The 56,867-nt window shown below is 74.1% G+C and carries 53 protein-coding genes (1 of these 53 running past the window's edge); 39 read left to right on the forward strand and 14 right to left on the reverse strand.

The features are described 5' to 3' along the window. Nucleotides 1-460: 460 nt before the first annotated feature. The 4 genes from IE245_RS31465 to rpmB all read right to left on the reverse strand — a co-directional run bounded on the left by IE245_RS31465 (nt 461) and on the right by rpmB (nt 2,710). The gene (locus IE245_RS31465; protein ID WP_189953838.1) at nt 461-1,663 is read right to left on the reverse strand and encodes a GTP-binding protein; all 1,203 of its coding nucleotides are present in this window, start codon (nt 1,661-1,663) and stop codon (nt 461-463) included. Between the two features lie 4 nt (nt 1,664-1,667). Then, the gene (gene rpmF, locus IE245_RS31470; protein ID WP_189953840.1) at nt 1,668-1,838 is read right to left on the reverse strand and encodes a 50S ribosomal protein L32; all 171 of its coding nucleotides are present in this window, start codon (nt 1,836-1,838) and stop codon (nt 1,668-1,670) included. A 330-nt stretch (nt 1,839-2,168) separates the two neighbouring features. Next, entirely contained in the window at nt 2,169-2,474 is a 306-nt protein-coding gene (rpsN, locus tag IE245_RS31475) for a 30S ribosomal protein S14 (protein ID WP_189953848.1), read from the reverse strand. Continuing rightward, a complete protein-coding gene (rpmB, locus tag IE245_RS31480; RefSeq protein WP_189953850.1) occupies nt 2,474-2,710 on the reverse strand; it encodes a 50S ribosomal protein L28 in 237 nt (78 codons plus the stop codon). The genes rpsN and rpmB overlap by 1 nt, the downstream gene beginning before the upstream one ends. Nucleotides 2,711-2,776: 66 nt before the next feature. Between rpmB and rpmG the strand changes: the two genes are divergently transcribed. From rpmG to IE245_RS31515, 7 genes are all read left to right on the forward strand, one after another. Beyond that, nucleotides 2,777-2,941: a 50S ribosomal protein L33 gene (rpmG, locus tag IE245_RS31485; RefSeq protein WP_189953852.1), complete on the forward strand. Its 165-nt coding sequence runs from the start codon at nt 2,777-2,779 to the stop codon at nt 2,939-2,941. Between the two features lie 72 nt (nt 2,942-3,013). Continuing rightward, nucleotides 3,014-3,262: a type B 50S ribosomal protein L31 gene (locus IE245_RS31490; protein ID WP_189953854.1), complete on the forward strand. Its 249-nt coding sequence runs from the start codon at nt 3,014-3,016 to the stop codon at nt 3,260-3,262. Further along, nucleotides 3,259-4,458 (forward strand): CobW family GTP-binding protein, encoded by a 1,200-nt coding sequence (locus IE245_RS31495; protein WP_189953856.1) that lies wholly within the window; start codon nt 3,259-3,261, stop codon nt 4,456-4,458. The genes IE245_RS31490 and IE245_RS31495 overlap by 4 nt, the downstream gene beginning before the upstream one ends. Nucleotides 4,459-4,531: 73 nt before the next feature. Further along, nucleotides 4,532-4,768, forward strand: coding sequence for a 30S ribosomal protein S18 (rpsR, locus tag IE245_RS31500; RefSeq protein ID WP_189953857.1), 237 nt, complete (start codon nt 4,532-4,534; stop codon nt 4,766-4,768). A 791-nt stretch (nt 4,769-5,559) separates the two neighbouring features. Then, the gene (locus IE245_RS31505) at nt 5,560-6,531 is read left to right on the forward strand and encodes an alpha/beta hydrolase (RefSeq protein WP_229851757.1); all 972 of its coding nucleotides are present in this window, start codon (nt 5,560-5,562) and stop codon (nt 6,529-6,531) included. Nucleotides 6,532-6,727: 196 nt separating this feature from the next. Further along, complete coding sequence (locus IE245_RS31510) at nt 6,728-7,303, forward strand: hypothetical protein (protein ID WP_189953859.1); 576 nt, start codon at nt 6,728-6,730, stop codon at nt 7,301-7,303. A 3-nt stretch (nt 7,304-7,306) separates the two neighbouring features. Further along, nucleotides 7,307-8,797, forward strand: a complete 1,491-nt coding sequence (locus tag IE245_RS31515; RefSeq protein ID WP_189953861.1) for a NucA/NucB deoxyribonuclease domain-containing protein — start codon at nt 7,307-7,309, stop codon at nt 8,795-8,797. Here the strand turns inward: IE245_RS31515 and IE245_RS31520 are convergent, their stop codons facing one another. From IE245_RS31520 to IE245_RS31535, 4 genes are read right to left on the reverse strand one after another with little or no spacing between them, the layout of a single operon-like run. Next, nucleotides 8,798-11,218, reverse strand: coding sequence for a beta-xylosidase/alpha-l-arabinosidase (locus IE245_RS31520; protein WP_189953863.1), 2,421 nt, complete (start codon nt 11,216-11,218; stop codon nt 8,798-8,800). It abuts the gene before it with no gap. An 8-nt stretch (nt 11,219-11,226) separates the two neighbouring features. Further along, nucleotides 11,227-12,045 (reverse strand): carbohydrate ABC transporter permease, encoded by an 819-nt coding sequence (locus tag IE245_RS31525; protein ID WP_189953864.1) that lies wholly within the window; start codon nt 12,043-12,045, stop codon nt 11,227-11,229. Next, nucleotides 12,045-12,929 (reverse strand): carbohydrate ABC transporter permease, encoded by an 885-nt coding sequence (locus IE245_RS31530; RefSeq protein WP_189953866.1) that lies wholly within the window; start codon nt 12,927-12,929, stop codon nt 12,045-12,047. The genes IE245_RS31525 and IE245_RS31530 overlap by 1 nt, the downstream gene beginning before the upstream one ends. Nucleotides 12,930-12,946: 17 nt before the next feature. After that, nucleotides 12,947-14,254, reverse strand: a complete 1,308-nt coding sequence (locus tag IE245_RS31535) for an ABC transporter substrate-binding protein (protein WP_189953873.1) — start codon at nt 14,252-14,254, stop codon at nt 12,947-12,949. A gap of 153 nt (nt 14,255-14,407) precedes the next feature. Between IE245_RS31535 and IE245_RS31540 the strand changes: the two genes are divergently transcribed. Then, nucleotides 14,408-15,463 carry a LacI family DNA-binding transcriptional regulator gene (locus tag IE245_RS31540; RefSeq protein WP_189953875.1) on the forward strand — a complete coding sequence of 352 codons (1,056 nt, stop codon included), beginning with the start codon at nt 14,408-14,410 and terminating at the stop codon, nt 15,461-15,463. An 18-nt stretch (nt 15,464-15,481) separates the two neighbouring features. Here the strand turns inward: IE245_RS31540 and IE245_RS31545 are convergent, their stop codons facing one another. Next, nucleotides 15,482-16,696 (reverse strand): S8 family peptidase, encoded by a 1,215-nt coding sequence (locus IE245_RS31545; RefSeq protein ID WP_189953877.1) that lies wholly within the window; start codon nt 16,694-16,696, stop codon nt 15,482-15,484. Between the two features lie 175 nt (nt 16,697-16,871). On the opposite strand from IE245_RS31545, the gene IE245_RS31550 reads away from it, so the two are divergent. Continuing rightward, a complete protein-coding gene (locus IE245_RS31550; RefSeq protein ID WP_189953879.1) occupies nt 16,872-17,231 on the forward strand; it encodes a hypothetical protein in 360 nt (119 codons plus the stop codon). A gap of 11 nt (nt 17,232-17,242) precedes the next feature. Here the strand turns inward: IE245_RS31550 and IE245_RS31555 are convergent, their stop codons facing one another. Beyond that, a complete protein-coding gene (locus tag IE245_RS31555; RefSeq protein ID WP_189953881.1) occupies nt 17,243-17,995 on the reverse strand; it encodes a class E sortase in 753 nt (250 codons plus the stop codon). Between the two features lie 95 nt (nt 17,996-18,090). Then, nucleotides 18,091-18,618 carry an AAA family ATPase gene (locus IE245_RS31560; protein WP_189953883.1) on the reverse strand — a complete coding sequence of 176 codons (528 nt, stop codon included), beginning with the start codon at nt 18,616-18,618 and terminating at the stop codon, nt 18,091-18,093. Between the two features lie 407 nt (nt 18,619-19,025). Here IE245_RS31560 and IE245_RS31565 point away from each other — a divergent pair, with 407 nt between their 5' ends. Continuing rightward, complete coding sequence (locus IE245_RS31565) at nt 19,026-19,841, forward strand: alpha/beta fold hydrolase (protein WP_189953885.1); 816 nt, start codon at nt 19,026-19,028, stop codon at nt 19,839-19,841. Between the two features lie 135 nt (nt 19,842-19,976). Then, the gene (locus IE245_RS31570; RefSeq protein ID WP_229851758.1) at nt 19,977-21,140 is read left to right on the forward strand and encodes an esterase-like activity of phytase family protein; all 1,164 of its coding nucleotides are present in this window, start codon (nt 19,977-19,979) and stop codon (nt 21,138-21,140) included. Nucleotides 21,141-21,224: 84 nt separating this feature from the next. Here IE245_RS31570 and IE245_RS31575 read toward each other — a convergent pair whose 3' ends face one another. Then, on the reverse strand, nt 21,225-21,710 hold the full coding sequence (locus IE245_RS31575) for a MarR family winged helix-turn-helix transcriptional regulator (RefSeq protein WP_189953888.1): 486 nt from the start codon (nt 21,708-21,710) through the stop codon (nt 21,225-21,227). Between the two features lie 92 nt (nt 21,711-21,802). Here IE245_RS31575 and IE245_RS31580 point away from each other — a divergent pair, with 92 nt between their 5' ends. The 17 genes from IE245_RS31580 to IE245_RS31660 all read left to right on the forward strand — a co-directional run bounded on the left by IE245_RS31580 (nt 21,803) and on the right by IE245_RS31660 (nt 44,052). Further along, complete coding sequence (locus IE245_RS31580; protein WP_189953890.1) at nt 21,803-23,881, forward strand: MMPL family transporter; 2,079 nt, start codon at nt 21,803-21,805, stop codon at nt 23,879-23,881. Nucleotides 23,882-24,198: 317 nt separating this feature from the next. Then, complete coding sequence (locus tag IE245_RS31585; RefSeq protein ID WP_189953892.1) at nt 24,199-25,398, forward strand: S8 family peptidase; 1,200 nt, start codon at nt 24,199-24,201, stop codon at nt 25,396-25,398. Nucleotides 25,399-25,637: 239 nt separating this feature from the next. After that, complete coding sequence (locus IE245_RS31590; RefSeq protein ID WP_189953894.1) at nt 25,638-26,819, forward strand: ROK family transcriptional regulator; 1,182 nt, start codon at nt 25,638-25,640, stop codon at nt 26,817-26,819. 290 nt (nt 26,820-27,109) lie between these two features. Next, a complete protein-coding gene (locus IE245_RS31595; RefSeq protein WP_189953896.1) occupies nt 27,110-28,645 on the forward strand; it encodes a sugar ABC transporter ATP-binding protein in 1,536 nt (511 codons plus the stop codon). Continuing rightward, the gene (locus IE245_RS31600; RefSeq protein ID WP_189953898.1) at nt 28,642-29,676 is read left to right on the forward strand and encodes an ABC transporter permease; all 1,035 of its coding nucleotides are present in this window, start codon (nt 28,642-28,644) and stop codon (nt 29,674-29,676) included. Before IE245_RS31595 ends, IE245_RS31600 begins: the two co-directional genes overlap by 4 nt. A gap of 88 nt (nt 29,677-29,764) precedes the next feature. After that, nucleotides 29,765-30,808 carry a substrate-binding domain-containing protein gene (locus IE245_RS31605; protein WP_189953900.1) on the forward strand — a complete coding sequence of 348 codons (1,044 nt, stop codon included), beginning with the start codon at nt 29,765-29,767 and terminating at the stop codon, nt 30,806-30,808. Between the two features lie 79 nt (nt 30,809-30,887). Beyond that, entirely contained in the window at nt 30,888-32,120 is a 1,233-nt protein-coding gene (locus IE245_RS31610; RefSeq protein ID WP_189953902.1) for a Gfo/Idh/MocA family protein, read from the forward strand. A 35-nt stretch (nt 32,121-32,155) separates the two neighbouring features. Continuing rightward, entirely contained in the window at nt 32,156-33,163 is a 1,008-nt protein-coding gene (locus tag IE245_RS31615; RefSeq protein ID WP_189953905.1) for a sugar phosphate isomerase/epimerase family protein, read from the forward strand. A gap of 423 nt (nt 33,164-33,586) precedes the next feature. Continuing rightward, entirely contained in the window at nt 33,587-34,705 is a 1,119-nt protein-coding gene (locus IE245_RS31620) for an inositol-3-phosphate synthase (protein ID WP_189953907.1), read from the forward strand. Further along, a complete protein-coding gene (locus IE245_RS31625; RefSeq protein WP_229851760.1) occupies nt 34,702-35,631 on the forward strand; it encodes an SCO3242 family prenyltransferase in 930 nt (309 codons plus the stop codon). Before IE245_RS31620 ends, IE245_RS31625 begins: the two co-directional genes overlap by 4 nt. Next, entirely contained in the window at nt 35,628-36,506 is an 879-nt protein-coding gene (locus IE245_RS31630) for a sugar phosphate isomerase/epimerase family protein (RefSeq protein ID WP_189953909.1), read from the forward strand. The genes IE245_RS31625 and IE245_RS31630 overlap by 4 nt, the downstream gene beginning before the upstream one ends. Then, entirely contained in the window at nt 36,500-37,150 is a 651-nt protein-coding gene (locus IE245_RS31635) for an EboA domain-containing protein (RefSeq protein WP_189953911.1), read from the forward strand. The genes IE245_RS31630 and IE245_RS31635 overlap by 7 nt, the downstream gene beginning before the upstream one ends. Further along, complete coding sequence (locus IE245_RS31640; RefSeq protein ID WP_189953912.1) at nt 37,150-37,998, forward strand: TatD family hydrolase; 849 nt, start codon at nt 37,150-37,152, stop codon at nt 37,996-37,998. The genes IE245_RS31635 and IE245_RS31640 overlap by 1 nt, the downstream gene beginning before the upstream one ends. Before the next feature lie 12 nt (nt 37,999-38,010). Further along, nucleotides 38,011-39,180 (forward strand): metabolite traffic protein EboE, encoded by a 1,170-nt coding sequence (eboE, locus tag IE245_RS31645; protein WP_189953914.1) that lies wholly within the window; start codon nt 38,011-38,013, stop codon nt 39,178-39,180. Then, complete coding sequence (locus tag IE245_RS31650; RefSeq protein ID WP_189953916.1) at nt 39,177-40,580, forward strand: alkaline phosphatase family protein; 1,404 nt, start codon at nt 39,177-39,179, stop codon at nt 40,578-40,580. Before eboE ends, IE245_RS31650 begins: the two co-directional genes overlap by 4 nt. 143 nt (nt 40,581-40,723) lie before the next feature. Further along, a complete protein-coding gene (locus IE245_RS31655) occupies nt 40,724-41,878 on the forward strand; it encodes a sugar phosphate isomerase/epimerase family protein (protein WP_373305437.1) in 1,155 nt (384 codons plus the stop codon). A gap of 41 nt (nt 41,879-41,919) precedes the next feature. Then, the gene (locus IE245_RS31660) at nt 41,920-44,052 is read left to right on the forward strand and encodes a PQQ-dependent sugar dehydrogenase (RefSeq protein WP_189953920.1); all 2,133 of its coding nucleotides are present in this window, start codon (nt 41,920-41,922) and stop codon (nt 44,050-44,052) included. A gap of 97 nt (nt 44,053-44,149) precedes the next feature. On the opposite strand, the gene IE245_RS31665 is transcribed toward IE245_RS31660, so the two are convergent. Further along, nucleotides 44,150-44,770, reverse strand: a complete 621-nt coding sequence (locus IE245_RS31665) for a hypothetical protein (protein ID WP_189953921.1) — start codon at nt 44,768-44,770, stop codon at nt 44,150-44,152. Nucleotides 44,771-44,962: 192 nt separating this feature from the next. Here IE245_RS31665 and IE245_RS31670 point away from each other — a divergent pair, with 192 nt between their 5' ends. Beyond that, the gene (locus tag IE245_RS31670; protein WP_189953922.1) at nt 44,963-45,421 is read left to right on the forward strand and encodes a Fur family transcriptional regulator; all 459 of its coding nucleotides are present in this window, start codon (nt 44,963-44,965) and stop codon (nt 45,419-45,421) included. A gap of 71 nt (nt 45,422-45,492) precedes the next feature. On the opposite strand, the gene IE245_RS31675 is transcribed toward IE245_RS31670, so the two are convergent. Then, nucleotides 45,493-46,689 (reverse strand): YncE family protein, encoded by a 1,197-nt coding sequence (locus IE245_RS31675; RefSeq protein WP_189953924.1) that lies wholly within the window; start codon nt 46,687-46,689, stop codon nt 45,493-45,495. A gap of 94 nt (nt 46,690-46,783) precedes the next feature. On the opposite strand from IE245_RS31675, the gene IE245_RS31680 reads away from it, so the two are divergent. From IE245_RS31680 to IE245_RS31720, 10 genes are all read left to right on the forward strand, one after another. Continuing rightward, nucleotides 46,784-47,770 (forward strand): ABC transporter substrate-binding protein, encoded by a 987-nt coding sequence (locus IE245_RS31680; RefSeq protein ID WP_189953926.1) that lies wholly within the window; start codon nt 46,784-46,786, stop codon nt 47,768-47,770. A gap of 62 nt (nt 47,771-47,832) precedes the next feature. After that, complete coding sequence (locus tag IE245_RS31685) at nt 47,833-48,801, forward strand: FecCD family ABC transporter permease (protein ID WP_373305438.1); 969 nt, start codon at nt 47,833-47,835, stop codon at nt 48,799-48,801. Continuing rightward, nucleotides 48,798-49,901 carry a FecCD family ABC transporter permease gene (locus tag IE245_RS31690; protein WP_189953928.1) on the forward strand — a complete coding sequence of 368 codons (1,104 nt, stop codon included), beginning with the start codon at nt 48,798-48,800 and terminating at the stop codon, nt 49,899-49,901. Before IE245_RS31685 ends, IE245_RS31690 begins: the two co-directional genes overlap by 4 nt. Before the next feature lie 69 nt (nt 49,902-49,970). Continuing rightward, nucleotides 49,971-50,768 (forward strand): ABC transporter ATP-binding protein, encoded by a 798-nt coding sequence (locus IE245_RS31695; RefSeq protein ID WP_189953930.1) that lies wholly within the window; start codon nt 49,971-49,973, stop codon nt 50,766-50,768. An 82-nt stretch (nt 50,769-50,850) separates the two neighbouring features. After that, nucleotides 50,851-50,964, forward strand: coding sequence for a streptamidine family RiPP (gene amiA, locus IE245_RS37845; protein ID WP_268256605.1), 114 nt, complete (start codon nt 50,851-50,853; stop codon nt 50,962-50,964). A gap of 82 nt (nt 50,965-51,046) precedes the next feature. Next, nucleotides 51,047-51,907: a hypothetical protein gene (locus tag IE245_RS31700; protein WP_189953932.1), complete on the forward strand. Its 861-nt coding sequence runs from the start codon at nt 51,047-51,049 to the stop codon at nt 51,905-51,907. A gap of 53 nt (nt 51,908-51,960) precedes the next feature. Beyond that, nucleotides 51,961-53,520 carry a CocE/NonD family hydrolase gene (locus IE245_RS31705; protein ID WP_189953934.1) on the forward strand — a complete coding sequence of 520 codons (1,560 nt, stop codon included), beginning with the start codon at nt 51,961-51,963 and terminating at the stop codon, nt 53,518-53,520. After that, nucleotides 53,517-54,896 (forward strand): YcaO-like family protein, encoded by a 1,380-nt coding sequence (locus IE245_RS31710; RefSeq protein WP_189953936.1) that lies wholly within the window; start codon nt 53,517-53,519, stop codon nt 54,894-54,896. The genes IE245_RS31705 and IE245_RS31710 overlap by 4 nt, the downstream gene beginning before the upstream one ends. Nucleotides 54,897-54,902: 6 nt before the next feature. Beyond that, nucleotides 54,903-56,003 (forward strand): nitroreductase family protein, encoded by a 1,101-nt coding sequence (locus IE245_RS31715; RefSeq protein ID WP_189953938.1) that lies wholly within the window; start codon nt 54,903-54,905, stop codon nt 56,001-56,003. Next, nucleotides 56,000-56,867 carry the beginning of an ABC transporter ATP-binding protein/permease gene (locus tag IE245_RS31720; RefSeq protein WP_189953941.1) on the forward strand. Its footprint extends 872 nt past the window's final position, so the window shows 868 of its 1,740 coding nt (coding positions 1-868); its start codon is at nt 56,000-56,002; the stop codon falls past the right edge of the window. Before IE245_RS31715 ends, IE245_RS31720 begins: the two co-directional genes overlap by 4 nt.

Here is a 56,867-nt window from a genome sequence, read left to right on the forward strand (position 1 = left end):
CGTTCGTCAGATCCCCACGTCCCACAGGACGTGATCATCAACGAACAAGATCCACTTTCGCAACAGACCCTAGCCGGCGCCCATCGAGGCGGCGCACTGCTACGATCCCCACTCCTCGGGGACGGCTCCTGGCTGACGGAAGCCCCGCCCGCCACCTCTGGCGGCCCGACCGGCGGGCAGGTGAGGCCCGACGGTCCGGATGGTGCTCCAGGGCGCGGCGGGGGTGCGCCGTCACGCGATGCCGGCTCCCGTCGAGGTTCTCCAGAAGGGGCGTTCCGTCCTCGCGAAGAAGGACACGGGTCCCCTCGGCGTTCGCCCAGCCGCCGGCTGCCTCGGCCGCCGTGGCGTCGGGGCGGGCGCGCCGCTGTCGCGTCCGGGGCCCGGCGGCCCGGCGGGGACCGGGTCGGACGGTGCCGTGGCTGCGACCACCGTCCGACCCGGATTCTTCCGGCCTGACGCGTCAGGCCACGTATGCGTGCCCGCGCCCGGCCTCGTGGCCGTGCTCGCCTCCGAGTTCGTGCGCGCAGGCGTCGTCGATGCCGTACGTCTCCCATTCCGGGAAGTCGTCCTCGGCGGGTACGGGTTCGCCCGGGGCCAGCAGGCAGGCGTCCAGTGCGGCACGCAGGGGCTCGGGGCGCAGGCCGGTGCCGATGAAGACCAGTTCCTGGCCCTGCGTGGTCTCCGGGCCGCCGGCGCCGGCGGGTTCGAACCGGGCGACGGCGCCGGCCTGTGACCAGAGGCCGGTCACGCGGGGGCGGCTGGCGAGCCGGAAGAAGCCCTTGGACCGGAGGATCCTCCCGTACGCGCCGCTGTCCAGGCCCTCGGTGACCAGGGTCCACAGCCGCCCGGGATGGAAGGCGCGATCGGCGCGGAAGACCAGGGAGGAGATGCCGTACTCCTCCGTCTCCGGCACGTGGTCGCCGTTGAGCTCCTTCACCCACCCCGGGGCCTGCTGGGCCCGCTCGACGTCGAACAGCCTCGTGCCCAGGACGTGCCGGAGGGGCACCCGTCCGCGTACGGCGGGCACGACGCGCGCCTCCGGGTTGAGCCGGGACAGAGCCGCCCGGAGCCGGCGGGCCTCGTCGGGGTCGACCAGGTCGAGCTTGTTGAGGACGATGACGTCGGCGAACTCGACCTGGTCCACCAGGAGATCGCTGACGGTGCGCTCGTCGTCCTCGTACGGCGCGAGGCCGCGGGCCGCGAGTTCCTCGCCTCCGTCGAGCTCCCGGAGGAAGTTCGCGGCGTCCACGACGGTCGCCATGGTGTCGAGCCGGGCCAGGTCGCCGAGGGTGGCGCCGTCGTCCCGGGGGAACGAGAAGGTCGCGGCGACCGGCATCGGCTCGGAGATGCCGCTGGACTCGATGAGCAGGTAGTCGAACCGCCCTTCGCGCGCGAGCCGTTCGACCTCCTCCAGCAGGTCGTCGCGCAAGGTGCAGCAGATGCACCCGTTGGTCATCTCGACCAGGCGCTCCTCGGTCCGGGAGAGCGCCGCCTCACCGCCCCGGACGAGCGCGGCGTCGATGTTGACCTCGCTCATGTCGTTGACGATCACCGCGACCCGAAGGCCTTCGCGATTGGCCAGCACATGGTTGAGCAGGGTCGTCTTCCCCGCCCCGAGGAACCCGGACAGCACCGTCACCGGCAGACGTTCGTAGGAGGACAACTGCTCAGCCCTCGGGGCGGACGAGGCCGCGCTCGTACGCCTTCACCAGTCGCTGCGGCACCTGGTGGACGACGCCGTCGACGGTGACGGCCACCAGCTGCGGCACGCTGGCCTTCCACTGGGCGCGGCGGTGGCGGGTGTTGCTGCGGGACGTCTTCCGCTTCGGGACGGCCATCGGGGCTCCTCGGTCTCGGTGGGGGAGGGTGACGCGCCGAGGCTATATGAAAACGGTACTCATTATCAATTGGGGGGATCCCGCGTGGTCCCGCGCGTTCTTGCGCCGAGGGGGACGGCGAGGCGCCGACGGTCGTCGGCGGGCGCGGTGCCGCGCGGCGTGTCGTCGGGTCTCGGTCGCCGGGAAGGTCCGTGACGCATTCCGCCGGCGGCGCGGGTCCGGGCCGGAGCTCGAACCTCCGGGCCCGCGAAGGCGGGACGCCCGTGCCGTCGCCCGGCGGACCGCGTGCGCGTGCCCCCGCCGGGAGGTCCGGCGGGGGCACGGCCGGGTTCACCAGGAGGACTTGGTCACTCCGGGCAGGTGGCCCGCGTGGGCCTGCTGGCGGGTTCGGACGCGGGAGAGGCCGAACTTGCGGAGGTAGCCGCGGGGGCGCCCGTCGACGCTGTCGCGGTTGCGTACGCGGGTGGCGCTGGCGTCGCGCGGCTGGCGCCGCAGTTCGGCCTGGGCCGCGTCGCGTTCGGCGGGGGTGGACGTGGGGCGGCGGATGATCTCCTTGAGCTCGGCCCGCCGGGCGGCGTACCGCTCGACGACCTCCTTGCGCTTCTCGTTCCGTGCGATCTTGCTCTTCTTCGCCATCAGACCTTCCCTCCCCGCGCCCGGATCCGGGCCACGGCGGCCTCGATGCCGATCGCGTCCACCGTCTTGATCGCCTTCGCGCTCAGGGTGAGGCGGACGTGCCGCCCCTCGCTGGGCAGCCAGTAGCGCTTGCGCTGGATGTTGGGGTCGAAGCGGCGCGAGGTGCGCCGGTGCGAGTGGGAGATGGTGTTGCCGAAACCGGGCTTCGCGCCGGTCAGCTGGCAGTGGGCCGACATGGATGTCGCCGCCTTTCTCCGAAGAGGAATGTTTGGAAATGAAAACCGTTCCCATATACTAGCCCCATGGCGCGCAACGAGATCCGCCCGGTCATCAAGCTCCGCTCCACCGCCGGTACCGGCTTCACCTACGTCACCCGCAAGAACCGCCGGAACGACCCCGACCGGCTCGTCCTGCGCAAGTACGACCCCGTGGCCCGGCGGCACGTCGACTTCCGAGAGGACCGCTGAAGCCGCGACGACAACCCCGTCCACCCCGCCTCCGACTCCGCACCCCATCCCCATCCCCGAAAGGTTTCTGCCGTGAAGCCCGGAATCCACCCCGCCTACGGTCCCGTCGTCTTCCGCGACTCCGCCTCCGGCACCGCGTTCCTCACCCGGTCGACGATGAGCAGCGACAAGACGGTCGAGTGGGAGGACGGCAACGTCTACCCGCTCGTCGACGTCGAGATCTCCTCCGCGAGCCACCCCTTCTACACCGGCACCGCCCGCGTCCTCGACACCGCCGGCCGCGTCGAGCGCTTCGAGCGTCGCTACGGAAGCGGCCGATGAGCACGGGGAACACGGGGCACACGGGAAGCGCGGGCGGCACGGGGAAGACGGGTGGTGAACTGCCCGTCGTGGTCGTCGCCGGCCTCCACTCGGAGGCCAGGCGGGAGGTCGTCGACCAGCTCCTGCGGACCGTCCCCGGGAGCGTCGCGCTCCACCACGACCTGTCCGACGCTCCCGGCGGGACCGTCCTCCGGCTCGTCCGCGACGCCACCGGCACCCTGTCCCGGGGCGAGACGCCGCTCGTCGACGACTGCGCCTGCTGTGCGCTGCGCGAGGACCTGGTCCCGGAGCTGGAGCGGCTGGCGGACGGCGGGCTGACCCGGCTCGCCGTCGTGGAACTGTGGGACTCCGTGGAACCCAAGGCCATGGCGGAGGTCATCGCCGCGCACGGCCGCGGCCGGCTCGCCCTCACCGGCGTCATCACCGCCGTGGACCCGGCGCTCGTCCTGCCGTACCTCGGCAACGGCGACGACCTCGCCGAGGCCGGCCTCGCGGCCGCGCCCACGGACCGGCGGACCGTCGCCGACACCTGGGCGCGGCAGCTCGAGTACGCCCCGGTCCTCGCCGTCGTCGACAACGACGAGGCCGACGACGAGGACCGCGCCCTGCTCGCCCAGCTGCACCCCACCGCCCGCCAGGTGCCGGCGGCCTCCACCGAGCTGGCCCGGGCCGCGTTCGCGGGCTTCGACGTCGAGGCCGCCGCGGCCGCCCAGCACCCCGCGTGCGCGCTCCTTCCCCAGGAAGCCGACGAGGCCGGCGTCACCACGCTCGTCTGGCACCGGCGCAGGCCGTTCCACCCCGAGCGCCTCTACCGGGCCCTCGAGGACCTGTGCTGCGCCGCCGCCCGCAGCCGCGGCCGGTTCTGGCTCGCCGACCGCCCCGACACCCTGCTCGCCTGGGACGCGGCCGGCGGCGCGCTCTGCGTCGAGAACGCCGGCCCGTGGCTGGCGTCCCTGCCGGACGCGGCCTGGGAGCTGATCCCTCCCGTGCGCCGGGCGGCGGCCGCGCTCGACTGGCACCCCGAACACGGCGACTGCTGCCAGCACCTCGTCTTCACCTCGCCCGGCCTCGACCGCGACGGACTCGAACGGCTCCTCGAATCCTGTCTTCTGACGGACGCCGAGTACGCGGCCGGGCCCGATGCCTGGAAGCACCTGCCCGCCGCGTTCGACTCCCTCCTCGACACCGCCGCCTGACCGCCGACCCGCGGGAACCCCCGACTTCCCGCACCCACCGGACACCCCACCCGACATCCCAGGAGACGCCGCCATGGCTCGACGCCAGGACCCCCGCAAGCCCGTGAAGTCCCGCCCCAATCCGCTCGACGCGGCCGGGGTCACGTACATCGACTACAAGGACACCGACCTGCTGCGCACGTTCATCTCCGACCGCGGCAAGATCCGCAGCCGCCGCGTCACCCGCGTGACCGCCCAGCAGCAGCGCGCCCTCGCCACCGCCATCAAGAACGCCCGCGAGATGGCCCTGCTGCCGTACTCCAGCCGCTGACGAACCCGGCCGGGGGACGCCCGGGCGCGACGCGCCACCGCGAGCCCGCGTCCCGGGAGCGGGGCTCGGCGCGGCAGGCCCGCGACCACGGCAACGCCGAGGCGTCCGTGGGCGGGACGGTCCGTGAGGGGCGTGGCGGACCGTCCCGCCCCCGGCTCGCCGCGCCCGGCACGGCGTTGCCGCTGCCGCTCCCGTACGGGACCCGACCCCGCACCGCCCGGTCGTCCCTCAGCCCGGCGTCCGTCAGTCGCACCACGCGCCTGTCGCCGGTGTGGATCAGCCACGACTCCTCGACCGCGTGCCGGAAGACGGCAGCTCCCAAGCCGCCCGCCAGGTGGATGCGTTGCTCGCTCCAGTCGACGCAGGTGCGGACGTGCGGACGCGCGGGCGCGGGCCGGTGGGCTCGTCGGCGATCCCCGGCTTCCTCAGCCAGGCGGCGCCGTCGGCGGTGAGGGCGGGGCCGTGGTCCCAGGAGAGCAGGCCCCCGCCGCGACCGCGCCGTTTCCCCGCACGCCGCTTCCGCGCCCTCCTCCGCTCCGCGTCCCGTGATCAAGTGTGCGACTGCCCGCCGCGTGCCGGCCGCGGCGGGGCGGCCCCGTTCTCGCGGTGTCCCGGCACGTCAGCCCGCCGCCGCCCCGACGAGCGGCGGGCGCGACGCCCGCGTCCCGTCGCGGACGGCGGTTGTCGCGGTCCGCGGCCGGCGGACAGGGTGGGGGTCTTCGCCGCGACGCCTCGCGAGGAGCGCGAGGGGCGCGAGGAGGCACACGGAGACGTGACGAGGAAGAGGGGTCATGATGCCGAGCCCGGAGACAGCCAGGCCGCCGTTCGATCCGGAACTGGAGGCAGTCCTGTCCGTGATCGACGAACAGCTGCCGACCCTGACGCTGGATACCGTCCCGCAGTTCCGGGAGCTGCCGATGGCGGGCGGACTCACCGACGGGGAACTGGAGTCGGAGGGGCTCGTACGCCGCGAGGTCACCGTCCCGGGGCACGAGGGCGCGGAGCTGGCCGCGACGGTGATCTCGCGCCGCGACCACACCGGACCGGGACCCGGGATCTACCACATCCACGGCGGCGGCATGGTCGTCGGGGACCGGCTGCTCGGCGTGGTCCAGATGCTGCCCTGGATCGTCGAGCACGACGCGGTCCTCGTCACCGTCGAGTACCGGCTCGCCCCCGAGTCCCCGGACCCGTACCCGGTGGAGGACTGCTACGCGGGTCTCGTCTGGACCGCGGAGCACGCCGCCGATCTCGGGATCGACCCGGAGCGGATCGTCGTCGCCGGTGCCAGCGCCGGAGGAGGTCTCGCCGCCGGCACCGCCCTGCTGGCCCGCGACCGCCAGGGGCCGGCGCTGCTGGGCCAGGTGCTGATCTGCCCGATGCTCGACGACCGGGGGCGGACGACCTCGACGTACCAGTACGCCGACGCCGGCACCTGGAACGGCGACAACAACCGGGTCGGCTGGACCGCGCTCCTCGGCGCACGGCGCGGGACCGAGGACGTCTCCGTCTACGCGGCACCGGCCCGCGCGACGGACCTCGCCGGACTGCCGCCCACGTTCGTCGACTGCGGCTCCGCGGAGCTGTTCCGCGACGAGGACGTCGCGTACGCGACGGCCCTGTGGGCGGCAGGCGTACCGACGGAACTCCACGTGTGGGCCGGCGGCTTCCACGGTTTCGACCTGCTCGCCCCGCACACCGCCGTGTCCCGGGCCGCGACCGCGGCACGCGACGACTGGGTGGCGCGCCTGCTCGACTCCTGAGCCGAGGCCACCGGCGGGGAGCGGGATCCCCTCCCCGCCGGGCGCGCACCCCCGCCCCGGTGACGGTCCGCGGGCGGGAGAGTGATTTCCGGGGCGCGTGGGCGGGCCACGGCCTTCCGGCGGCTCGGGCTCCCGAGGATGGACTCGATCACGTGTCCGTTCGTACTTCGTACGAGAAATCGAAGCGAGAGCACGCATGCCGCTCCTTTCCCACGCACCTTCCCACGCCCTCCCGCCCCGCCGACCACGGCGCCCCCTGCGACGAGCCGCCGGCGCGGCCGTGCTGTCGCTGGTCTCCCTCCTGTCGGTGGCCGCCCCCGCCCACGCGACCGGCGGAGGAGGGGGAGGCCTCGCCCGCTGCGCGCCCTCGCAGCAGCTGACCGTGCGCCACTGGGCCGCCGACGAGCCGCTGGCCCGGGTCGACGTCGGCATCGTCGCCTGCGCGTGGCGGATGCCGGACGAGTGGACCGTACGCGCCGACGCCCCCCGTCCCGCCGAGCACCACGGCTTCCGCTGGCGGGTCGACACCGCCGTACGCGACGAGGTCATCGGCGGCACCCACCGGCGCTTCGGGGTGGACGTCTCCCTCACCCGCTGCGATCCCTTCTCGGACCGGTGCGAGGACGCCCCCGAGGCCTCCTGGACCGTGCGGTACACGCTCATCAAGGACGGCGACCTGATCTCGCTCGGCCAGGACGTGGACGGTCCGTGCGCCCGCCCGGGCTGCTCGTACCGGCTCACCGCGGGCGCCGCTCCCGGAACGGAGGCGTGACGGATGCCCCCGCGCCTGCGGCGGCCCGCGCTCGTCCTGTCCCTGGCCGCGGCGATGGCCCTCACCGGCCTCACCCCCACGCACGCGGAGACCCCCGTGCCCCCGGCGACCCGCCCGTACCCCTCGAACGGCCTCGCCGAACCAGGCGGCGACGGGGAGTCGTCCGTGCGGATCGGGATCGGCAACGACGCCTCCCGCACCGCCGAGGAGATCCTCCAGGAGCTCAAGGCGGGAGCCACGCTCCGGTCCCTCGGCTACGGCGAACTGCCCAAGGTCCCCAGGACGGCCGAGGAGGTCGCCGAGTTCCGCCGGACCACCGCCTCCACCTACGGCGTGGACGCGGCGGACGCCGCCGCCACGACCCGCGACCTCTACGACCCGGTCACCCAGGAGGAGTGCCTGGCGGACTTCCGGCGCGGCGGCCGGTCCGGCCTGCCGGAGGGCTGGGTCAAGAACCACTACGCCTGGTGCGCCGTCAAGGTCGTGGTCATCGCCCACTACTACAAGGTCGGCCCCTTCACGATCCCGGTGCCCATCGGCACCTCCTCCATGCTGCTCACCTTCCTCGGCAACGGCCGTGCCGACGGCCGCCGCGTCGACTACACCGCCCAGGGCTCGGAGGTCGACATGTCGGGCTTCCCCGGCGACCCGCGGTTCGGGCTCGACTTCGACTGCGTGAGCACGTACGCGGCCGTCGTCGGGGACGTGTGCGAGGACTCCTCCTCCGCTTCCGCCCTGACCCCGCTGGCCACCTGGGCCGTGGCCCCCGCCCGCTTCACGGCGAACGCTCCCGCGACGGCGGGCGCCGAGCACGAGCGCGTCGTCAAGGCCGTCTTCTCCTTCGGCATGTGGGCCAAGGCGGGCAGCAGCTCGGCCCAGCTGAAGGACGGGCCGCGCAGCACCGTCCGCTTCGACACGACCGACTACATCGCCCGTCCCGAGCCGGAACCCGACGCCCACGACGAGCCCACGCGGGCCGCGGGCCGACGGGACGAGCCCGAGCAGCGGCCGGAGCTCGTCGACGGCGCCGTCTTCGACAACACCGTGCCCCACCTCGTGTACCGGCTCAGCGGCAAGGAGGCGGCCGTCGCCGAGCACATCCGCACCGCCCTGGAGGACCCGGCGGCCACGGTCCCCGCCCGCACCGATCCGCCCAAGCGGATCCCCGGCGGGTCCGCCGAGTCGCCCCTCCACCGCCTCGTCCGCAAGAAGAACCCCCAGCGCGTCCGGGACAACCGCAAGGCCGTACGCGCCGAGTGCGCCAAGCTGATCAAACCCGGGGTCCCGAGGCCCGAGTGCGACGAGTTCCCCTTCGCCTCCAGCCTGGAGGGCGCCGGCCTGCCCGCGTACCGCCCGGCCGCCCCGTACGGCGACTTCTCCGTGAAGTACGTACCGGGAGCCGACAACAGCAGTGCGGGCGGCGCCCTCGGCGCCTGGTACCAGCGCGACCGCATCCTCGACGGCGACCCCTTCTTCATCAGGATCGCCCCGTGATCACGGCGCCGGGGGGAGGGAGGGAGCGGACGGGGTGACCCGGAAGCCGGCGTGCAGACGCCGGCGGTGGTCGACCGGGCGCACCGGACCCGTGAGCGTGACGTGCGCGGTCAGGCGGGGCGCGGTGCTGGAGGCGGCGAGGCGGAGTTCCAGACTGCCCGGTTCCACCCTCCGCGTCCCGTCGCGGCCCGTGAACGAGGCGAGGTCGGCGGGGACGTCCACCCGGACGAGCTTCCGCTCGCCCGCGGCGAGATCGAGCCGCGCGTAGCCGACGAGCCTCTGCACGGGCTGCACCACCGAGGCCACCGGGTCGTGGAGGTACAGCTGGACGACTTCGGTGCCGGCGCGGGGGCCCGTGTTCTCCACGGTGAAGGAGAGGCGGAAGGTGCCGTCCGTCGGCGCCTCGGCCGCCTCCACGGTGAGGCCGGACCAGGCGAAGCTCGTGTAGGCCAGGCCGTGGCCGAAGCCGTACGCGGGTGCCGGGTCGATGCTGGAGACCTCGCTGGCGTGGCCGAGGCGGGCGGCCAGATAGGTGGACGGCTGGGCGCCGGGGTGCCGGGGCACGCTGACGGGGAGCCGGCCGCTGGGCGCGGTCCGGCCGCTGAGCACGGAGGCGAGGGCGCCGGTCCCGGACTCGCCGGGGAAGAAGGACTGGACGAGCGCGGCCGCCTCCTCGGTCGCCCGCCCCAGGACGTACGGCCGTCCGGCCAGCAGCGTGCTGATCACGGGGGTGCCGGTGTCGAGGAGGGCGTCGAGGAGCTGCTGCTGGGCGCCGGGGAGGCTGAGGGACTCCGCGTCGCAGCCCTCGCCGCTGGTGCCGCGGCCGAAGAGCCCGGCGCGGTCGCCGAGCGCGGCGATGACGAGGTCGGCGCCGCGGGCGAGCGCCACGGCCTCGGGGATCCCGTCGGTGGCCCCGTCGTCGATCCCGGTGCCGGGCGCGACGACGATGTCGGCGGTGGGGAACTCGGCCCGCAGCGCCTCGTGGAGGGTCGGCAGCTCGATGCCGAGCGGCACGTCCGGGTGCTGTCCGCCGACGTGGACGGGGAAGGAGTAGCAGCCGAGGACGGCCGTGGGGGCCTCGGCCGTGGGGCCGATCAGCGCGATCCGGCGCGGCACGGCGGGGTCGAGGGGCAGGGTGCCGTCGTTGTGGAGCAGGACGACGGCCCGTTCGGCGACCCGGCGGGCGAGCTCCCGGTTGGACGCGGGATCGAGGTCGATCGTGCCGCGCAGGAGCTCGGGGTCGGTGGTGGTGCCGGCGTTCTCGAGGGCCGGGGGGACGGGGCTCCAGTCGGGGTCGAGCAGGCCGAGGCGGACCTTCTGGAGGAGGACCCGCCGGGCCGCGCGGTCCACGAGGGACTCGGGCACGCGCCCGTCCTCGACGGCGTCGAGCAGCGGCCCGCCATAGGCCTTGACCGTGGGCAGCTCGACGTCGACGCCCGCCGCGAGCGCCACCCCGGCGGCCTCGCCGAAGCTTCCGGCGACGCCGTGCAGGGTCTTGAGGAACGCGATGCCGAAGTAGTCGGCGACGACCGTGCCGGTGAAGCCCCAGGCGTCGCGGAGCAGACCGGTCAGGAGCTCGTCGTCGGCGGCGGCGGGGACGCCGTCGGTGTCGGTGTAGGCGTGCATCACCGACCGTACGCCGCTCTCCCGGACCGCCATCTCGAACGGCGGCAGGATCACGTCGGCCAGCTCGCGCCGGCCCATCCCGACGGGGGCGAGGTTGCGGCCCGCGCGGGAGGCGGAGTAGCCGGCGAAGTGCTTGAGGGTGGCGACGATCCCCGCGGACTCCAGACCCTGGACGTAGGCGGTGGCGAGGGTGCCGACGAGGTAGGGGTCCTCTCCGATGGTCTCCTCGACGCGCCCCCAGCGGGCGTCGCGTACGACGTCGAGGACGGGGGCCAGGCCCTGGTGGACGCCGACCGCGCGCATGTCCCGCCCGATCGCGCCGGCCATCTCCCGGATCAGCTCCGGGTCGAAGGTCGCGCCCCACGACAGGGGCACCGGGTACGCGGTGGCTCCCCAGGCGGCGAAGCCGGCCAGGCACTCCTCGTGCGCCACGGCGGGGATGCCGAAGCGGTTGGCGGCGGCGATCCTCGCCTGCGTCCGCATCAACGAGAGGGCGCCGAGCGCGGGGTCGACGGGGACCGTGCCGAAGGGGCGGGTCAGCTGGCCGAGTCCGTCAGGGAGCAGCGCGTCGAGGTCGACGGCCTCCTCCATGTCGTGCTGGTGGGGCGCGACTTCGGCGCCGTCGTCGGAGGCGCCGACCCAGACGCCGAAGAGCTGGGCGATCTTCTCCGGGAGGGTCATCGCGCGCAGGAGCGCGTCGACGCGGGTCTCCGGATCCAGTGAGGGGTCCCGCCAGGGCCCGGCCAAGGGGCCGGTGCCGGGGGTGGGAGGGGTGTCGGGCGACGCCGTGGTCATGGGGGCGGTCACTTTCCTCCGACTCCCATCAGGCCCTGGACCAGGGCGCGACGGGCGAACAGATAGACGAACAGGATGGGGAGCATGGACAGGACGACGGCCGCGAGCAGGCCGGGGATGTCGACGCCGTGCTCGGTCTGGAAGTCGTAGAGGCCCATGGTGATGACCTTGTTCTCCGAGGACTGGGTGAGCACGAGGGGGAAGAGGAAGCCGTTCCACGCCTGGAGCGCGGAGAAGACGACGACCGTCGAGAGCCCGCCCTTGGACAGCGGCAGCACCAGCTGGAGGAAGATCCGCCAGGAGGAGGCGCCGTCCACCGTCATCGCCTCGTACAGCTCGGAGGTGATGTCGCGCATGACGCCGGTGAGGATCAGGGCGCAGACGGGCATGGCGAAGGCGGCCGTCGGCAGGATGACGCCGAGGAGGTTGTCGTAGAGGCCGGCCTCGTTGATCAGGTAGAACATCGGCACGATCACGGCCTGGGAGGGGATGGCCAGGCCGAGCAGGAAGAGCCGGAAGACCCTCCCCGCGGCCTTGCCGTCGCTGCGCACGATCGCGTACGCCAGGGGCGGCACGAGCAGCAGGACGATCCCCACGACGGCGACGGTGACGACGACCGTGTTGAGGAAGTACTGGGCGAAGCCGTCGTTCAGGTCGTTGACGTAGTTGTCGAGCGTGAAGTTCTCCGGGAAGCCGAGGGGGCCGTTCGCGGCGTACTCGGTCCGGGTCTGGAAGGTGGCCACGAGCATGACGTACAGCGGCAGGCCGACGACGAACAGCCACACCAGCGAGCCGAAGCCCGCGAGGTAGTTGGGGCGCTTCCTCATCACACGCCCTCCATGGTGCTGCGCATCTTGTCGTAGCCGCTGAGGCGGACCATGACCAGCGAGACGAGGCTGGCGACCAGGACGAGCAACAGCGCGATGGCGGAGGCCGTGCCGAAGTCGAAGCTCTTGAAGGCCTTCTGGTACATGTAGTAGGCGCTGTTCGTGGTGTCGGTGCCGGGGCCGCCCTGGGTGAGGATCAGGACGGTGTCGAAAGTGGTCAGGCCGCCGACCACCATGAGGATCGTCGAGGTCACGACGGTGTTGCGCAGCTGCGGCAGGGTGATGTGGAAGAACTGCCGCACCCGGCCCGCGCCGTCGATCTGCGCCGCCTGGTAGAGCACCTGGGGGACGGCCCGGGCGGCGCCCTGGTAGAGCAGCGTGTGCAGGGGCGTGAACTGCCAGGTGCTGACGAAGACGAGGACTCCGAGCGCGCTGGCCTGGACGCCGAAGAGGTTGCCGTCGCCGAACAGCCAGGTCGCCTGGGAGGGGACGCCGAAGTTCGGGTCGAGGACGGCCCGCCACAGGACGGAGACGGCGGTGATGGAGAGGAGCAGCGGGACGAAGTAGATCGCCGAGAGGACGGCGCGGTTGCGCTGGTGGCCGGCGGCCCAGACGCCGAGCAGGATGCTGATGGGGGTCTGGACGACGACGCCGAGGACGGTGAGGACGAGGCTCAGCCAGAGGCTCTTCACCATCACGGGGTCGTCGAGCAGCTTGCTCCAGTTCTCCAGGCCGGCGAACTCGGGCGAGCCGAGGCCGTTCCAGCGGGTGAAGGAGAGCACGACGACCAGGAGGAGCGGGACGAGGGCGAACAGCCCGAAGAAGACGGCGGCCGGTGCCGCCCAGGCGAAGCCCGGGCGGCCCACACCGGTGGCAGGGGTCATGTCGGAAGTCCCGGGGGTCAGGCCGCGGGCAGGCTCTGCATGGCGGCGATGAAGGCGTCGGCGTCCGACTGTCCGTTGAAGAACTGCTGGACCGCCTGGTGGAGCGTCGTGGTGGCGGCCGGCGGGAACGCCTGGTCCCAGGAGAGCTGGAAGGCGGGGGCCTTCTTCACCAGGTCGTACTGGTACTTCGAGTACTCCGGGTTGGCGGCGGTGTCCAGGAACTTCGGGGTGTTGGTGGTGGTGGGCAGGTTGCCGATGGCGAGCTGCGCCTTGACGAACTCGTCGGAGTACATGAGCTTCAGGAACTCCGCGACGGCCTCGGGGTGCTCGGTGCTCTTGAGGACGGAGTAGAAGTTGTTGGTGTTACCGGCGATGTTGTCGCCGTTCCCCTTGCCGCCCGTGACGGCCGGGAAGGCGCCGTAGCCGAGGTCGCTCTTCACGAAGTCGGGGTAGGCGTCCTGGAGGGTGGAGTACTCCCAGGAGCCCATGAGCTCGAAGGCGGCCTTGCCGGTGGCGAGCAGCGCGGGCGAGCCGCCGTCGGTGAACTTGACGGAGTCGTAGTTGGTGCCGAAGGCGCCGGCGTCGATCAGCTCCTTGAGCATGCCGAGCGCCTTCCTGCTGTCGGCGCTCGCCCAGACGTCCTTGTCGCCCTTGACGGCCTTCGCGAAGAGCTCGGGCCCGGCGACCCGGTCGTAGACGTACTGGAACCACATCTGGGTGGGCCACTTGTCGCCGCCGCCCAGGGCGATCGGGGTGACGCCCTTGGCCTTCAGCGCCTTGACCGCGGCCAGCAGCTCGTCCCAGGTGCGCGGCGCGGTGACGCCCGCTTCCTCGAGCACCTTCTCGTTGCTGAAGAGCAGGACGGGCTGGGTGCCGCGCATCGGGACGCCGTACGGCTTGCCGTCGACGACCGCGGTGTCGAAGACCGACGGCAGGAAGTCGGACTTGAGCTTGGGGTCCTTCGCGATGAAGTCGTCGAGGGGCATCAGGAGTCCGGCGTCGACGAACGGCTTGATGCTGCCGCCGCCCCAGTTGAAGAACACGTCCGGGGCCTGCTTGCCGCTGATGATCGTCTGGAGCTTGGACTGGTAGTCGGCGCCGGGGATGGTGTCGAGGACCGCCTTGACCTTCGAGGTTTTGTTGAAGGTGTCGACGAGCTGCTTCTCGACCTTGTTCGTCGCGTCCCCGTAGACGAGGACGCGGATCGTGTCCGAGTCGCCGCCCGCCCCGTCCCCCGACCCGCCGCAGCCGGCCAGGGACAGGGTCAGGGCCAGCGACGCCCCGCCGACGACCGCCGTTCTCAGGAGCCGTATGTGCCGCTTCATCGCACCGCCTCGATCCGAAAGAGTTTCGGAACTGTTTCCGAAACTTCATGGGCGGGACGCTAGGGCGGCGTCGCGAAACCGGTCAACCCTCTGTCGCCGCGTTATGGAAACGTGACATCCGGTCGCCGGGTGCCGGTGCTTTATGCTGCTCGGATGCGTGATGACGAGGAGAACCGGCGGATCACCCTGGCCGAGGTGGCTGAGAAGGCCGGAGTCTCGCTTTCGACAGTTTCGAAAGTCCTCAACGGACGCCAGGACGTCTCGCCCCGCACCCGCGGCAAGGTCGAGGCGCTCCTCGAGGCGCACTCCTACCGGCGGACCACCCGGGCGGCCGGCGAGGCCCCGCTCATCGAGCTCGTCTTCCACGAGCTCGACAGCGTGTGGTCGATGGAGCTGATCCGCGGAGTGGAGAACCTCGCCAAGGCCCACCAGGCGAGCGTCGTCCTCACCGAGAGCGGCACCCGGCACGCGCCGGGACCGGACTGGATCGAGGGCGTCCTGCAGCGCCGCCCCATCGGCGTCGTCCTCGTCTTCTCCTCGCTCCCCGCCGAGGTCAAACGCCAACTCGGGGCCCGCTCCATCCCCTTCGTGATCGTCGACCCCGCCGGAGACCCGGAGCCGGACGTTCCGTCGGTGGGCTCGGCCAACTGGGCCGGCGGCGTCGCCGCCACCCGTCACCTCGTCGACCTGGGCCACCGCCGCATCGCCATCATCACCGGCCCCGAGGACGTCCTCTGCTCCCTCGCCCGCCTGGACGGCTACCGCTCGACCCTCGGCATGGCCGGACTCGAGAGCGATCCGGCACTCGTCCGCTTCGGCGACTTCCACGTCGAGGGCGGCTACGCCCACGCCCTCGACCTGCTCCGTCTGCCCGACCGCCCCACCGCGATCTTCGCCGGCAGCGACCTCCAGGCCCTCGGCGTCCTGGAGGCGGCCCGGGTCTGCGGGCTGCGCGTCCCCGAGGACCTCTCCGTCGTCGGCTACGACGACGTGATGCCCGCCCGCTGGTCCAGCCCCGCCCTCACCACCGTCCACCAGCCCCTCCGCCAGATGGGCGAGGAGGCCGTCCAGATGCTGCTCCGGCTGCGCGCGGGCGAACCCTCCGTCACCCGCCTGGAACTCGCGACCAGCCTCGTCGTCAGGAACAGCACCGCCCCGCCCCCCGCGGCCCCCGCCCCGGCGTCGCCGAACGCCCGGGGCGGAGTGTGAGGAGGGCGGGGGCGGGGGCTACAGGCCGCCGGTGTACAGCAGCTTGTCGGGGGTGTTGTTGCTGAGGTTGGTCAGGAGGCCCTTGGTCGAGTTGCCGTCGAGCCACTGGCCGACCTCGGCAGGACCGGCGGTGGGGTGCTGCGCCTTGTAGAGCGCGGCGACCCCGGCCACGTGCGGCGCGGCCATGGAGGTGCCGTTCAGGGCGACGGAACCGCCGCCGAGCTTCGCCGACACGATGTCCTGGCCGGGCGCGAAGATCTCGACGCACCGGCCGTAATTGGAGAAGGACGTCTCCTGGTCCCACACGTTGGACGCGGCGACCGTGAACGTGCCCGCCGCGGACGCGGGCGAGACGTCGCAGGCGTCCTTCGCGGAGTTGCCGGCCGCGATGACGGGCAGGACGCCCGCCGAGTACAGGGCGGTGGTGGCGTTGTTGACGGCGACGGACTTGTCCCCGCCCAGCGAGCCGTTCAGGACGGCCGGCTGCTTCGCGTTCTTGGCGACCCAGTCGATCCCCGCGATGATCCCGGAGTACGACCCCCGGGAGTCGCAGCCCAGCACCCGCACGCTCACCAGGGCGGCCTTGCGCGCGACGCCGTACGTCTTCCCGGCGACGGTGCCCGCCACGTGTGTCCCGTGGCCGTTGCAGTCCTGCCCGGCCCGCCCGTCGCCCATCGCGTCGAAGCCGAACGAGGCCCGGCCGCCGAACTCGTCGTGGGCGTAGTCGATCCCCGTGTCGAGGATGTACGCGGTCACGCCGGCACCGCTCCCGAGCGTGGTGAAGTCGTCGTCGAGCGGCAGGTTCCACTGGTTGATCCGGTCGAGCCCCCAGGTGGCCGCCGGGGCGCGGGTGCCGGCGGGCGAGACGGGATGCGGCGGGGCGAGGGCCACCGCGTCCTCCTCGACGGACGCCACCCCGGGCGTCTTCCTCACGCGGTCCAGCTGGACCGCGCTCAGCGGCACCGCGAAGCCGTTCAGCGCCTTCTCGTAGACGAACGTGGGCTCGAGCCCCAGCTTCTTCGCCGCCGCGGCCGCGTCGACCGTCTTGTCGAGGGTCACGATGTACTTGCCGGGCACCGCGTTGGCGGCGGTCACGAGCGGCGCCGGAGCCGGATCCGGCGCGGTGCCGGTCTCCCGGGCGAGGGCGGACCCCGCGGCGGTGGCGGCCGGCCCGGCGAGGGCCAGGGCGGCGACGACGGCGCTCGCGAGAGCGAGTCTGGTACGTGTGTTCATGCCGGGAGGGCACCACGCGGAAACGATCTCGGGCCAGCACATTCCCGAGGATTCCAACGGATGCCGCACACATCACCGCAATGCGCTCCGCCGAAGCGGTGTCCTCGGCGCGAACGGGCCGGGGTGACGTCCGGGTGACCACCCGGGCACGGCACCGGAGCCCCGAGGAACACCGATGACGGACGACGACGACCGCAGGTCCTCACCGGCCGCGCCCGCTTCCCGGGCGGCCCGGCTCTTCCTGGCGGCCGCGGTGGCCGTCGCCGCGCTCGGCCACGCCGCGACCGAGGCCCTGGACACCGGCAGGACGCCCGAGGGCACCGGAACCGGAACGGCGGTCTCCCCGGCCCCGGCCCTTCCGCCGGAGGACTGCGGCGGCTCCACGGCCGATTTCACGGCGTGCGGCCCGGACGCCGCGAGATGCGAGCGGCCGGCTCCGCGTCGCGGCGCCCACGGCCTGCCGCCCTCCTCGGACGAGCCCCTCCTGAGAACGACCCTCTGCGCCGACGGCGGAGCCCCGGACGACGGACCGTAGGAGGCCCGGGTTCAGCCGGACCCGGGCGCGGATCCGGGTCCGGCCGCGGGCCGGGTCGTGGTGAGGAGGCCGATCTTGTCGATCCGGTGCTCGGGATTTCCCTGCGCGTCCCGCCAGAAGTTCCCCGCGGCGTCGTCCTCCGGAGTCGCGCAGGTGGACAGCGTGATCATGGCTCGGGTGGGCCGCTCGCCGGGCGCCCCCGGGACCGCGGCCCGCTGCTCGGCGAGGGAACGCGCGGAGCGGAACGAGGTGGTGCGGGTCTCGACGATCCGGTACGTGTACGTGGCGCCACCGGCGGTGACGTGCACCAGGTCGCCGACCTCGACCTCGGGCAGGTCGCGAAGCGGCCCTCCGGCCGAGAGCCGGTGCGCCGTCACCTGGTAGTTGCCTATGTCACCGGGCCCGACGCCACCCTGATCGCCGTACGGGCTGGCCGCGACGCCCCGGTCCTGTATCCGGGTGCCGGCCCGGTCGTCGGTCTTCCCCTCGTACGGCACGACCCGCAGGTCGGACACCCGGATCGAAGGGATGTCGATCTCGGCGACCCGCGGCCGGGGGCTGGGAGTGGGTGCGGGGGTGGTACTGGGACTGTGGCTGGGGCTGGGCGGAACGCTGACGGGTCCGGGCTCGGCCGCCTCCGCGACGCGCACCGGCGGGAGAGCGGTGACGCCGCCGGACGGGGAGGCGGAGGCGCACCCCACGAGCAGGACGAGCACCCCCGTGGCGGCGACGGAGGCGGCGGCAGCACGGCGCGTACGGCCCATGACCGCACAACAACGGACCGGCACCGCGCATTCCCGCTCTCACCGACGGGGGCGGACCGGCGGGGGACGACGAGGCCGGGAGGGGGTGAACCGCGTCAGCCCTCGACGGACTCCGCGATCCGCAGGGCGGCCTGGGCGGGGGTGAGGTGCGTGGTGTCGACGACCTCGGCCTCGGCGTGCAGCCAGGTGCGCGCCGCTTCGGCGTACGGCTCCAGGTACCGGAGGCGGAACGGGGAGTCGGGGCCGGTGACGGTGTCGCCCGCGATGCGCGCGCGGAGGGTCTCCCGGTCGGCGTGGAGGACGAAGTGCCGGACGGGGACCCCGTGCCCGGCGAGGCCCGCGCTGATCTCGCGCCAGTACTCCTCGAACAGGACCGTCATGGGGATCACCAGCGTGCCGCCCGTGTAGGCGAGGACGTGCCGGGCGGTCTCCACCACGAGCGGTCGCCACGGCGGCCAGTGCTGGAAGTTGCTCGTCGCCGGCAGCCCCGGCCTGATGTCCATGAGCGTCTCGCCGACCTTCTCGGCGTCGAACACCCGTGAGCCCGGCACGAGTTGCCGCACGAGCGCGGCGGTCGTCGTCTTGCCCACGCCGTGGGTGCCGTTGATCCATGCGATCGTCATGGGTCCCGAGGCTAGCGTCGCGCGCTCGCGGCATCGGCGTTTCGGTCGCGCCGGGTCTCCGCAGCGATCCGTGTCCCGCACGGATCGATGTGCAGGGAACGAACCTCCTTTCGCCTGCCCGCAGGGTTCGAACGCCGTCCGAACCGGATGCGCACGACCCGGGACGCCTCCTCGTCGAGCCGACCGACACCCCCGCACCCGGGCCTGGAGGGCGTGTTGCGCCCCCTGTCGTCGCTTCTCTCCTTCTCCCCGCCCACCCGCTCCGCCCGCCCGGCCGGCGACCGCCGCGCGCAGACCCCGGATCCGAGGCGGTCCGCATGAGCGGGCGCACCCACCGGGAACCGGTCCCCGACGGCCCCGCGAAACACCGCTGCACGCCCGGCGATCACGGAGCTAAGGTGCCTGGCATGGACACCGTAACCCTGCGTGGCGTCACCCTCCGGTACGACGACTTCGGGCCGTCGGCGGGACCGCCGGTCCTGCTGATCCACGGCCACCCCTTCAACCGGACCATGTGGGCGCCCCAGGTCACGGCGCTGACCGCGGCCGGCTACCGGGTCGTCACTCCCGACCTGCGCGGCTACGGCCGCAGCGGCGTCACCCCCGGGCAGGTGCTCCTCTCCGACTTCGCCGACGACCTCGCCGCGCTCCTCGACCACCTGGGCATCGAACGGGCGGTGGTCGGCGGCGTCTCCATGGGCGGTCAGATCGCCATGGAGTTCCACCACCGCCACCCGCGACGCGTGCGCGCCCTCGTCCTGTCCGACACCTCGGCCCCCGCCGAGACCGACGAGGGCAAGGACGTCCGCAACCGCCTCGCCGACCGGCTCCTCGCCGAAGGGATGGCCGGCTACGCGGACGAGGTGATCGACAGGATGCTCGCCGCGTACAACGTGACCGCGATGCCGGAGGTCGCCGAGCGCGTCCTGGCGATGATGCGCGCCACCGACCCCCGTGGCGCCGCCGCGGCGCTCCGCGGACGGGCCGAACGCCGCGACTACCGTGACACGCTGCCCGCCGTCCGCGAGCCGGTGCTGATCATCGTCGGAGCGGACGACGTCTACACCCCCGTCACGGCCGCCGAGGCGATCCACCACCTCGTCCCCCAGGCCGTCCTGACGGTGATCGACGGCGCCGGCCACCTGCCGGGCGCCGAGCAGCCCGACCTCTTCAACGCGGCGATGCTGGACTTCCTGGCCACCCGGGTGGAGGCCCGGGGCTGAGCCGCGCCCGCTCGGCACGGCACCCCCGCGCGGGGCGCCGCCCGCGGCCGTTCCCGGACGCCGGCCGAACGGCGTCCGGGAGCCTTACCCGATTGGGCGACTGTGCTCCGGCACGTCAGAGGCCAAGATCATCCGGTGAGTTCTTCCCTGACGCGCCGCGCGTGCGCCGTAGCCCTGCTCCTGACCTCGACTCTCGCTCCCGCCGTGGCCGCCGCCCGACCGGGCGACTCCGGGCAAGGGCCGGGGCGCGCCGTGCAGGCCCGCCTGCTCGGCGAAAAGACCGTTCCGCACAAGCTCCCCTTCGAGGACACCACGGTCGGCGGCCTTTCCGGCATCGACCGCAACCCGTGCACCGGCGAGTACGTGTTCATCAGCGACGACCGTTCCTACCTCCAGCCCGCCCGCTTCTACACGGCGAAGCTGGACGTGGACGCCGGCGGCGTGCACGCCGTCGACTTCACCGGCACCCACCCCTTCCGCCAGCCCGACGGCTCGGTCCACCCGGCCCCGACCGCGGGCGACGGCAAGGCCGTCGACCCGGAGGAGATCAGGGTCGACCCGCGCAGCTGCGCCTACTGGTGGGCGCAGGAGGGCGACCGGCCCAAGGTGGCCGGTCCGCCGGTCGTCCAGCCGTCGATCCAGTACGCCTCCGCCACCGGCGACCACCTCGGGCAGCTGAGGCTGCCGGCGAACTACGAGATCACGATGGACGAGCGCGGCCCGCGCCGGAACCAGGCGATCGAGGCGATCACCTTCGGCTCCCGGGGCAAGGTGGTGACCAGCGCGATCGAAGGCCCGCTCCTCCAGGACGGCCCCGAGCCGGACCCGGAGAACGGCGCGCTGATCCGCGTCACGCAGCAGAACCGCGCCGGGCGGGTGCTCGGGCAGTTCGCCTACCCGCTGGAGAAGATCTTCGCCGAGAGCGACCCGAACAGCCCCTGGGGGCCGGACACCGGCGTCCCCTCCATCCTCGCCTTCCCGGACCAGCCCCACCGCTACCTCGTGCTCGAGCGCACCTGGGTCGCCGGCGCGGGCTACAAGATCCGTCTCTTCGACGCCACGACGCGCGGGGCGACCGACGTGCGCGAGAAGGACTCGCTGGCCGGGCAGGCCGTGACGCCGATGCGCAAGCGGCTCGTCGCGGACTTCGACACCCTCGGCCTCTCCGCCGTCGACAACACCGAGGGCATGACGTGGGGCCCGGACCTGCCCTCCGGCGAGCGCCTGCTGATCCTCGTCAGCGACGACAACTTCGCCGAGGAAGCCATCACCCAGGTGGTGGCGCTCGGCCTCCGCTGACACGACGAAGGGTGCCTGGGGCCGGGGAAATCCCGTACCGGGCACCCTTCTTCACGTCCGCGGCGCGCACCGCGCCCGGGCCCGTCACCCCTGGCGCTCCGCGGCGAGTTCCGTGTTGAGCGCGTGCAGGAAGGCGGCGACCGTCGTGAGTTCGGCGGGGGTGAACTTGGCGCGGGCGGTCTCGGTGGCCCGGGCCAGGGGGCTGAAGTACTCGCGTGCCAGGGCACGGGCTTCGGAGTTGTAGACGACGTGGACGACCCTGCGGTCCGCGCTGTCGCGGACCCGGCTGACGTGGCCCGAGCGTTCCAGCCGGTCGAGGCAGGCGGTGACGGCCCCGGACGTCAGGCCCAGCTCTTCCCTCAGGCGCGTGGGGGTGACGGGCGCGTCGCCGCCGGCGGAGGAATCCATGATGACGGAGAGGGCGTGGATGTCCGTCGCGTGCAGCCCGTTCTCGTGGGCGAAGTCCAGGGTGCTCCGGTTCAGCTCCCGGTTGAGCGTGCGGAGCAGGACGGCGTACGCGAACAGGTCGCTCGGCTGGTCGGCGGAGTCCGGCGACGGTGTGGGCTGCATGGGTCGAGTATAAGATTGTTCAATTATTGAGATACATTCTCTTTGAGATACCTTTGCTCGTCCCCTCTGCCCCTGCCCCCGTTAGGGAGTCGATGAACAGCGCGCGCCGACCAGTCCGCTGGCTGGTCCCCCTCGTCCTCGTGGTCGTCTGGCTCGGCCTCGGAGGAGCCTTCGGCTCCTACGCGGGCAAGCTCGGCGAGGTCTCCACGAACGACCAGGCGGCCTTCTTGCCGCAGAACGCCGAGTCCACGAAGGTCATCACCGAGCAGAAGGCCTTCAGCCGACAGGAAATCCCCGTCATCGTCGTCTGGACCGCGACCGACGGCGCCGACGTGACGGAGGCCCAGCAGAAGGCGGCCACCGCCGCCCTGCGGTCGCTGGCGGACACCGACGGCGTCGCCGGGGCGCCCTCGCCCGCCTTCCGTTCCGAGGACGGAAAGGCCCTGCAGGGCGTCGTCCCCCTCTCACCCGACCTCGGGGAACGACTCGAGGCGGTTCTCGACGAGGTCGGGGAGGCGGCGGCCCGGGTGCCGGACGCTCGGGCCCAACTCGCCGGGCCCGCGGCGACCCAGGGCGATCTGGGCGAGGCGTTCGCGGGAATCGACGGGCTTCTGCTCGGCGTGGCGCTGGCCGCCGTCCTGCTCATCCTCCTGCTCGTCTACCGCAGTGTCCTGCTGCCCTTCCTGATCATCATCAGCGCCGTCTTCGCCCTCGGAGTCGCCGGCGCGATCGTGTACGTGCTCGCCGACCACGACGTCGTACGCGTCGACGGCCAGGTCCAGGGCATCCTGTCCATCCTGGTGATCGGCGCGGCCACCGACTACGCGCTGCTGCTCACCGCCCGCTTCCGCGAGGAGATCGCCGCCGGCCGTGACCGCTTCGCGGCCGCGTGGGCCGCGACCCGGGGGTCCTTCGGCGCCATCACCGCCAGCGCCGCGACCGTCGCCCTCGGCCTGCTGGCCCTCCTCCTCAGTGATCTGACCAACAACAGGGCTCTCGGACCCGTCGGGGCGATCGGCGTCGTCTGCGCCGTCCTCACGACCCTCACGTTCCTGCCCGCCGTCCTGGCCCTGATGGGCAGGACCGCGTTCTGGCCGGCGAAGCCGAAGTCGGCCGACGCCGAGACGGGCGGTCACGGCGTCTGGCGTCGCGTCGCCCACTGGGTCGACGCCCGTCCGCGGCAGCTGTGGATCGTCACCACCGCCGTCCTGCTGGTCGGCGCGGCGTTCTTCCCCGCCCTGCAGTCGAAGGGCGTGCCGCTGGACGAGGTCTTCGTCAACGACGCCCCGTCCGTCGCCGCCCAGCAGACCCTGGGCCGGCACTTCCCCGGCGGCTCCGGCCAGCCCGCGGTCGTCATCACCGACGCCGCGAACCGGAACGCGGTGCGGGAAGCGGCGGCCACGACGCCCGGAGTGGCCGACGCGCGGGTGACCACCGGCACCCCGGGCGGACCGCCGCTGGTCGTCGACGGGAAGGTCCGCATCGACGCCACCCTGGCCGACGCCCCCGACAGCGACGCGGCCAAGCGGACCGTCCAGAAGCTGCGCGAGCGCGTGCACGCCGCCGACGCCGGGGCCCTGGTCGGCGGCTACACGGCGCAGCAGTACGACACGCAGCGCACCGCGGAGCACGACAAGAACCTGATCATCCCCGTCGTCCTCGCCATCATCCTCGTCATCCTGGTCGTCCTCCTCCGCTCCCTGCTCCTGCCCGTCCTCCTCGTCGCCACCGTCGGCCTCAACTACCTGGCGACGCTCGGCATCGCGGGGCTGGTCTTCGAGCACGGCTTCGGCTTCTCCGGAACGGACGCCTCCGTCCCCCTGTACGGATTCGTCTTCCTCGTGGCCCTCGGAGTCGACTACAACATCTTCCTCATGTCCCGCGTCCGCGAGGAGACCCTGCGGCTCGGCACCCGGCAGGGCGTGCTGCGCGGGCTCATCGCCACCGGCGGGGTGATCACGTCGGCGGGAGTCGTCCTCGCGGCGACCTTCGCGGCCCTCATCGTCATCCCGCTCGCCTTCCTGGCCCAGATCGCCTTCATCGTCGCCTTCGGCGTCCTCCTCGACACCATCGTGGTGCGGTCGCTCCTGGTCCCCGCCCTGGTGCGCGACATCGGCCCCAAGGTCTGGTGGCCGAGCTCACTCGCCCACGAGGCCGCCCCGAAGGCGTAGCGCGACCGGAGGGAGGCCTCGAGTACGACGGGCAGGGGGAAGCCCGACCTGCACGCGCCGGTACTGAGCCACCTGCCCGACCGCCCTTCCCGCGCACCGCGACGGGGAGGGCGGTCGGCGTCGGCTCCGGTGCCGTCGACCGCGTGCGGGCCGGGGGAAGGCGTGAACGTCGTGGAGGGGATGCGGAGAGGGTTTTGAGAAACCTTGTTGAACAACGACTTGTCATGGACTGGACTTGATTTGCTCCTGCCAATCCACACAAGGTTCTCTCGAACGTTTGACGCCCCACACGTCAACACGAGGAGAGATCTCCCTTCATGGCAACTCACAAGCGATCCCGCGGCCTTCGCCACGCGGCCATAGTCACAGGTGTGGCGGGCTCCGCCGCCGCGGCGCTCTTCGCCGCCAACCTCGCCGGCGCCTCCGCTCCCGCCGAGGGAACCGTGCACGGACTCGGCGCACCCGGCGCCGTCGACGGCAGCTTCGTCGTCATCCTCGACGCATCCGCGAACAAGGAAGCGCTGGCGAAGAAGTACGGTGGCACGCTCGACCGCGCCTACGGCTCGGAGGTCAACGGCTTCTCCGCCTCCGGCCTCACGGTCCAGGAGGCGAAGCGGCTCGCGGCCGACCCCGCCGTCGGAACGGTCGTCCAGAACAAGCGCTTCACCATCAACGAGACCCAGGAGAAGCCCCCGTCCTGGGGTCTCGACCGGATCGACCAGGCCGACACCGCCGGCGACGAGAAGTACACGTACCCCGACGGCGGCGGGGAGGGCGTGACGGCGTACGTGATCGACACCGGGGTCCGGGTCTCGCACCAGGACTTCGGCGGCCGGGCGAGCCACGGCTTCGACGCCGTCGACAACGACGCATCGGCCGACGACGGCAACGGCCACGGCACCCACGTCGCCGGAACCATCGCCGGCACCTCCCACGGCGTCGCCAAGAAGGCCAGGATCGTGGCCGTCCGCGTCCTGGACGACAACGGATCCGGCACCACCGAACAGGTCGTCGCCGGCATCGACTGGGTGACGAAGAACCACACCGGGCCCTCCGTCGCCAACATGAGCCTCGGCGGCGGCGCCGACGAAGCGCTCGACGCGGCGGTCCAGCGCGCCATCGCCGCCGGCATCACCTTCGCGGTCGCCGCCGGCAACGAGTCCTCCGACGCCGGTCAGGGCTCGCCGTCCAGGGTCCCCGAAGCCCTCACCGTCGCGTCCAGCACCAAGGACGACGAGCAGTCCGACTTCTCGAACTTCGGCGCGGTGGTGGACGTCTACGCCCCCGGCTCCGAGATCACCTCCGCGTGGAACGGCGGCGACACCGAGGTCAAGACGATCTCCGGTACGTCCATGGCCGCACCCCACGTCGCCGGCGCCGCGGCCCTCCACCTGGCCGCCCATCCGGCGGCGACCCCGGCCGACACGGCCGCCGCCCTCACCGGAGCGGCCACGGCCGACGCCATCAAGAACCCCACCTCCGGCACCGTCAACAAGCTCCTGAAGATCACCCCCTGACCCACCCCGCTTCCCGCTGCGCGACGGCCCCCTTCTCCCGGAGGGGGCCGTTCGTCGTCCCCGCGACACCAGGTCTTTGTCCCGACAGTGGAAGAAGTCCCGCCTGTTTCCTGCGCAAGTAGTTCCCAGGCCGGTGGAGCGCTGCTACGTTCCTCTCGAAAGCCCGACGGATCGGCCGCCGCGCACAGGCAATCGGGCCCCCAGCCGGAGGCGGGGGAGGGGAGGGATTCGTGAGACGGATGACTGCTCGGCCCGCGAACGTGCACCAGGCGCGCCTGTTGCGCCTGTTGCGCGACGGAGGCCCCAACTCCCGCGCGCAGCTGGGCGATCTGGTGGACCTGTCCCGTTCCAAGCTCGCGGTCGAGGTGGACCGGCTCCTCGAGACGGGACTGGTGGTCGCGGACGGGCTCGCCGCCTCACGCGGCGGACGCCGCTCGCACAACCTCCGGCTCGCCCCGGCGCTGCGCTTCCTCGGCGTCGACATCGGGGCCACCTCGATCGACGTCGCCGTCACCAATGCCGAGCTGGAGGTCCTGGGACACCTGAACCAGCCCGTGGACGTCCGCGAAGGGCCCGTCGCCGTCTTCGAACGGGTCCTCGCCATGGCGGACAAGCTGAAGGCGTCGGGGGTCGCGGAGGGGTTCGACGGCGCCGGCATCGGCGTCCCCGGGCCCGTCCGCTTCCCCGAGGGCGTGCCCGTCGCCCCGCCGATCATGCCCGGCTGGGACGGCTTTCCCGTCCGTGAGGCCCTCAGTCAGGACCTCGGCTGCCCGGTGATGGTCGACAACGACGTGAACCTCATGGCGATGGGGGAGCAGCACGCGGGCGTCGCCCGCTCCGTCGGCGACTACCTCTGCGTCAAGATCGGTACCGGCATCGGCTGCGGCATCGTGATCGGCGGCCAGGTCTACCGCGGGACGACGGGCAGCGCCGGCGACATCGGGCACATCCAGGTCCAGCCGGACGGACGGGCCTGCGCCTGCGGCAACCTGGGGTGCCTGGAGGCGCACTTCAGCGGCGCGGCGCTGGCCCGCGACGCGGAGGACGCGGCGCGCTCGGGCCGGTCGGCGCACCTCGCCGCGCGGCTGGAGACGGCCGGGGAGCTCACCGCCGCCGACGTCTCGGCTGCCGCCGCGGCGGGGGACACCGTGGCCCTGGAGCTGATCCGCGAGGGCGGACAGCGGCTGGGCCAGGTCATCGCCGGGCTCGTCAGCTTCTTCAACCCGGGACTCGTCGTCATCGGCGGTGGTGTCACCGGGCTCGGCCACACCCTGCTGGCCAGCGTCCGTACCCAGGTCTACCGCCAGTCGCTGCCGCTCGCGACCGGCAACCTCCCCATCGTCCTGGGGGAGTTGGGACCCACCGCCGGAGTCATCGGCGCGGCCCGCCTCATCAGCGACCACGTCTTCTCACCGGCCTGACCCCCCGCCGGGCACCCCGCCCGGCCCCGCCCCTCCTCCAGCAGCCGTGACGCCGCACGCCGAGGCGCGTACGGCCTCACGGCCCGGCACCGCCGCACCACCGACTCACCGCACCACCGCACCACGCAACGGTCCCGTGGCCGTCGGCCACGCCCGCTCATCCCGCACGCGCCGGTACGCCCGAGGCCGCGGGTCCCCGAGCCCTTCGCCCGTTCCGTCCCGTCCCACGCCGCTCACCGTGCCCCGCTCCGCCCTGCCCGCTCACGGCCGCATCCGCCGAGGGGATCCCGATGGCCACACGCCCACCGCTGCTCACGATGAACCGCATCACCAAGTCGTTCCCCGGCGTCCGCGCCCTGGACGGCGTGGACCTCGAGGTCCACGCCGGCGAAGTCCACTGCCTCCTCGGTCAGAACGGCGCCGGCAAGTCCACCCTCATCAAGGTCCTCGCCGGAGCCCACCGGCCCGACGACGGCGAGATCACGTGGGCCGGCGAGCCGGTCTCCCTGAGCTCTCCGACCGCGGCCATGCGGCTCGGGATCGCCACCATCTACCAGGAGCTGGACCTGGTCGGCGGGCTGTCCGTCGCCGAGAACGTGTTCCTCGGGAACGAGCCGACCTCCGCCGGGTTCGTCGTGCGCGGCGGCCGGGCCCGCGCGGCCGCCGGCCGGCTGCTCGAACGCCTCGGGCACCCGGAGATCGACCCGGCCCGGCTCGTCGGCGAGCTGTCCGCCGCCCAGCAGCAGATCGTCTCCATGGCCCGGGCGCTCTCCCACGAGGTGCGGCTGATCGTCATGGACGAGCCGTCCGCCGCGCTCGACCCCGACGAGGTCGACAACCTCTTCCGCATCGTCGCCGAACTCACCGCGGACGGCGTCGCCGTCGTGTACATCTCCCACCGGCTGGAGGAGATCCGCCGCATCGGCGACCGGGTCACGGTCCTGAAGGACGGCCGCTCCGTCGCCGGAGGACTGCCCGCCGACACCACCCCGACCCGCGACATCGTCGCCCTGATGACCGGCCGCACCGTCGAGCACGTCTTCCCGGAACGCCCCGACCGCCCCGACGACACCGACGGCACCGCCGCCCGTGACCCCGTCCTCACGGTCGAGGGGCTCACCCGGAGCGGCGAGTTCGCCCCCCTCGACCTCGAACTGCGGCCCGGCGAGATCGTCGGCCTCGCCGGGCTCGTGGGCTCCGGACGCAGCGAGATCCTGGAGACGATCTACGGGGCCCGCACGTCCGACGCGGGCCGCGTCCTCGTCGACGGCGTCCCGCTGCGCCCGGGCAGCGTCCGCGCCGCCGTCCGGGCCGGGATCGGACTGGCCCCCGAGGAACGCAAGGCGCAGGCCCTGCTGATGCTGGAGTCCGTCGGGAGCAACGTCTCGGTCTCCACCCTCTCCCGCTACTCCCGCGCGGGCTGGCTCGACCGGCGTGCCGAGCGCGCCGCCGCGCACCGTGCGGTGCGCGAACTGTCGCTGCGGCCCGACGACCCGGACGCGGCGATCAGGACGCTGTCCGGCGGCAACCAGCAGAAGGCCGTGCTCGCCCGCTGGCTGCTGCGCGGCTGCAAGGTGCTGCTCCTCGACGAGCCGACCCGGGGCGTCGACATCGGCGCCCGGGCGGAGCTCTACGCCGTGATCCGCCGGCTGGCCGACGAAGGACTGGCGGTACTGCTCGTCTCCAGCGAGGTTCCCGAGGTCCTCGGGCTCGCCGACCGCGTGCTGGTGCTCCGCGAGGGCTCCGTCGTGCACACGGCGCCGGCCCGGGAGCTCGACGAGCACCGCGTACTCGATCTCGTGATGGAAGGGAACCCGACGCCATGACGCAGCCGGCCTCCGCGGCGCGGAAGGACGCGCCGACGTCCGCCGCCACCTCCGACACCGGCGGGAAGCCGATCCACCGGCCGGCGCTGATGCGGTGGGACGTGCGCAGCTTGTCGCTGCTCGGCGTCCTCGCCGTCCTCGTCGCCGTCGGCGGGATCACCCAGCCCGACTCCTTCCTCGCCACCAGCAACCTCCAACTCGTCCTGACCCAGGCCTCGGTCATCGGCGTCGTCACCGTCGGCATGACGTTCGTCATCACCAGCGGCGGCATCGACCTGTCGGTCGGCGCGATCGTGGCCCTCGCGTCCGTGTGGGCGACGACCGTCGCCACCCAGGAATTCGGCTTCGCGGGCATCCTCTTCACCGCGGTGCTCGTCGGCGTCGGCTGCGGTCTCGTGAACGGGCTGCTGATCGCGTACGGCGGCCTGGTGCCGTTCATCGCCACCCTGGCCATGCTGGCGTCCGCCCGGGGGCTCGCCCTCCAGATCACGGACGGCAGGACCCAGATGGTGACGGTGACCGACGTCCTCGACCTCGGGGTCAAGGACGCCTACGTCCTCGGCGTCCCGCCGCTGGTCCTCGTCTTCGCCGCCGTGACCGTCGTCGGCTGGCTGCTGCTCAACCGGACCACGTTCGGCCGCCGCACCGTCGCCGTCGGCGGCAACGCGGAAGCGGCCCGGCTCGCCGGCATCGACGTCCGCCGGCAGCGCCTGTACCTGTACCTGCTGTCCGGACTGTGCTGCGGGATCGCCGCGTTCATGCTGATCGTCCTCGCCGGATCGGGCCAGAACACCAACGGCAACCTGTACGAACTCGACGCCATCGCCGCGGCCATCATCGGCGGCACCCTCCTCAGCGGCGGGCGCGGCACCATCGTCGGCTCCGTCCTCGGCGTCCTGATCTTCACGACCATCACCAACATCTTCGCCCTCAACAACCTGGAGACGGCGGTCCAGCAGATCGCCAAGGGGGCGATCATCGTGGCCGCCGTCCTCGTCCAGCGCCGCACCCTGCGCGGCGGCGACGCCTGACCGCCTCCTCCCCCCCCGCACCCTCCCTCCCGTCCACCCGAACCGAACCGAGCCGACCCGCCCCGCCCAGCCGAAGGGTTGATCCGCCATGTCCCGAACCGCCCCCAGTCGCAGAGGACTTCTGTTCGGCACCGCCGCCGTCTCCGCCGGAGCGCTGCTGACCGCCTGCACCAGCAACGAGCCCAAGCAGCAGGAGCAGCCGGCCGGCAACACCCCGGCCGCCGACGACAAGCCCGGCAAGCCCGTCACCATCGGCTTCGCCGGACCCCAGGCCGACCACGGCTGGCTCAACGCCATCAACCAGAACGCCAAGTCCCGCGCCGCGAAGTACTCCGACGTCACCCTGGAGATCACCGAGGGCTCCAACGACACCGCCGCCCAGATCGGCCAGGTGCAGACCCTCATCAACAAGAAGGTCGACGTCCTCGTCATCCTGCCCGCCGACGGCAAGGCGCTCACCCAGGTCGGCCTCCAGGCGATGCGGGCCGGCATCCCCGTCGTCAACCTGGACCGCGTCTTCGCCTCCCCGCAGGCGTACCGCTGCTGGATCGGCGGCGACAACTACGGCATGGGGCTCAACGCCGGCACGTACATCGGCGAGCAGCTCAAGGACAAGCCGAACGCCAAGGTCGTCGAACTCGCCGGCCTGGACAACCTCGAACTCACCCGGCAGCGCACCCAGGGCTTCGACGACGCCCTGAAGAACTACCCCAACATCACCAAGGTCGCCCGGCAGGCCGCCGACTTCACCGTCGAGTCCGGCCAGGCGAAGATGGCCCAGCTCCTCCAGGCGCAGCCCGCCTTCGACGCCCTCTGGAACCACGACGACGACCAGGGCGTCGGCGCGCTCCGCGCCATCGCGCAGGCCGGCCGCGACGACTTCCTGATGGTCGGCGGTGCCGGGGCGAAGTCCGCGATGGACGCCATCAAGGCCGGCACCGGCGTCCTCAAGGCCACCGTCCTCTACCCGCCGACGATGGCCGCGTCCGCCATCGACCTCGCCCGCGCGCTCGGTCAGGGCAAGGGCGTGGGCGGCCTCGCGGAGCTGGAGATCCCGTCCTCGCTGACGCTCTACTCCGCCGTCGTCACCAAGGAGAACGTCGACGACTACCTGCCCACCGGCTTCAACTGACCGGGTCCGGGCTCCCGGGGGGATGCCCGGCTTCGCAGCACACCGACGAGTCAGTGACTCTCCGACCAGGAGGAACCGTATGGAACAGCGGGACAGCGACGCGACCGCGCCGCCCGGACTGGGCGTCGGCATGGTGGGGTACGCGTTCATGGGTGCCGCGCACTCACAGGGCTGGCGCAATGTGAGCCGGGTGTTCGACCTGCCGCTGCGGCCCGTCCTCGCGGCGGTCGCGGGCCGGGACGCGGGCGCCGTCCGGGCCGCCGCCGAGCGGCACGGCTGGGCGGCGGCGGAGACGGACTGGCGCGCCCTGATCGCCCGGGACGACGTGCAGCTCGTCGACATCTGCACCCCGGGGGACAGCCATGCGGAGATCGCGATCGCGGCGCTGGAAGCCGGGAAGCACGTCCTGTGCGAGAAGCCGCTCGCGAACTCGGTGGCCGAGGCCGAGGCCATGGCCTCCGCCGCCGAGGCGGCCCGCGCCCGCGGCCAGGTGGCGATGGTCGGCTTCAACTACCGGCGCGTGCCCGCCCTCTCGTACGCCCGCCGCCTCATCGCCGAGGGCCGGCTCGGCACCCTGCGCCACGTCCGGGTGAGCTACCTCCAGGACTGGCTGGTCGATCCCGACTTCCCGCTGACCTGGCGGCTGGAGCGCGAGCACGCCGGGTCGGGGGCGCTGGGCGACCTCGGCGCGCACATCGTCGACCTCGCGCAGTACCTGGCGGGGGAGCCGATCGTCGGGGTGTCCGCCCAGACGGAGACCTTCGTACGGGAACGGCCCCGGCTCGCCGCGGCGGCGGCCGGCCTGTCCGCGCCGTCCGGACAGGCCGCCGCCGGCGCCCCGCTCGGGCCGGTGACCGTCGACGACGCGGCCGTCTTCACCGGACGGCTCGCCTCGGGGGCGCTCGCCGCCTTCGAGGCCAGCCGGATGGCCTCCGGCCGCAAGAACCAGCTCCGGCTGGAGATCAACGGGGAGCGGGGCTCGCTCGCCTTCGACCTGGAGCGGCTCAACGAGCTCTCCTTCCACGACCACCGCGAGCCCGCCGCCACCTCGGGCTTCCGGCGGATCCTCGTCACCGAGGCCGATCACCCGTACCTGGAGGCGTGGTGGCCGCCCGGCCACACCCTCGGCTACGAGCACACCTTCACCCACCAGGCCCGTGACCTGGTCGTCGCGATCGGAGCCGGCACCGAGCCGTCGCCGTCCTTCGCCGACGGGCTGCGGGTGCAGCGGGTGCTCGCCGCGGTCGAGGAGAGCGCCCGGAAGAACGCCGTCTACACACCCGTCGAGGAAGCGTCGGCCGGGGTCCGGTAGGGGACCCGGCACGCACACCGCCGTTTGGAGGCTTCATGCCGCGTCCGTTCACGCTGTTCACCGGCCAGTGGGCCGACCTGCCGCTGGAGGAGGTCTGCCGGCTCGCCCGCGACTTCGGCTACGACGGCCTCGAACTCGCCTGCTGGGGCGACCACTTCGAGGTCGACAAGGCCCTCGCCGACCCGTCGTACCTCGCGGGCCGGCACGCCCTGCTCGACAAGTACGGCCTGAAGTGCTGGGCGATCTCGAACCACTTGGTCGGCCAGGCGGTCTGCGACCATCCGATCGACGAACGCCATCAGGGCATCCTGCCCGCCCGGATCTGGGGCGACGGCGAGCCCGAGGGCGTGCGGCGGCGGGCCGCCGCCGAGATGCGGGACACCGCGCGCGCCGCGGCCGCCTTCGGCGTCGACACCGTCGTCGGCTTCACCGGCTCCTCCATCTGGCACCTGGTGGCGATGTTCCCGCCCGTGCCGGAACGGATGGTCGAGCGCGGGTACGAGGACTTCGCCGAGCGGTGGAACCCCGTCCTCGACGTCTTCGACGCCGAGGGGGTCCGCTTCGCCCACGAGGTCCACCCCGGCGAGATCGCGTACGACTACTGGACGACGCGCCGCGCCCTGGAGGCGGTGGACCACCGGCCGGCCTTCGGGCTCAACTTCGACCCCAGTCACTTCGTCTGGCAGGACCTCGACCCGGTCGGCTTCCTGTACGACTTCCGGGACCGGATCTACCACGTCGACTGCAAGGAGGCGCGCAAGCGCCTCGACGGGCGCAACGGCCGGCTCGGCTCCCACCTGCCGTGGGGCGACCCGAGGCGCGGCTGGGACTTCGTGTCCGCCGGACACGGGGACGTGCCCTGGGAGGACGTCTTCCGCATGCTGCGGTCCATCGGCTACCGGGGCCCCGTGTCCGTCGAGTGGGAGGACGCCGGGATGGACCGGCTCACCGGCGCGCCCGAGGCACTCGCCCACCTGAAGCGGTTCGACTTCGACCCGCCGGCCGCCTCGTTCGACGCGGCGTTCTCCGGCGGCGACCGGTAGGACCCCCGGTCAGGCCCGGTGGCGAGGGGCGCCACCGGGCGGTCCGGCCTGCCCGCACCCGTCTTTGTCCTGACGCGGGAGAAAGTTTGGCCGATCTGCTGCGCAAGGGCTTTCCGTCACGGACGAACGGGGCTACGGTCCCCTCAGATCACCACCACGGCCCCTGGCCCCACCGGACCGCCGGCCCCCACCGGCCACCCGGAAACGGCCCGGCCCCCACCGGCCACCCGGAAACCGCCCGGCCCCTCCCGGAACCCTCCGGACCGGGCGAGGGCCCGCACCGCACAGCGCCCCCCGCCCCTCGCACCTCGCCGCAGGGCGGCCCGCCCCGCCCCCGCTCCGCCCGCAGGCAGGGGCGCCGCCGCGGCACCCCGCCCCCAGCCCTCCACCCCCCGCACCCAACGACCGGCAAGGAGGCAGCCCGTGACTGACACCCACGCACGCACCGGAGTCTGGTTCGCCGGAGCACGCGGCTCCGTGGCGACCACGGCCGTCGCCGGATGCGCCGCCGCCCGCACCGGACTGCACCCGGCGACCGGGATGGTCACCGAGACGTCCGCGTTCGCCGGCAGCGGACTGCCGTCGCTGGCCGCGCTCGTCTTCGGCGGCCACGACATCGTGTCCTGCCCGCTCCCCAAGCGCGCCGAACTCCTCACCGGCGCCGGCGTGCTCCCGCACGGCCTCGCGGCCGCCGTCCACGCCGAACTCGCCGCCGCCGACGAGGAGATCCGCACCGGAGGCCCCCTCCCGGACGACCCCCGCACCGACGCCGAACTCATCGCCGACCTCGCCGCCGACCTCGTGTCCTTCCGCGCCCGCCACGCCCTGGCACGCGTGGTCGTCGTCAACGTCTCCTGCACGGAGCCGCCGCCCGCGCCCGGCGCCGAACGCCTGCCGCCCAGCTCCCTCTACGCCGCCGCGGCCCTGCGGGCCGGCTGCCCGTACGTCGACTTCACCCCGTCCACCGGGCTGCGCACCCCGGACCTCACGGCCGCCGCGACCGCCGCCGGACTGCCCCACGCGGGCCGCGACGGCAAGACCGGCCAGACGCTGCTCCGCTCCGTCCTCGCCCCGATGTTCGTCCAGCGCGCCCTGGACGTACGGGCCTGGTCCGGCACCAACCTGCTCGGCGGAGGAGACGGGGCGACACTGGCCGACCCCGCCGCCGCGGCGGCGAAGAACGCCGGCAAGGAACGCGTCCTCACGGAGACGCTCGGCCACCGGCCGGAGGGCCGGGTCCACATCGACGACGTCCCCGCGCTCGGCGACTGGAAGACGGCCTGGGACCACATCGCCTTCGAGGGCTTCCTCGGCTCGCGGATGGTCCTCCAGACCATCTGGCAGGGCTGCGACTCCGCGCTCGCCGCGCCCCTCGTCCTCGACCTGGCCCGCCTGGTCGCCCGGGCCCACGAGGCCGGCCTCTCCGGCCCGCTCCCGCAGCTCGGCTTCTACTTCAAGGACCCGGACGGCGGCCCCGCCGGCCTCGCGGAACAGTTCGCCGAGCTGCTGGCGTTCGCCGACCGGCTCCGGGAGGCGAAGTGACGGGCCCCCGCCACCCGGACCCCACCGGACGGCAAGGAGGCCGGATCCGGGCCTGGGCCGAGCTGCTGCGCGTCTCCGCGCTGTTCAGCGTGCCCGGGGACGCGCTCGCCGGGGCCGCGGCCGTCGGTCTGCGGCCCGGCCGGGGGACCGCGTACGCGGTGGGCGCGTCGCTCTGCCTGTACGAGGCGGGCATGGCGCTCAACGACTGGGCCGACCGCGAGGAGGACGCCGTCGACCGGCCCCACCGCCCCCTGCCCTCCGGCCGGATCGCACCGGCCGCGGCGCTGGGCGCGGCCGGCCTCCTGACCGCCGCCGGGCTCGCCCTCGCCTCCCGCGCCGGCCGCCCGGCCCTCACCGTGGCCGCCGCCCTGGCCGGCACCGTATGGGCCTACGACCTCCGCCTCAAGCACACGCCCGCCGCCCCCGCCGCCATGGCCGCCGCCCGCGCCCTCGACCTCGTCCTGGGCGCCGCGGCCACCGGCCCCGTACCGCGCCGGGCCCCCGCCGTCCTCCGGGTCGCGGCGCCCGCCGGCGCGCTCGCCGTCCACACGTACGCCGTCACCGCCGTGTCCCGGCACGAGGCGCAGGGGGGCTCGACGCTCGCCCCGCTCGGAGCCCTCGCCGCCACGTCCGCGCTCGGGGCCGTCACCGCCCACCGGGCGCTCCGGAAGCCGCGTGACGCGGCGGCGCTCGTACCGCTGCTGCCCGCCGCCCTCTACGCCGGCACCGCCGCCGCACCCCTGCTCCACGCCGCGCTCAACCCGTCCCCGCCCCTCACGCGGCGCGCCGTCGGCGCCGGGATCCGCGCCATGATCCCGCTCCAGGCCGCCCTCGCGGCCCGCGCCGGAGCGGTCGGCACCGGACTCGGCGTGCTGGGGCTCGCCCCCCTCGCCCGCACCCTCGCACGGAAGGTCAGCGCCACATGAGCGAACGGCGGCCACTCCGCCTCGGATACGGCACCAACGGCCTCACCGACCTCCGCCTCGACGACGCCCTCGGACTGCTCGCGGACCTGGGCTACGACGGCGTCGGGCTCACGCTCGACCACATGCACCTGGACCCGCTCGCGCCCGGCCTCGCCGCCCGCACCGCCCGGGTCGCCCGCCGGCTCGGCGCGCTCGGACTCACCGCGACCGTCGAGACCGGGGCCCGGTACGTGCTCGACCCGCGCCGCAAGCACGGCCCCTCGCTGCTCGACGCCGACCCGCGAGGCCGCGCCGCCCGGGTCCGCCTGCTGCTCACCGCCGTCGGGGTCGCGGCGGACCTCGGGGCGCACGCCGTGCACTGCTTCAGCGGCGTCACCCCGCCGGGCACCGACGACGCCACCGCCTGGCGGCGCCTGACGGAGGCGCTGGCGCCCGTGCTCGACGCCGCCGCCGACGCGGGCGTGCCGCTCGCGATCGAACCCGAACCGGGCCACCTCCTCGCCACGCTCGACGACTTCCACCGGCTGCGCGCCGCGCTCGGCGACCCCGCGCCCCTCGGCCTCACCCTCGACATCGGCCACTGCCAGTGCCTGGAGACGGAGCCGCCCGCCGCGTGCGTCCGCGCGGCGGCGCCCTGGCTGCGACACGTGCAGATCGAGGACATGCGGCGCGGTGTCCACGAGCACCTGCCGTTCGGCGAGGGCGAGATCGACTTCCCGCCCGTCCTCGACGCCCTCGCCGCCACCGGCTACCAGGGCCTCACCGTCGTCGAACTGCCCCGCCACGCGCACGCCGGCCCGCGACTGGCCGCGGAATCCGTCGCGTTCCTCCGCGACGCGGCCGCGACCGCCGCGAAGGGGACGCCGGCATGCTGACGCCGCCACCGCCCCGGACCCGCGCGGACGTCGCTGCCCGGCTGCCCGACGACCAGGCCCGCGCCTGGTTCACCGAGGCCCTGGCCGACGCCACCCGCGCGGCGACGGCGCGGGAGGCACCGCCCGCCCAGGCACCGCCCGCGCCCCGCCCCGCCTGGCAGCTCCGCTTCGTCACCGCCGGCCGGCACTGCGGCCAGGACGCCGCGGACGCCGTACGGGCCCTGCTGCTGATCGAGGCCCGGGCCGACACCGAGACGCTGACGCGTCTGTACCGGGAAGGCAGTGCCGCCGAGCGACGCGCGGTGCTCCTCGCCCTGCCCTCCCTCGTCGACGGCCCGCAGGCCACCCCCCTCGTGGACGACGCCCTGCGCACGCACGACACCCGGCTGATCGCCGCCGCCGTGGGCCCGTACGCCGCCGCCCACCTGACCCCGCACGCCTGGCGGCACGCCGTCCTGAAGTGCCTCTTCACCGGCGTGCCGCTGACCGCCGTGGCGGACCTGGCGCGGCGGGCCGCCGGCGACGCGGAGCTCGCCCGCATGCTCGCCGCGCACGCCGCCGAACGCACCGCCGCGGGCCGGGAGCTCTCCCGCGACCTCCGCCACGCCCTGACCCTGACCGGCGTACCGACCGAGGAGCCGTGATGCGCATCTTCGACCCGCACATCCACATGACGTCGCGCACCACCGACGACTACGAGGCGATGTACGCGGCGGGCGTCCGCGCCGTGGTCGAGCCGGCCTTCTGGCTCGGTCAGCCGCGCACCTCTCCCGCCAGCTTCTTCGACTACTTCGACGCGCTGCTCGGCTGGGAGCCGTTCCGCGCCGCCCAGTACGGCATCGCGCACCACTGCACGCTCGCGCTCAACCCCAAGGAAGCCAACGACCCGCGCTGCACCCCCGTCCTCGACGAGCTGCCCCGCTACCTCGTCAAGGACTCCGTCGTCGCCGTCGGCGAGATCGGCTACGACGCGATGACCCCCGCCGAGGACACCGCGCTCGCCGCCCAGCTCCAGCTCGCCGCCGACCACGGCCTGCCCGCCCTCGTCCACACCCCGCACCGGGACAAGCTCGCCGGACTCCACCGGACCCTCGACGTCGTCCGCGAGTCGGCCCTGCCCGTCGAGCGGACCCTCCTCGACCACCTCAACGAGACGACCGTCGCCGCCGCCGCGGACAGCGGCTGCTGGCTCGGCTTCTCCGTCTACCCCGACACCAAGATGGACACGGACCGCATGGTCACCGTCCTGCGGACCTTCGGCACCGAGCGGATCCTCGTCAACTCGGCCGCCGACTGGGGCAGGAGCGATCCGCTGAAGACCCGCGAGGTCGCCGACGCCATGCTCGCCGCCGGCTTCACCGACGACGACGTCGACCGGGTCCTGTGGCGCAACCCCGTCGCCTTCTACGGCCTCAGCGGCCGGCTCCGGCTCGACGTCCCGGTCCCGGACGCCCTGCACGAGGGCAACTCCGTGCTCCGCGGCGGGGAATGAGGGGGGGGGACCGTGCGCTTCCGCCATCCGGACGGCACCCTCGTCCACCTCTCCTACTGCACCAACGTCCACCCCGCCGAGACCCTCGACGGCGTCCTCGCCCAGCTCCGCGACCACTGCGAGCCCGTGCGCCGGCGCCTCGGCCGCGACCGGCTCGGCATCGGCCTCTGGCTCGCCAAGGGCGCCGCCCACGCCCTGGTCGACGACCCGGTGGCGCTGCGCGGACTCCAGACCGAGCTGGACCGCCGCGGCCTCGAAGTCGTCACCCTCAACGGCTTCCCCTACGAGGGCTTCGGCGCCGAGGCGGTCAAGCACCGCGTCTACCGCCCCGACTGGACCGAGCCGGAGCGCCTCGCCCACACCACCGACCTCGCCCGCCTCCTCGCCGCCCTGCTCCCCGACGACGTCGCCGAGGGCAGCGTCTCCACCCTGCCGCTCGCCTGGCGCACCCGCTTCGACGCGGACGCCGCCGCCACCGCCCGGTCCGCCCTCATCACCCTCGCGGAACGGCTCGACGCACTGGAGGAGCTGACCGGCAAGTCCGTCCGCATCGCCCTCGAACCCGAACCCGGCTGCGTGGTGGAGACCACCGCCGACGCCATCGGACCGCTCACCGGCCTGCCCGGCGACCGCGTCGGCGTCTGCGTCGACACCTGCCACCTCGCGACCTCCTTCGAGGACCCGGCCACGGCGCTCGCCGCACTCGACGCCGCCGGCGTCCGCGTCCCCAAGGCCCAGCTCTCCACCGCCCTGCACGCCGAGCACCCCCACCGGCCCGAGGTGCGCGAGGCCCTCGCCTCCTACGCCGAACCGCGCTTCCTGCACCAGACCCGCACGGTCACCGCCGACGGGCTGCGCGGCACCGACGACCTGCCCGAGGCGCTCGCGGGGGACACCCTGCCCGCCACGGCCCCCTGGCGCGCCCACTTCCACGTCCCCCTGCACGCCCCGCCGGCCCCGCCGCTCACCTCCACCCTCCCCGTCCTCCAGGACGCCCTCACCCACCTGGTCGGCGGCGCCCACCCCCGCACCCGCCACCTGGAGGTCGAGACGTACACCTGGCAGGCCCTCCCGCCGGGGGCGCGGCCCCGGACCCGAGGCCGCCTCGCCGACGGCATCGCCGCCGAACTCACCCTCGCCCGCGACCTGCTCACCGACCTCGGCCTGAAGGAACTCCCGTGACCGATGCGAAACCCCCGGCCGACGGTCGCCCGACCCCCCTCCTCGTCCTCGACGTCGTCGGCCTCACCCCCCGGCTCCTCGACCACATGCCCCGCCTCCGCGCCCTCGCCGACTCCGGCTCCCGCGCGCCCCTGACCACCGTGCTGCCCGCGGTCACCTGCGCCGCCCAGTCCACCTTCCTCACCGGCGCCCTCCCAGCCGAGCACGGCGTCGTCGGCAACGGCTGGTACTTCCGCGAACTCGGCGAGGTCCTGCTGTGGCGCCAGCACAACGGCCTGGTCGCCGGCGACAAGATCTGGGACGCCGCCCGCCGCGCCCATCCCGGCTACACCGTCGCCAACATCTGCTGGTGGTACGCGATGGGCGCCGACACCGACATCACCGTCACCCCCCGCCCCGTCTACTACGCCGACGGGCGCAAGGAACCCGACTGCTACACCCGCCCTCCGGCCCTCCACGACGAACTCACCGCGGAGTTCGGCACGTTCCCCCTCTTCCGGTTCTGGGGTCCGGGCGCCTCCCTCGCCTCCAGCCGGTGGATCGCGGACGCCACCCGCCACATCATGCGCACCCGCCGCCCCGACCTGACGCTCTGCTACCTCCCGCACCTCGACTACGACCTCCAGCGATACGGCCCCGACGACCCGCGCTCGCTCCGCGCCGCCGCCGAACTCGACGCCGTCATCGGCCCGTTGCTCGACGACGCCCGCGCCGAGGGCCGCACGGTCGTCGCCCTGTCCGAGTACGGGATCACCCGCGTCAGCCGCCCCGTGGACATCAACCGCGCCCTGCGGCGCACCGGGCTCCTCGACGTCCACACCCAGGACGGCATGGAGTACCTCGACCCGATGGCCTCCCGGGCCTTCGCCGTCGCCGACCACCAGCTCGCCCACGTCTACGTCCGCCGCCCCGAGGACCTCGCGGCCGTTCGCGCCGCCCTCCGGGACCTGCCCGGCGTCGAGCGACTCCTCGACGACGAGGGAAAGAAGGCGCACGGCCTGGACCACCCCCGCTCCGGCGAACTGGTCGCCGTCGCCGAACCGGACGCCTGGTTCACGTACTACTACTGGCTGGACGACGCGCGCGCCCCCGACTTCGCCCGGCTCGTCGAGATCCACCGCAAGCCCGGCTACGACCCGGCCGAACTCTTCATGGACCCCCAGGACCCGTACGTACGGCTCAAGGCCGCGGCCGCCGTGGCCCGCAAGAAGGCCGGTCTGCGCTACCGCGTGGCGGTCGTGCCCCTGGACCCGTCACCCGTCCGCGGCAGCCACGGCCGGCTGCCCACCGACGACGCGGACGGCCCGCTCGTCCTCTGCTCCGCCCCCGGCGTCCTGCCCGGCCGCACCGCGGCCACCGAGGTGAAGCCGCTCCTCCTGCGGCTCGCCGGCCTCGCCTGACCCGGCACGCGCCGCCCCCCCCAGAACCGCCACCCCCCGAACCGCCGCGTCCTCCGCCGGGCCGCTCCGCCGCTCGGTCCCGAGCCCTCCGGCGCCCGGACGCACCCGCACCCCGTGACAACGAAAGCGAGAAAGCCGTGACCGTGTCCCCCGAAGAGACCACCGCCGGCGACGCGCTGCGCCGCACGCTCGGTGTCAGCCGCCGCCGCTTCCTCAGCACCTGCACGGCCACCGCGGCCGTGGCGATCGCCGCCCCCGTCTTCGGCTCCTCACCGGCCCTGGCGCAGCCCGAGCGGCAGCCGTCCGGGGACCGCGGCCGCTCCGCCCTCGTCCCCCCGGACAAGCGCGGACTGATCCTCTACACCGTCCGGGACGCGGTGGCACGCGACCCGCTCGCCTCCGACCTGCCGTCCGGCTTCCGCGAGGTGTTCCGGCAGCTGGCCCGGTACGGCTACCGCCAGGTCGAGTTCGCCGGGTACCGCCAGCACGCCAACGCCCCCGGCGGCGCGGACCTCGGCACCGTCGAGGGCGCCCGGCTGATGCGCTCCTGGCTCGACGAGCACGGGCTGCGCGCCCAGGGCAGCCACGGCTTCATCCCGGGCTCCTGGCCGCTCACCCCGGCCGACCTGGAGGCGTTCCGGCGGGCCCTGGAGATCGCGAACATCCTCGGCATGGAGCACATGGGCACCGGCGGCGACCCGACCGGCAGCCCCTACCGCGCCGACTGGGACGCCGCCGCCGACAAGTGGAACACCCTGGGCGCCCTCGCCGCCCGCGAGGGGATCAAGCTCTACACCCACAACCACGACAGCGCCTACGACTTCCTCCTCGACGGCGGCCCGCTCGACGACCGGGGCCGGCCCACCCGCAGCTCCGGCGTCCGCAAGCTGGAGTACTTCCTCCAGGTCAGCGACCCCAGAAGCGTCTACCTGGAGCTGGACGTCTTCTGGGCCCACGTCGCCCAGTACAAGTTCCACACGTACACCGCCCACGACGGCTCCCGGCACGAGCGGATCTTCGACCCGGCCGGGCTCGTGGTCCGCCACACGCCCCGCTTCCCGCTCTTCCACGCCAAGGACGGCGTGATCAACCCGCAGAGCGGCCTGGGCTACGACATGGTGCCGTTCGGCACCGGCGACATCGACTACCGGCGGTTCTTCACCCGGGTCGGCGCGAAGAACCGCCACCACCCGATGGTCGAGCAGGACACCGCCCCGAGCACCACCGTCCCCGGCCAGTCGCTGGAGTACGCCCGCATCGGCTACGACAACCTCGCCGCCCTCCGCGCCCACCGCTGACCACGACGCACCGCCCCGAACCAGTAGCGAAGGAGCTCCGCGTGCGCAACAGACGGATCGTCACCCTCCTGGGCACGGCGGCCCTGGCCGGCGCCATCGGGCTGCTGCCCCTGGCCCCGGTCCAGGCCACTCCCGCACCGGACGCGGCCGCGTCCGCCGCGTCGGCCGATCCGGCCTTCCAGAAGGTCACCCTCAACGACCGGCCGGGCGAGCCCATGGCCCTCGCCGTCCTGCCCGACCTGCGCGTCCTGCACACCGCGCGCACCGGCGAGATCCGCGTCCACGACCCGAAGAGCGGCGTCAACTTCCTCGCCGCCGACATGAAGAAGAGCCCCGCCGGGCTCTACCAGCACGACGAGGAGGGCGTCCAGGGCATCGCCGTCGACCCCGACTTCGCCAGGAACCACTGGGTCTACCTCTACTACTCGCCCCGCCTCACCACCCCCATGGACGACCCGGCCACCCCGGGCGTCAACGAGGGCGACGCCCCGCAGACCGGCACGCCCGAGGACTTCGCCCCGTACAAGGGCTACACCCGGCTCTCCCGGTTCAAGCTCACGGGGAACAAGCTGGACTACGCCTCCGAGCAGAAGATCATCGACATCCCCGCCGACCGCGGCCTCTGCTGCCACGTCGGCGGCAAGATCGACTTCGACCACCGGGGCAACCTGTTCCTGTCGACCGGTGACGACTCCAACCCCTTCTCCTCGGACGGCTACGCCCCGATCGACGACCGCCCCGACCGCAACCCCGCCTACGACGCCCGCCGCACCTCCGGCAACACGAACGACCTGCGCGGCAAGGTGCTCCGCATCAAGGTCAAGCGCCACGGCGGCTACGTGGTCCCCGACGGCAACCTCTTCGCGCCCGGCACCCCGAAGACCCGCCCCGAGATCTACGCCATGGGCCTGCGCAACCCCTTCCGCTTCGGCGTGGACAAGCGGACCGGCGAGGTCTACGTCGGCGACTACTCGCCCGACGCCCAGAAGGCCAGCCCGGACCGCGGCCCCGCCGGCCACGGCCGCTGGATGGTCGTCGACCGCCCCGCCAACTACGGCTGGCCGTTCTGCGTGAGCCAGGACCTGCCGTACCAGGACTACGACTTCGCCACCAAGGAGTCGAGCGGCGCCTTCGACTGCGCCGCCCCCGTCAACGACTCGCGCCACAACACCGGCCTCGACCGGCTGCCCCCGGTCGAGGACGCCGAGATCATCTACGGCTACGGCGCCTCCGCCCAGTTCCCGCAGCTCGGCACGGGCGGCATCGGTCCCATGGGCGGACCGGCCTACCGCTACGACAAGCGCAACACCGCCGAGAACCGCTGGCCCGCCTCCCTCGCCGGCAAGCCGCTCTTCTACGAGTGGACCCGCGACCAGATGAAGGCGCTCACCCTCGGCAAGCGCAACGAGGTCCTCGCGATCGAGGACGCCGTTCCGGGGATCCGGACGGACGGGCCGATCGACGCCGAGTTCGGACCCGACGGCGCGCTCTACGTCCTGGAGTACGGCACCGGCTACTTCGCCGAACTTCCCGAGGCCCAGCTCGCCCGCATCGACTACGTCCGGGGCAACCGCACGCCCGAACCCAAGGTCACGGCGGACGCCGTCAACGGCGTCAACCCGCTGACGGTCCGCTTCTCCGCCGCCGGCACGCGGGACGCCGACGGGGACGCGCTCCGCTACGCCTGGGACTTCGACGCCGACGGCACCGTGGACTCCACCCAGGCCGACCCGACGCACACGTACACCACGAACGGCGTCTTCGAAGCCACCCTCAACGTCACCGACAGCACCGGCCGCTCCGCCGCCACCGCCGTCCAGGTCGTCGTCGGCAACAAGGCGCCGGTCGTCTCCCTCACCACCGACCCCGCTCCGCACGGCGGCACCGCGTTCCACTGGGGCGACACGGTCACCTGGAAGGTCGACGTCACCGACGACCAGCCGGTCGACTGCGCGAAGGTCACCGTCTCCTTCGTCCTCGGCCACGACTCCCACGGCCACCCCCTGTCGACCAGCACCGGCTGCTCGGGCTCGTTCCGCACCTTCGTGGACGGCGGCCACTCGGGCGCGGACAACCTGAAGGCCGTCTTCAACGCCTCGTACAGGGACACCCCTCCGGCGGGTCTGCCGTCCCTCTCGGGCAGCGCGGAGGTGGCACTGACGCCGGCGGACTGACACGCACCACGTCCTGGTCGGGCCCTCGGGGCGGCGGGTTCGCCGCCCCGAGGGCCCGCTCGCGAGGAACGACGGACGCCGCGCCGCAGGCCGGTACTCAGTACAGGCGGTTGACCACGTTCTTCACCGTGGTGTTCTTGAAGTAATCGACCGGCGGGGCGCTCCAGTTGCTCTGCCACTCGATGAGGGTGACCGTGTCGCCGTCCCGGCCCACGCCGAACAGGTGGTTGTGGTAGACGCCGCTGTCCCCGGCGGCCTCCTCGCGCATGCCGAGGACGGCGGCCCCCTCCTCGACGTCCACGGTTCCGTAGTCGTACGCGGTGACGACGCTGTGGGGGCCTTCGTAGGCGCGCGGGCAGTCGGCGTACGCCTGGCGGGCGCGGGCCGCGAACGCGATCGCCTCGGCCTCCGTCTCGAAGACCATGGTGTTCTGCACACCGGCCGCCGTCTCGGACGTGGCCACCTCACGACTCCACACGTTCACCTCGGGCGCCTGATCCCCGGGCCAGAACCCGAAGCAGGCCGTCAGGCTGTTCCAGCCGCGCACGGCCGGGGCCCCGTACCAGGTCGTCCCGTCCTTCGGCATGTCGGACAGGTAGACCATGCCCGGCCGCGGCCGCCATTCCGCGGCCGCCGCCTCGGTCCCGGACGCCACCGCCAGCAGCGCGACGGTGACGGCCGCGGTGAGCGGGCCGTGCCCGCGCGTGCGCAACGCCATGAGTTCCCCCCGTGGACGTGTCGTGTTCCGGCCCGCCCGTCCCGCACCCTTCGGCCGGGCCGCGTACGCAGCCTGGCACCCGCTGTGCCCCGCGGTGGGCGAGCCGGGGCCGGAATGGCCGGCTCTCCCCGCATCCGCGGCCGGATCGCCCCGTCGAAGGAGCGTCACCGGCCGCACATGGACATGAATTTCATGAGCGCATACGCTCTGTGCCGTCACCTGTGGAAGGAGTGGTACGAGGTGGCCGAGAGGTCGACACGGCAGCGGGCGGCGGTTGTCGCCGCCCTGACGGAGTCCTTGAGATTCGTCTCCGCCCGGCATCTGTACGGCGTGCTCTCGGAGGCCGGGGCGGGTGTGGGGCGTACGACGGTCTACCGCGTGCTGCGGTACCTGGAGGCCAAGGGACGCGTCGACGTCGTCCAGGTCCAGGGCGGGGAACGGCTGTTCAGGCTGCGTGGCGTGGAAGGCCACCGGCACCACCTCATCTGCCGGTTCTGCCGCGTCAGCCGGCCCGTCGACGCGCGTTCCGTCGAGCGCTGGGCGGTCCGGGTGGCCGGCGAGCGGGGGTTCACGGCGGTGGAGCACACCGTCGAGCTCGTCGGTGTCTGCGGGCCTTGCCATGCCCGTCGCCGCCAGGCGGCGTCCCCGTAGGCGCGCGGCTCGACCGCCTGGTCCGCCGCCCGGCCGTCCGTGTGCCGCCGGGCGGCGGGGGCCGGGCGCGTTCAGCGTCCCACGGTGTCGCGGTCCGGGCCTTCGGGCTGGGGGAGGAGGATCATGTGGCCGCCGTGGTGGAGGGGGGAGTCCAGCTTCACCCGGCCGGCTTCCTCCCCGGTCTCCGTGTCGACGAGGTGGACCTCGCCGTGGCCGCCCCGGGTCACGGCCACCGTGTCCGCGTCGGGGGAGGCGGCCACCGCACGGCGCTGCACGCCCTCCCAGGGCGTGTGGCCGCGGCCCGGCGCTCCCTCCATGGCGGGAAGGGGCACCCGGCGGACCGTCGCATCGCCGGCCAGGAGGACCAGTTCGTCACCGTCGGGGTGCACGCGGGCGAACGCGGTGGCGGTGCGGGCGAGGGCCAGCCGGAAGACGAGTCCGGGGCCGAGCTCCGTCAGGGTCGTGGTCCCGGTGTCCAGGTGGTGGCACCAGGCCTGGTTCGTCCACTCCGGCCAGCGCAGCGGATCCGCCGTCCCGCCGCGCAGGGTGGACCACAGGGCGCGCCGGCGGGGATCCAGCCGGAGGTACCAGCCGCGCGCGGCGGCCCCCCACGGGATCGGCTCCTCCACGACGAGGTCCTCGCCCTTCCGTCGCGCCCGGTGCACGCCCCCGCCCGTGGCCGCGAACACCCGCTGGGCCGAAGGGTCCTGGGCGTCGCCGTGTCCGTCGTCCGGCAGGGAGTGGGACGCGACCGGCGTGACCGGGGGGCAGCCGGGCGGCGCGGCGAGCAGCTCGGGGAAGCGGTGGACCGCGAGGGCCCCCGGTTCGCGGTGCCGCAGGACGAGGAGCGGTTCGTCGGAGCCCAGCACCGTGACGCCGGGCTCTCCCGGGCGGGTGCGGACCCGTGCGGCGTCCCCCGTCGCCAGGTCCACGACCGTGAGCAGGTCGGACCAGGGGGCGGCGTTCTTGCCGAGGCCGGTGGTGACGGCCACCCACCGACCGGAGGGGTCGCTCGCCAGGTGCTCCGCCGGCGTGGCCACGGGGACCGTGGACTCCACCGGCTCCCGGCCGTACGGGTCGAGCACGAGCAGTTCGCCGCGCCGGTCGTCGACGCAGGCCACCCGGCCTCCCGGCAGGGGCAGGAACCCGGCGTGCTCGGAGAGGTGGCGCCCCGGTATGCGTCCGGCGACGGTGCCGTCCCGCACGGACACGAGGTGGACGGCGCCGTCGACGTGGTCGGAGACCAGGAGCAGGGGGTCGGTGGTCATCGGGGGTCCTCCGTGGGCGTCTTGAAGCATGATGAAAATGATTATCATGTATGGTCGGTGCGTTTCCCGATCCTGACAAGAAGCGAGGGCACCGATGCCGCGTTCACTCCTCAGACGCACACGAAGCGGACTTGCCGCACTGGTCATGGGCTCCGTCCTGCTGGGGTGCGGCACGACCGCGGAGTCCCCGGCCGGCGAGGCCAAGGCCGGAGGGGCGGGCGCCGCCGTCACCGAGGTCACGGTGAAGCCCATCGAGGAGACCCGCCGGCTGACCGACGCCCGGGGCGTCGACGTCGCGCCGAAGCGGAAGCCCGAGCGCATCGTCTGCCTCGTGGCGCTCTGCGACGACATCCTGACCGAGCTGGGCATCGTGCCCGTGGCCACCAACAGCCGACTCCTCGCCCACCGAAGCTTCCTGGGGAAGGAGAAGGCGAAGAAGGTGGCGGTCGTCCCCGGCGGATTCATAGCCCCCGAGGTCGAGGCCATCCTCTCCCACGAGCCCGACCTCGTCATCGGCCTCCAGGACACCCACGGCAAGCTCGCCCCCGCCCTCCAGGGGGCCACCACCTTCTGGCCCGTGCAGCCCACCACCTGGCAGGAGAGCGTCGGTTACCTGCGGGACGTCGCCGCCCTCACCGGCCGCACGGCGCAGGGCGAGAAGGCGGAGCGGACCTTCCGCACCAAGCTCGCCGAGGCCGAGCGGGCCAGGAGCGACAGGACGGCGCTGATCATCTACGGCAGCGACGAGAACTTCGGGGTCGCCACCCCCGGCACCGACGTGGTCGCGGGCCTGTTCCCCAAGGTCGCCGACTATCCCTGGAAGTCGCGTGGCGTGGAGGGAAGTTACAGCCTGGAGGAGATCCTGGCGCAGGGCGTGGACGTGCTCTTCGTCGAGACGATGAGCTTCGGCCCGCCGGACGGACAGTTGTCGGAGAAGCTGGCGAAGAACCCGCTCTGGGGCAAGATCCCGGCCGTCCGCAACGGCGACGTCCACGAGGTGGACTCCGAGGTGTGGGCCAAGGGGCGCGGCACGCGCTCCCTGGGCCTCGTCCTCGACGAGGCCACGGCCGCGCTGAGGTGAGCGGGCCCGTCGAGACCGAGGCGCCGGCGGCCCGTCCCCCCGCCGGCCCTCGGGAGGGACCGGTGGCGGCACGCGCCTGGGCGCAGCCGGCCGTGCTCGTGGCCCTCCTCGCCGGGGCCGCGTGGTGCGCCCTGTGCCTCGGCACGCCGTATGTACCGCCGCACCGGCTCTTCGGCGGCGAGGACGAGATCGCCCGGATCGTCGTCACCGAACTCCGGGTCCCGCGGCTGGTGCTCGCGCTCGTCGCCGGGGCCTGTCTCGGGGCCGCCGGACTCGTGCTGCAGGAGGCGCTGCGCAATCCCCTCGCCGTCCCCGAGATGCTGGGCGTCTCCTCGGGCGCCGCCCTCGGAGTGGCGGCGCCCCTGGTCCTCGCCGTGTCGGTGCCCGCCGCCGTCGAGCCGCTGCTGGCCATCGGCGGGGCGGCCATCGGCGGCGGGCTGACCCTGCTCGCCGCCGGACTCGGCCGCAGCCCGTCCGCCGTCCTGCTCACCGGGGCGGCGGTCGCCGCCGCCCTCCAGGCCGCCCTGCTCGTGCTCATGGTGATGGCGGACCAGCTCGACCTCCAGCTGATCTACCGGTACCTCCTCGGCTCGCTCTCCGCGCGCACGTGGGAGGACGTGACGGGCCTGTGGCCGTGGCTGCTCGTCGCGGTCCCCGCCCTCGTCCTGTGCGCACCGGTACTGGCGGTGCTGAGGCTCGGCGACGACGACGCGGAGGCGCTCGGCGTACGCGTGCGGCGTGCGCGGTTCACGGCCCTCGCCGTCTCCGTCGTCCTCATCGCCCCGGTGACCGCCGTGTGCGGCCCCGTGGCGTGGGTCGGATTCCTCGCCCCGCACCTGGCCCGCCGCCTCAACCCGCGTTCCGACGCGGTGGGTTGGCTTCCCTGGTCGGCGGCCTGGGGCGCCGTCGTCGTGGCCGTCGCCGACGTGCCGGCCCGGCTCGCCCTGGCGCCGGTGGAGACACCGGCCGGCGCCTGGACGGCGTTGCTCGGCGTCCCGGCCGGGGTGGCGCTCCTGCGGAGGCGACGATGACGAAGGGTGTGAAGCCCACGAGGACGGAGCGTCCGGGGACCGGGGCGACGGAGCGCCGGACGGCGCCACCCGTAAGGCGACCGGCGAAGACCGTACGCCGGTACGTCCTGCTCGCCGCCCTGCTCGTCCTGGCCGCGGGTGCCTCGCTGCTCGCCGGCCGGGCCCTCTCCCTGGGCGCGGTGGTGGACGTGCTGACGGGCGGGGGAGACGCCCTGGCCCGCCACGTGTTCTTCCGGCTGCGGCTGCCGCGCATGCTGGTGGCCCTCGGCGCGGGGGCCTGTCTCGGCGCGGCCGGACTGGTCCTCCAGTCGGCCCTGCGCAATCCGCTGGCCGGCCCCGAGGTCACCGGCGTGACCCCGGGCGCGGTGCTCGGCGCGGTCACCGCGACCGGGCTCGGACTCGCGGGCTGGCAGTCGCCGTTCGCCGTGGTCGTCGCGGCGTACGCGGGCGGCTGCGCGGGGGCGGGGCTGCTGTGGCTGCTCAGCGGACGGGGCGGGGGCGACCCCGCGCAGACCGTGGTGCACGGCGTGCTCGTCTCGGCGGTGCTCGGCGGGCTCACCGCGATGGTCCTCCTGGTCGCGCCGGGCGAGCTCGGCAGCGTCGTGCAGTGGCTCGTCGGCAGCACCGAGGGCCGGGTCTGGGAGCACTGGCACCTGCTGTGGCCCTGGGCGCTGCCGTGGTTCCTCGGCGCGTGGCTGATGACGGGCCCGTTGACCCTGCTGCGCTGCGGCGACGAACTCGCCTCCGCGGCGGGCCTGTCGGTCGCCCGGGCGCGGACGCTCGCCCTGTTGTGCGCGGTGGCGCTGACGGCGGGTGCCGTCGCCTCGGTGGGCGCGCTGGGGTTCGTGGGGCTGCTCGTCCCGCACCTGGCGGTGGCGCTCTTCGGCGCCGACCTCCGGCTCGCGCTGCCCGGCGCCGCGCTGCTGGGCGCGGTCGTGGTCTGCGGAGCCGACGCGGCGGCCCAGGGGGCGTCGCGACTGCTGGCGCTGGCCGGGGACGACGCGGACCGGATCACGCTGCCCGTCGGCGCGCTGACCACGTGCGCCGGCGCCGTCCTCCTGCTGGTCGTGGTGCGCCGTACGGCGAGCCGGAGTTCCTAGGGGTCTGCCGGCCGGGCCGGGCTCGCGGCCCGGCCGGCGCTTCCCGCACTCGGATGTGAAGGACAGATGATGAGCGAACCCGTCGGCATCCACGTCGAGGGAGTCCACTTCGGATACGCGGGACGGCCGGTGCTGCGCGGCGTCGACCTGACCGTCGAACCGGGCGAACTCACCGCGCTGGTGGGCCTGAACGGCTGCGGCAAGTCGACCCTGCTGAGGCTCGCGGCCGGGCTGCTGCGGCCCGGTGAGGGGCGGGTGCTGCTGGGCCCGCACGACCTGGCCCGGCTCTCCCGGCGCGCCGCCGCCCGTCATGTGGCGCTGCTCCACCAGTCCGCCCCCGCGGTGCCCGGCATGACGGTCCGTCAACTCGTCCGGCAGGGGCGGTACGCGGCGCGCGGCCCGCTCGGCATGCTGCGCGAGGGCGACGACGCGGTGGCCCGCCGGGCGCTGGAGGACGTCGGGGTGGGGGAGTGGGCGGAGCGGCCCGTGGAGGCGCTCTCCGGCGGGGAGCGGCAGCGGGTGCGGCTCGCCATGGCGCTGGCGCAGGACACCCGCGTCCTGCTGCTCGACGAGCCGACCACCTACCTGGACCTGCACCACCAGCTCGACGTGCTGCGGACGGTGGTGCGGCTGCGCGAGGAGCGCGGACTGACCGTCGTGATGGTGCTGCACGACCTCGCCCACGCCGCCCGGTTCGCCGAACGGATCGTGGCGCTGCGGGACGGCCGGGTGGTGGCCGACGGGACGCCGAAGGACGTGGTCACGCCGGCGTTCCTGGCCGACGTCCTGAAGGTGTCCGGCCGGGTCGGCCGCGATCCCGAGGGCGGCTGGCCGGTGTGTTACCCAGATCACCCTCTGACCCTCTAGGAAAACGATAATCATATTCATTAATGTTCGGTTCACGGCGCTCGACCGAGCGCCACAACTCCCCTGTGAAGGAGGAACGTTCATGGAGAACGAGCAGGTCTTCTCTCCGATCGTCGACCCGGGCCAGCTGGCCCACGACTCGGCGTCCCACTCCAACGCCCTCGTCGAGAACCCGTTCGAGGACACCGAGGAGTAGTCGAGGGTCCTCCCCCGACTCCCGCGGGCCCGCCCACCCGGGCGGGCCCGCGCCCGTTCCGCCCCGACCCGTAGGAGAACCCGTGCCCCACAGACAGCTCGCACCCGGCGTCGAGATCGTCGCCGTCGACGGGAACGGGCTCGCCGTCCGCACGGCGGACGGCGAGTTCCTCCGGGTCCGCACGGGCGACGTGGACGGGAACGCGCTCCGCTCCCGCCTGGCCGGGGCACCCGCGACCGACCCGGACGCCGGACTGGACCGGCTCGTCTCGGCCTTCGACGAGGCCGGCTACCTCACCGGAAGCGGCCGGCCGGCCACGGAGGACCGGGCCGCCGACGCCGCCCCGGCCTGGCCCGCCGGACGCCGCCCCGTCCTCCTCCTCGGCGACCCGGTCCTCACCGAGCCGCTCGCCCGGCAGCTGCGGGCCGCCGGGGCGTCCCCGCGGACCGGCACGCCCGAGGACGTGAGGACGCGGCCCGACGCCGCCGCCGTCGTCTGGTGCCTCGACGGACCCGTGCCCGACGGCCTGTGGGACGAGGCGGACCGGCTGCCCGAACGGGGCACCGCCTGGCTCCGGTGCCACCGCGAGGGCTGGCAGGCGTACCTGGAACCCGTCGCCGCCGCCCCCGGCGACGTCACCTCCGCCCACGTCCGGGCCCGCCGCCTCGCCGTCACCCCCGCCCACCGCGAACTCGCCGCCTACTGGAGGGGACCGCGCACCCACGGCGTACCCGTACGCCTCACCGCGGCCGCCACCGGCCTGCTCGCCGCGCTCCTCGCCGACGACCTCGCCCGCTGGGCCACCGACGCACCCGACACCGGGGCGCTCCCCGCCCGCCGCCGGCTGCGCCGCGTCGACCTGCGCACCCTGACCGTCACCGAGCACCCCGTCCTGCCCGTCCCCGACGTCGCGCGCACGCCGGCACCGACGGGCACCCCGTGACCACGCCCACCACCCCCACCGCACCCGGCGCTCCGGGTGGATCCGCCGCACCCGTGACCACCCGCACCACCACCGTGAACGGCCTGGCCACCGACGTCCGGCTGCCCGAGGGCCCCGGCCCCTTCCCGACCGTCCTGATCCGCACCCCCTACGACCGCCGGGCCCACGGCGCCGAACTGGAGGGCTGGGCCCGCAGAGGATTCGCCGCCGTGGCCCAGGACGTCCGGGGCCGCCACGGCTCGCCGGGGGAGTGGCGGCCCTACGCCCACGAGACCCCCGACGGCGCGGACACCGCCCGCTGGATCCGGAACCGGCCGTGGAGCGACGGCCGCCTGGTCGCCGTCGGCTCCTCCTACGCCGCCCACTGCGCCCTCACCCTCGCCCTGGAGGCGCCCGAGGACGCGCGCCCCGACGCCGTCATCGCCGCCGTGCCCGCCCTCGGCGTCGCCGACACCGCCCGCGAACCCACCGGAGTCGAGAGGCTGTCGACCCGGGCCGGCTGGTGGGCGGCGCACGGAGACCGCGCCGACTCCGACGACACGGCGCTCGCGAAGGCCCTCGCCGCCGACCCCGGGGCGCTGGCCCACCTCCCCCTGCTCGACCTGCCGCGGCGGCTCGGCCGCGCCCTGCCCTCCTGGCCGGAGGTGTGGCGCCGCCACGACCGCGGACGCCTCCTCGCCCACGCCCCGCGGGCCACGGTGCCGCTGCTCGCCGTCGGCGGCCACCACGACCACTTCGCCGAAGAGACGTTCGCCCTGTGGCGCCGTTGGGGCGGCCCCTCGGCCCGCCTGCTGACGGGACCCTGGGGGCACGGCCTCGTCGCGGCCCCCGGCCCGGACGCCACCCCCTCCCACCGCGTACGCCTCGGCGACCTCTACGCCCGCTGGGCGTCCGCCGCGCTCGCCGGAACCCTACGGCCGGGCCGGGCCGGAGCGGTGGCCCTCGGCGGCAGCCCGCTCTGGACGGCCGCCGACGTCGAGGGCGACCCCCACGAGCCCCGCCTGCTCCCTCCGGGCGCCACCGGTTCCCCCTCCGGTCCTGCCCCCTTCGCGTCCCCGGCCGGCTCCCTCTCCGACCCGGACCGCTCCGTCCCCCCGGTCCGCTTCACCGCCGACCCCGAACGCCCCGCCTCCTCGGCCGGACTGACCGTGCCGGCCGGCGGGCCGCGCGACCGCTGCGTCCTGGTCTCCCCGCCCCTGCCCCGGCCGCTCGACCTCCTCGGCCCCGCGCGGCTACGGCTGCGCGCCCGCGCCGACACCCCGTCCGCCGACTGGTTCGCGCGCCTGGTCGCCCTCGGCCCCGACGGACGGGGCGAGCGGCTCGCCGTCGGAGCGGTCCGCCGCACCGAACCACCCGGACACACCACGGAGTTCACCGTCCCCCTGGGCCGGCTCGCGCGACGCCTGACGGCGGGCACCCGGCTCCGACTGGAGATCACCGGCCACCACTTCCCGGCACACGCCCGCAACCCGCACACCGGCGAGGACCCCGTCACCGCGACCCGGCTCCTCGCCTCCCGGCGAGAGATCGACCCCGCCGCCACCGCACTCGTGCTGAGCGCGCTCCGCACCCGTCCCGTCCCCACCGATCCCGTGGAGGAGATCCTGCGATGACACCGCTGCCCTTGGAAACCCTGGTGGATCCCGTCTGCGGGATCGTCCGCAAGGTCAAGCCCGTCGAACACCCGGAAGGCGCGCCTCCCCGCTACACGGCGATGACGGCCGAGGTCGCCGACGCCCGCCGCCTCGGACTCTGGCCCGCCGACCGCGTCTCCCTCGGCACCTCCTTCGGCGACCCCGAGACCGCCCGCGTCGCGGCCATAGCCGAGGGAGTCGAACGCTACTGCGGCAACCGCGTCCCGCCGCCCGGACACCCCGACGCGCCCCTGCGCGCCACCGCCGCCGCGCTCACCGGCCGGGGCCTGCGGATCTACGGACCCGACCGGCTCCCCTCGTACGCCGACTGGCAGTACGCGCGGCCGGGGTTCCCCTACCGCCCCCTCACCGACGACACCCCCGCCCTGTGGACCCGCGGCACCGAGCGCCTGCCCGGCGGGGCGACCGACGAGGTGTGGGCCCCGGTGGCGCTCACCCACCTCAACTGGCGCCAGGGCGAACTCCGCTCCCTGCCCCGCACCCACCACCTCAACTACGCGGGCATCGCCACCGGCCAGGGCCTCGACGACGCCGTCGAACGGGGCCTGCTGGAGATCGCCGAACGCGACGCCCTGGAGCTGTGGTGGCACCTCGACGGCCCCGCCCGCGGCATCGACCCGCGGACCGTGCCCGGCCTCGCCGACGACCTCGCCGGCTCCGGACTCCGCGTGTGGCTCGTCGAGATGCCCTCCGAGTTCGCCCCCTGCGTGGCCGCCCTCGTCCACGACCCGCGCCTCGACCTGTACGCGGCCGGCTTCTCCTGCAAGTACGACCCGGCCGAAGCCGCCCGCAAGGCCGTCCTCGAAGCCGTGCACACCTGGGTCTTCACCCAGGGACTCACCGACCCCGACGGCTGGGTCTTCCAGGCCGTCGACGCCGGACTCCTCGCCAAGGGCCTCTACCTCGACCACCGCGAGGACCGCCGCTACCTCGACGCCTGCGGTGACCGCTTCGAGCACGTCAGGGACCTGGGCGCCCACGTGCAGGTGTGGCTCGACCCCCGGATGGCCGCCGAGGCGCGGCGGTTCACCGAGCCCGCGCTCGGCACCGTACCGCTCGACGCCGTCCCGTCCGGCAGCCGGGAGCGGATGGACCACGCCCTGGAACGGGGCGGCCACCGGGTCATGACCTTCGACCTCACCACGGAGGACGTCGCCGAGACCGCGCTCCGGGTCGCCCGCGTCCTCGTCTCCGGACTGCTCCCCAACGCCCCCGCCGCCTTCGGGTACTTCGGCTGCCCCCGCCTCGCCGACGTCGCCGCGGCCCGCGGCTGGCGCACCACGGCACCGCACGCCCCCGAGGACTTCACGCTCGCCCCGCCGCCCCACATGTGAGCCCCCATGGACCTCGTCACCGCCCTCGCCCGCGCCCGCGGGACCGAACCGCCGGGCCCCGACACCCCCGCCGGCCGCCCGGTACCCGACTGGCCGGGCCCCGGACGCGCACTGCCCCCGGCCCCCCGCCCCGGACCGCTCGACCTGGACGGCCTGCTGCGCCTGTCCCTGGCCGCCGCCGACCCCACCGGGCGCCTCCGTCCGACCCCGTCCGCGGGCGCGCTGCACCCCGTCGACGCCACCCTCGTCGTCGGCGACGGCTGCTCCCTGCCACCGGGGCGGTACGGCTACGACCCCCTGCGCCACCGCGTCCACCACCTGTCTCCCGCCCCCCTCGCAGCCGCCCCCGGAGCGACCGTCGAACTCACCGTCACCCCGCGACGCACCACGAGCCACTACGGCCACCGCGCCTGGCCCCTGCTGCTCCTCGACACCGGGCACGCCGCCGCCGCGCTGCACCTGGCCGCCCTCGCCCTGGCCTGCCGCCCGGCCGCCCTCCGCCTCGACGGCGCCACCGACCGGCCGCAGGCCTCCCTGCACGTCCCGCCACCGGCCGCCGGCCCCGCCCCGCCCGACCCGGAGACGGCCACGGCATCCGACCTCCTGTCCCGCCGCAGCGCCGAACCGCCGCTCACCGGCACACCGGAAGCCACGGACCTGTACGCCCTCCTGGCCCTCGCCCGCACCGCGGGCAACGGCCACCTGAGCTGGTGCGCCGCCGTCGGCGGGCCCGCACCGGCGCTCGTCGAAGCCGCGCCCGACGGCACCCTCCGGCGCCTCGCCGCCGGAGACGCCCGGCCCGCACTCGCCGCCTGGGCGGCCGGACAGGCCTGGATCGCCCGCGTGGGCGCCGTGCTCCTCGCGTACGGCTGCCCGTCCGACGCCGACGCCCGCCGCATCCGCCGCGACCACCTGCACGCCGGATACGCCGTCGGGCGCGCCCAGACGGCGGCCGTCCGGCGCGGCCTCGCCGCCCGGGCCGTCGGCTCCTGGCAGCGGGCCGACCTGGGCGCGGCCCTGGGCGGCGCACCCGAACGGAACTGGATCGTCCACGGCCTGGCACTCGGCACCGGGTCCGCGGGCCGACCCGAGGAGGGGAACTCGTGAGCATCCACCCGGAGTTGCGCCGCGCCGCCGGCCACGCGCGCCGCACGCTCCTCGCGGCCACCTGCCTCCAGGCGGCCGTCACGCTCGGCTGGCTCGCCCAGGCCGTGCTGCTGGCCCTCGCCCTCGCCGCCATCGCCCGCGGCGAGACCGGACCGCTGCCCGCGCTCCTGGCGGCGGCCGCCGCCGTCGTGGTCGTCCGCGCCGGGCTGAGCCTCGCCCAGCGGCGCACCGCCGCCCGCGCCGGCGCACGCGTCAGGATCCGCCTGCGCGACGAACTCCTCGCCCACCTCGGCCGACTCGGCCCCGCGCACCTGACCACCGCCCGCACCGGAGCCGTCCGCACCACCCTCGTCGACGGCGTCGAGGGCGTCGACGCCTACATCTCCCGCTACCTCCCCCAACTGATCGTCACCCTCACCGCACCGCCCCTCCTCCTCGCCGCGGTGGCCCTCGTCGAACCCCTCGCCCTGCTCGGGCTCGTCCCCGCCCTCCTGCTCGCCCTCGCCGGCCCCCGCGCCTGGGACCGACTGCTCGCCCAGCGCGGCAAAGAGCACTGGGACACCTATGAGGGCCTCGGCGCCGACTACCTCGAAGCGCTCCAGGGCATGCCCGCGCTGCGCGCGGCCGGCGCCGTCGGCCGCACCCGGCGACGCCTCGAAGAACGCTCGGCGCACCTGCACCGCGCGACCGTCGCCAAACTCCGCGTCTCCCTGGTCGACACCGGCATCACCGACCTCGCCATCCAAGGCGGCACCGCCGCCGCGGCGCTGCTGGCCTGCTGGTCCGCCGCGACCGGATCCACCACCCCGACCGGCGCCTACCTCACCCTCCTCCTCGCCGGCGAGTGCTTCCGGCCCGTCCGCG

This window comes from Streptomyces roseolus, from assembly GCF_014649855.1.
Classification (GTDB): Bacteria; Actinomycetota; Actinomycetes; order Streptomycetales; family Streptomycetaceae; genus Streptomyces; species Streptomyces roseolus.

Bases quoted from the DNA above. Each gene is read 5' to 3' on its own strand.
- rpmF (WP_189953840.1), bottom strand. From the start codon at position 1,838: ATGGCCGTCCCGAAGCGGAAGACGTCCCGCAGCAACACCCGCCACCGC.
- rpsN (WP_189953848.1), bottom strand. From the start codon at position 2,474: ATGGCGAAGAAGAGCAAGATCGCACGGAACGAGAAGCGCAAGGAGGTC.
- rpmB (WP_189953850.1), bottom strand. From the start codon at position 2,710: ATGTCGGCCCACTGCCAGCTGACCGGCGCGAAGCCCGGTTTCGGCAAC.
- rpmG (WP_189953852.1), top strand. From the start codon at position 2,777: ATGGCGCGCAACGAGATCCGCCCGGTCATCAAGCTCCGCTCCACCGCC.
- IE245_RS31495 (WP_189953856.1), top strand. From the start codon at position 3,259: ATGAGCACGGGGAACACGGGGCACACGGGAAGCGCGGGCGGCACGGGG.
- rpsR (WP_189953857.1), top strand. From the start codon at position 4,532: ATGGCTCGACGCCAGGACCCCCGCAAGCCCGTGAAGTCCCGCCCCAAT.
- IE245_RS31505 (WP_229851757.1), top strand. From the start codon at position 5,560: ATGATGCCGAGCCCGGAGACAGCCAGGCCGCCGTTCGATCCGGAACTG.
- IE245_RS31510 (WP_189953859.1), top strand. From the start codon at position 6,728: ATGCCGCTCCTTTCCCACGCACCTTCCCACGCCCTCCCGCCCCGCCGA.
- IE245_RS31515 (WP_189953861.1), top strand. From the start codon at position 7,307: ATGCCCCCGCGCCTGCGGCGGCCCGCGCTCGTCCTGTCCCTGGCCGCG.
- IE245_RS31520 (WP_189953863.1), bottom strand. From the start codon at position 11,218: ATGACCACGGCGTCGCCCGACACCCCTCCCACCCCCGGCACCGGCCCC.
- IE245_RS31525 (WP_189953864.1), bottom strand. From the start codon at position 12,045: ATGAGGAAGCGCCCCAACTACCTCGCGGGCTTCGGCTCGCTGGTGTGG.
- IE245_RS31530 (WP_189953866.1), bottom strand. From the start codon at position 12,929: ATGACCCCTGCCACCGGTGTGGGCCGCCCGGGCTTCGCCTGGGCGGCA.
- IE245_RS31535 (WP_189953873.1), bottom strand. From the start codon at position 14,254: ATGAAGCGGCACATACGGCTCCTGAGAACGGCGGTCGTCGGCGGGGCG.
- IE245_RS31540 (WP_189953875.1), top strand. From the start codon at position 14,408: ATGCGTGATGACGAGGAGAACCGGCGGATCACCCTGGCCGAGGTGGCT.
- IE245_RS31545 (WP_189953877.1), bottom strand. From the start codon at position 16,696: ATGAACACACGTACCAGACTCGCTCTCGCGAGCGCCGTCGTCGCCGCC.
- IE245_RS31550 (WP_189953879.1), top strand. From the start codon at position 16,872: ATGACGGACGACGACGACCGCAGGTCCTCACCGGCCGCGCCCGCTTCC.
- IE245_RS31555 (WP_189953881.1), bottom strand. From the start codon at position 17,995: ATGGGCCGTACGCGCCGTGCTGCCGCCGCCTCCGTCGCCGCCACGGGG.
- IE245_RS31560 (WP_189953883.1), bottom strand. From the start codon at position 18,618: ATGACGATCGCATGGATCAACGGCACCCACGGCGTGGGCAAGACGACG.
- IE245_RS31565 (WP_189953885.1), top strand. From the start codon at position 19,026: ATGGACACCGTAACCCTGCGTGGCGTCACCCTCCGGTACGACGACTTC.
- IE245_RS31575 (WP_189953888.1), bottom strand. From the start codon at position 21,710: ATGCAGCCCACACCGTCGCCGGACTCCGCCGACCAGCCGAGCGACCTG.
- IE245_RS31580 (WP_189953890.1), top strand. From the start codon at position 21,803: ATGAACAGCGCGCGCCGACCAGTCCGCTGGCTGGTCCCCCTCGTCCTC.
- IE245_RS31585 (WP_189953892.1), top strand. From the start codon at position 24,199: ATGGCAACTCACAAGCGATCCCGCGGCCTTCGCCACGCGGCCATAGTC.
- IE245_RS31590 (WP_189953894.1), top strand. From the start codon at position 25,638: ATGACTGCTCGGCCCGCGAACGTGCACCAGGCGCGCCTGTTGCGCCTG.
- IE245_RS31595 (WP_189953896.1), top strand. From the start codon at position 27,110: ATGGCCACACGCCCACCGCTGCTCACGATGAACCGCATCACCAAGTCG.
- IE245_RS31600 (WP_189953898.1), top strand. From the start codon at position 28,642: ATGACGCAGCCGGCCTCCGCGGCGCGGAAGGACGCGCCGACGTCCGCC.
- IE245_RS31605 (WP_189953900.1), top strand. From the start codon at position 29,765: ATGTCCCGAACCGCCCCCAGTCGCAGAGGACTTCTGTTCGGCACCGCC.
- IE245_RS31610 (WP_189953902.1), top strand. From the start codon at position 30,888: ATGGAACAGCGGGACAGCGACGCGACCGCGCCGCCCGGACTGGGCGTC.
- IE245_RS31615 (WP_189953905.1), top strand. From the start codon at position 32,156: ATGCCGCGTCCGTTCACGCTGTTCACCGGCCAGTGGGCCGACCTGCCG.
- IE245_RS31630 (WP_189953909.1), top strand. From the start codon at position 35,628: ATGAGCGAACGGCGGCCACTCCGCCTCGGATACGGCACCAACGGCCTC.
- IE245_RS31635 (WP_189953911.1), top strand. From the start codon at position 36,500: ATGCTGACGCCGCCACCGCCCCGGACCCGCGCGGACGTCGCTGCCCGG.
- IE245_RS31640 (WP_189953912.1), top strand. From the start codon at position 37,150: ATGCGCATCTTCGACCCGCACATCCACATGACGTCGCGCACCACCGAC.
- IE245_RS31665 (WP_189953921.1), bottom strand. From the start codon at position 44,770: ATGGCGTTGCGCACGCGCGGGCACGGCCCGCTCACCGCGGCCGTCACC.
- IE245_RS31670 (WP_189953922.1), top strand. From the start codon at position 44,963: ATGAGCGCATACGCTCTGTGCCGTCACCTGTGGAAGGAGTGGTACGAG.
- IE245_RS31675 (WP_189953924.1), bottom strand. From the start codon at position 46,689: ATGACCACCGACCCCCTGCTCCTGGTCTCCGACCACGTCGACGGCGCC.
- IE245_RS31680 (WP_189953926.1), top strand. From the start codon at position 46,784: ATGCCGCGTTCACTCCTCAGACGCACACGAAGCGGACTTGCCGCACTG.
- IE245_RS31690 (WP_189953928.1), top strand. From the start codon at position 48,798: ATGACGAAGGGTGTGAAGCCCACGAGGACGGAGCGTCCGGGGACCGGG.
- IE245_RS31695 (WP_189953930.1), top strand. From the start codon at position 49,971: ATGAGCGAACCCGTCGGCATCCACGTCGAGGGAGTCCACTTCGGATAC.
- amiA (WP_268256605.1), top strand. From the start codon at position 50,851: ATGGAGAACGAGCAGGTCTTCTCTCCGATCGTCGACCCGGGCCAGCTG.
- IE245_RS31710 (WP_189953936.1), top strand. From the start codon at position 53,517: ATGACACCGCTGCCCTTGGAAACCCTGGTGGATCCCGTCTGCGGGATC.
- IE245_RS31715 (WP_189953938.1), top strand. From the start codon at position 54,903: ATGGACCTCGTCACCGCCCTCGCCCGCGCCCGCGGGACCGAACCGCCG.